This window comes from Streptomyces sp. NBC_01116 (genome assembly GCF_041435495.1).
Classification (GTDB): domain Bacteria; phylum Actinomycetota; class Actinomycetes; order Streptomycetales; family Streptomycetaceae; genus Streptomyces.
The window spans coordinates 6689748-6747418 of record NZ_CP108644.1 but is presented as its reverse complement, the minus strand read 5'-3'; the positions used below and the strand labels follow the sequence as shown (position 1 = coordinate 6747418).

25 protein-coding genes and 3 pseudogenes (2 of these 28 cut by a window edge) are annotated in these 57671 nt (G+C 71.9%); 13 read left to right on the top strand and 15 right to left on the bottom strand.

Annotated features, from left to right (window positions below):
• The 3 genes in view from OG245_RS29615 to OG245_RS29605 are tightly spaced (each overlapping or abutting the next) and all read right to left on the bottom strand, a layout consistent with a single transcriptional unit that may run on beyond the window.
• Positions 1-820, bottom strand: the 5' portion of a protein-coding gene (locus OG245_RS29615) for an FAD-dependent oxidoreductase (RefSeq protein WP_371626416.1). It extends 698 nt beyond the left edge of the window; only the first 820 of its 1518 coding nucleotides appear in the window; the start codon lies at positions 818-820; its stop codon lies beyond the left edge, outside the window.
• A complete protein-coding gene (locus OG245_RS29610; protein ID WP_371626415.1) occupies positions 813-1076 on the bottom strand; it encodes a (2Fe-2S)-binding protein in 264 nt (87 codons plus the stop codon). Before OG245_RS29610 ends, OG245_RS29615 begins: the two co-directional genes overlap by 8 nt.
• A complete protein-coding gene (locus OG245_RS29605; RefSeq protein ID WP_371626414.1) occupies positions 1073-2233 on the bottom strand; it encodes an NAD(P)/FAD-dependent oxidoreductase in 1161 nt (386 codons plus the stop codon). The genes OG245_RS29610 and OG245_RS29605 overlap by 4 nt, the downstream gene beginning before the upstream one ends.
• Positions 2234-2379: 146 nt before the next feature.
• On the opposite strand from OG245_RS29605, the gene OG245_RS29600 reads away from it, so the two are divergent.
• On the top strand, positions 2380-4086 hold the full coding sequence (locus OG245_RS29600; protein ID WP_371626413.1) for an aldehyde dehydrogenase (NADP(+)): 1707 nt from the start codon (positions 2380-2382) through the stop codon (positions 4084-4086).
• Here OG245_RS29600 and OG245_RS29595 read toward each other — a convergent pair.
• Positions 4070-4318 (bottom strand): annotated as a pseudogene (locus tag OG245_RS29595) (FAD-dependent oxidoreductase); the annotation flags it as partial. The gene OG245_RS29600 and the pseudogene OG245_RS29595 overlap by 17 nt on opposite strands.
• Before the next feature lie 365 nt (positions 4319-4683).
• Between OG245_RS29595 and OG245_RS29590 the strand changes: the two are divergent.
• The 8 genes from OG245_RS29590 (at position 4684) to OG245_RS29555 (ending at position 16426) form a co-directional block, all read left to right on the top strand.
• On the top strand, positions 4684-4920 hold the full coding sequence (locus tag OG245_RS29590; protein WP_371626412.1) for an acyl carrier protein: 237 nt from the start codon (positions 4684-4686) through the stop codon (positions 4918-4920).
• A 50-nt stretch (positions 4921-4970) separates the two neighbouring features.
• Positions 4971-6467, top strand: coding sequence for an amino acid adenylation domain-containing protein (locus tag OG245_RS29585; protein WP_371626411.1), 1497 nt, complete (start codon positions 4971-4973; stop codon positions 6465-6467).
• Positions 6468-6563: 96 nt separating this feature from the next.
• A complete protein-coding gene (locus OG245_RS29580; protein ID WP_371626410.1) occupies positions 6564-10814 on the top strand; it encodes an amino acid adenylation domain-containing protein in 4251 nt (1416 codons plus the stop codon).
• 392 nt (positions 10815-11206) lie between these two features.
• Positions 11207-12358 (top strand): DegT/DnrJ/EryC1/StrS family aminotransferase, encoded by a 1152-nt coding sequence (locus OG245_RS29575; RefSeq protein WP_371626409.1) that lies wholly within the window; start codon positions 11207-11209, stop codon positions 12356-12358.
• 28 nt (positions 12359-12386) lie between these two features.
• The gene (locus OG245_RS29570; RefSeq protein WP_371626408.1) at positions 12387-13001 is read left to right on the top strand and encodes a dTDP-4-dehydrorhamnose 3,5-epimerase family protein; all 615 of its coding nucleotides are present in this window, start codon (positions 12387-12389) and stop codon (positions 12999-13001) included.
• Positions 12998-14065, top strand: a complete 1068-nt coding sequence (locus OG245_RS29565) for a glucose-1-phosphate thymidylyltransferase (RefSeq protein ID WP_371626407.1) — start codon at positions 12998-13000, stop codon at positions 14063-14065. Before OG245_RS29570 ends, OG245_RS29565 begins: the two co-directional genes overlap by 4 nt.
• Positions 14062-15039: a dTDP-glucose 4,6-dehydratase gene (gene rfbB / locus OG245_RS29560; RefSeq protein WP_371626406.1), complete on the top strand. Its 978-nt coding sequence runs from the start codon at positions 14062-14064 to the stop codon at positions 15037-15039. Before OG245_RS29565 ends, rfbB begins: the two co-directional genes overlap by 4 nt.
• Positions 15032-16426 (top strand): NDP-hexose 2,3-dehydratase family protein, encoded by a 1395-nt coding sequence (locus tag OG245_RS29555; protein WP_371626405.1) that lies wholly within the window; start codon positions 15032-15034, stop codon positions 16424-16426. Before rfbB ends, OG245_RS29555 begins: the two co-directional genes overlap by 8 nt.
• 21 nt (positions 16427-16447) lie before the next feature.
• Here the strand turns inward: OG245_RS29555 and OG245_RS29550 are convergent, their stop codons facing one another.
• From OG245_RS29550 to OG245_RS29505, 10 genes are all read right to left on the bottom strand, one after another.
• On the bottom strand, positions 16448-17992 hold the full coding sequence (locus OG245_RS29550; RefSeq protein WP_371626404.1) for an MFS transporter: 1545 nt from the start codon (positions 17990-17992) through the stop codon (positions 16448-16450).
• A 143-nt stretch (positions 17993-18135) separates the two neighbouring features.
• Complete coding sequence (locus OG245_RS29545; protein ID WP_371626403.1) at positions 18136-19713, bottom strand: aspartate aminotransferase family protein; 1578 nt, start codon at positions 19711-19713, stop codon at positions 18136-18138.
• 7 nt (positions 19714-19720) lie between these two features.
• Positions 19721-20932 (bottom strand): acyltransferase family protein, encoded by a 1212-nt coding sequence (locus tag OG245_RS29540; RefSeq protein WP_371626402.1) that lies wholly within the window; start codon positions 20930-20932, stop codon positions 19721-19723.
• A gap of 103 nt (positions 20933-21035) precedes the next feature.
• Complete coding sequence (locus OG245_RS29535; protein WP_371626401.1) at positions 21036-21443, bottom strand: DUF4440 domain-containing protein; 408 nt, start codon at positions 21441-21443, stop codon at positions 21036-21038.
• Between the two features lie 56 nt (positions 21444-21499).
• On the bottom strand, positions 21500-22909 hold the full coding sequence (locus OG245_RS29530; RefSeq protein WP_371626400.1) for a flavin monoamine oxidase family protein: 1410 nt from the start codon (positions 22907-22909) through the stop codon (positions 21500-21502).
• A gap of 128 nt (positions 22910-23037) precedes the next feature.
• Complete coding sequence (locus tag OG245_RS29525; protein WP_371626399.1) at positions 23038-24216, bottom strand: acyl-CoA dehydrogenase family protein; 1179 nt, start codon at positions 24214-24216, stop codon at positions 23038-23040.
• A 98-nt stretch (positions 24217-24314) separates the two neighbouring features.
• Positions 24315-24674 (bottom strand): nuclear transport factor 2 family protein, encoded by a 360-nt coding sequence (locus OG245_RS29520; RefSeq protein WP_371626398.1) that lies wholly within the window; start codon positions 24672-24674, stop codon positions 24315-24317.
• The gene (locus tag OG245_RS29515) at positions 24671-26065 is read right to left on the bottom strand and encodes an FAD-dependent oxidoreductase (RefSeq protein ID WP_371626397.1); all 1395 of its coding nucleotides are present in this window, start codon (positions 26063-26065) and stop codon (positions 24671-24673) included. Before OG245_RS29515 ends, OG245_RS29520 begins: the two co-directional genes overlap by 4 nt.
• Before the next feature lie 8 nt (positions 26066-26073).
• Positions 26074-26469 (bottom strand): nuclear transport factor 2 family protein, encoded by a 396-nt coding sequence (locus tag OG245_RS29510; protein WP_371626396.1) that lies wholly within the window; start codon positions 26467-26469, stop codon positions 26074-26076.
• 245 nt (positions 26470-26714) lie between these two features.
• Positions 26715-27623, bottom strand: a complete 909-nt coding sequence (locus tag OG245_RS29505) for an NAD(P)-dependent oxidoreductase (protein ID WP_371626395.1) — start codon at positions 27621-27623, stop codon at positions 26715-26717.
• Between the two features lie 64 nt (positions 27624-27687).
• Here OG245_RS29505 and OG245_RS29500 point away from each other — a divergent pair, with 64 nt between their 5' ends.
• The 4 genes and pseudogenes from OG245_RS29500 (at position 27688) to OG245_RS29485 (ending at position 46846) form a co-directional block, all read left to right on the top strand.
• Positions 27688-28125, top strand: coding sequence for a MerR family transcriptional regulator (locus OG245_RS29500; protein ID WP_371626394.1), 438 nt, complete (start codon positions 27688-27690; stop codon positions 28123-28125).
• Between the two features lie 406 nt (positions 28126-28531).
• Positions 28532-38545 (top strand): annotated as a pseudogene (locus OG245_RS29495) (type I polyketide synthase); the annotation flags it as partial.
• Between the two features lie 44 nt (positions 38546-38589).
• Positions 38590-45249: pseudogene (locus OG245_RS29490) on the top strand (type I polyketide synthase); the annotation flags it as partial.
• A 262-nt stretch (positions 45250-45511) separates the two neighbouring features.
• Positions 45512-46846, top strand: coding sequence for a nucleotide disphospho-sugar-binding domain-containing protein (locus tag OG245_RS29485; RefSeq protein ID WP_371626393.1), 1335 nt, complete (start codon positions 45512-45514; stop codon positions 46844-46846).
• A gap of 93 nt (positions 46847-46939) precedes the next feature.
• Here OG245_RS29485 and OG245_RS29480 read toward each other — a convergent pair whose 3' ends face one another.
• Positions 46940-57671: the 3' portion of a type I polyketide synthase gene (locus OG245_RS29480; protein WP_371626392.1), read on the bottom strand. It continues 3020 nt past the right edge of the window; 10732 of the gene's 13752 nt are visible here — the last part of the coding sequence; the start codon falls outside the window, past its right edge; it ends in the stop codon at positions 46940-46942.

Here is a 57671-nt window from a genome sequence, read left to right as displayed (position 1 = left end):
CGCGCCCGTCCCCCTCGGCGCCGACGATCGCGGTGCGGGTGCGGACCGGGACGCCGTGCCGGGCGAGGGTGCCCGCGTACCGGGCGCCCTCGGCCCACTTGGCGGGGTTGCGCAGCAGGGCTGCGGGGTGGCGCAGCCAGGCCGAGGGCGCCGCCGCCTCGCAGACGGCGACGACGTGCGCCCCGCGGGCGGCGAGGGCGGCGGCGACCGGCAGCAGGAAGGGGCCCGTGCCGCCGAGGACCACCCGGCGGCCGGCGACGACTCCCCCGCCCTTGAGCAGCGACTGGAGCCCGCCGGCGGTGAGCACGCCGGGCAGGTCCCAGCCGGGGAAGGGGAGTTGGCGGTCGTAGGCGCCGGTCGCCACGAGCAGGGCAGGGGCGCGCAGCACGACGGCCCGCTCCTCCGGCGCCCGACTGCGGTCCATGGCGTGGACGGTGAAGCCGTCCTCGTCCCGGGCCGTGGTCCACACGTGGTGGTTCAGCAGCAGCGTGAGCCGTCCGGTGCGCTCGTGGGCGGAGAGGGTGGCGCACAGCGCCCGGTAGGTGCTCAGCCCGTGGTGCAGGTCGGCGGTCGGGAGGGCCTCCTGTGCGGCGAGCGGGGGGTGGCGCCAGAACTGGCCGCCCGGGGCGGCGCCCGAGTCGACGAGAACGACCCGCAGACCGCCGTCCAGGGCGGTGGCGGCGGCGGCCATGCCGGCCGGTCCCGCGCCCACCACCACGAGGTCGCGAGGCCCGTCCACCACCGCGGAGCCACGGGGCCCGTCCACCACCGCGGAGTCACGGGGTCCGCTCGGCGCCACGGCGTCGCGGGGCTCACGCATCGTCGCCCTCCCCGGTCGTGACGGCCATGCCCGCGCGGGCCTGGACCAGGCAGGCGCGCTGCCCGCCCGTTCCGTCGACGGTCACCAGGCAGTCGTAACAGACGCCGATGCCGCAGAAGATCCCCCGGGGACGTCGGCCGCCCCGGTTGGTCCGCCAGGCGACCCGGCCCGAGGCGACGAGCGCGGCGGCCAGGGTCTGTCCCGGTAGGAACGGCAGGGGTTCGCCGTCCACGGTGAACGCGGTCACTGCGGTCACTTGGGCACACCTCCGGTGTTGAGGAATCGGTCGGGCAGGAGGCCGGTGTGGGCGGCCGGATCGGCGCCGCGCCACGGGCGGCCGAGGAGTTGGGCGGTGACCAGGGCGCCGGTCCCGGGGGCGAGGCCGATGCCGGCGCCCTCGTGGCCGCACGCGTGGACGACGCCGGGGACGCGGGGGTCGGGGCCGATGACCGGCAGGTGGTCCGGGCAGTACGGCCTGAAGCCCCGGTAGGCGCGGATCAGGTGGACGCCGCGCAGGAACGGGAAGAGGCGGCAGGCCCGGGCGGCGAGCGTGGCCACCACGGCCGGGTTCATCGAGGTGTCGAAGCCGACGCGTTCACGGCTGGCGCCGATCAGGATCGTGCCCCCGCGGGTGCCCTCGACGACGCACGACGTCTCCAGGCCCTCGTCACTGGAGGCGACGTTGGCCACGTAGTCGGCGGAGTAGACCTTGTGCCGGATCATCGGCGGCAGCGGCTCGGTGACGAGGACGAAGCCCCGGCGGGGCAGGATCTCGACGGGAGCGCCGAGCCGGCGGCCGACCTCCCCGCCCCAGGTCCCGGCGGCGTTGACCACCGCGTCGGCGGGCAGCACCGTGCCGTCCGCGGTGCGCACTCCGGTGATCCTGCCGTCGGCCCCGGTGACCGCGGACGCGGCCTCGCCGGTGCGGGTACGGGCGCCGTGCCGGACCGCGGCGCGCAGCAGCGCGGCCGCCGCGAGGACGGGCTGCACCTGGGCGTCCTGCGGGTAGTGGACGCCGCCGGGGAGGCCGGGCGCGCTGTGGGGTTCGAGTTCGCCGACGTGCTCGACGGCCTCGGTGCGGACGCCCGCGGCCGCCTGGCGCGCGGCGAACGCGTGCAGGGCCCCGAGGGCTTCGGGCGTGCTCGCGACGACCAGGCCGCCCTTGGCCTCCAGTTCGAGGGTGTCCGGGCCGAGTTCCTCGCCCGCCTCGTCCCAGAGGTCACGGCTGAGCCGGGCCAGCTCCAGTTCGGGGCCGGGCTCCTTGTCGGAGAGAAGGATGTTGCCCTCCCCCCGGCTGGTCGTGCCCGCGCCGACGGGACCACGGTCGAGGACCGTGACGTCGAGCCCGGCCGCGGCGGCGTGGAACGCGCACGCGGCGCCCACGATGCCCGCTCCGACGACGACGACTTTCATGACCGCTCCTTAGTGCAATGTCACATGCCATTGCTTAGGCTATACATCCGGACGACCCGAGGACAACGCCACCGCCCCGGTGACTTTCACCCGGGCACCCCACGACGGCGCGCCGCTCACCGGCGCGCACAGGGAGACGCATCGCTGTGAACCCGACCGGAAACCCCTCTCTGCCCGGGGACCCCTCCCCGAACGGACCCGCTCCCCTGAACGGCCCCGCGCCCCTTGCCGGGAGCTCACCCCTGGACCGGAACTCGCCTCCGACCGGGAGCTCACCCCTGACCGGGCACTCGCCCCTGACCGGACACTCGCTCCTGGCAGGCCGCGAGGTCCCCGGCACCGGGGACGCCTGGTACGCGGTCACCGCCGCGACCGGCGAACCGTTCGGCCCTCCGCACCGGGACGCCTCGACGGAACAGGTCGCCGAGGCGGCCCGGCTCGCCGCGGCGGACGCCCGCGCCTTCCGCGCCCTGCCGCCCGAGCGGCGGGCGGCCTTCCTCGACGCCTGCGCGGAGGAGATCGAGGCGCTCGGCGACGCCCTGCTGGAACTCGCCGCCCGGGAGACCGGACTCCCGTCGGCCCGGCTGACCGGTGAACGGGGGCGCACCTGCATGCAGTTGCGCCTCTTCGCCGAACTGGTCCGGAGCGGGGCGGCCCTCGGTGCCCGGATCGACTCCGGCCCCTCCGGCACGGACGTACGGCTCCGGCGGATCCCGCTCGGCCCGGTGGCCGTGTTCGGGGCGAGCAACTTCCCGCTGGCGTTCTCGGTCGCGGGCGGCGACACCGCGTCCGCGCTGGCCGCCGGCTGCCCCGTGGTGGTCAAGGCGCATCCGGCGCACCCGGGCACCGGCGAGGCGGTGGCCCGCGCCGTCACGGCCGCGGCCACGCGCACCGGCATGCCGGCCGGGGTGTTCTCCCTGCTGGTGGGCCGGGGGCACGACGTCGGCCTCGCCCTGGTCGGCGATCCGCGGATCACCGCGGTGGGGTTCACCGGCTCCCGGACCGGCGGGCTGGCGCTGATCGCCGCCGCCAGGTCGCGCCCCGTGCCCGTCCCGGTCCACGCCGAGATGTCCGCGGTCAATCCTGTGATCATGCTCGACGGGGCCCTCGCGGAACCGGAGCGGGCGGCCGACGCGTACGTGGCGTCGCTGACGGCCGGCGCGGGCCAGTTCTGCACCAACCCCGGCCTCCTGCTGCTGCCGGCCGGACCGGCGGGCGACGCCTTCCTCTCGGCCGCGGCCCGGGCCGTGAAGGCCGCGGAGGGGCAGGTCATGCTCACCCCGGACATCGCCCGCGCGTACACCGAGGGCGTACGGCGGCGGGAGGCCGTACCGGGCGTACGGGAGGTGGCCCGGGGCGCGGCCGGGGCCGGCCCGTACGCACCGGCCCCCGTCGTCCTGGCGTGCGACGCGGCCGCGTACACCGCGCACGAGGACCTCTCCGGCGAGGTCTTCGGCGCGGCCGGGCTCGTCGTGCGCTGGTCGGGGACGGACGAACTCCGATCCCTGCTGGAGGAGTTGGAGGGGCAGCTGACGGCCACCCTGCACGCGACCGACGCCGACCGGGCGACGGCCATCGCTCTGCTGCCGGTGCTGGAGGAGCGGGCGGGCCGTGTTCTGTGGGGCGGCTGGCCCACCGGCGTCGAGGTCTGCCACGCGATGGTGCACGGGGGGCCGTGGCCGGCGACGAGCTCGCCCGGGACGACGAGCGTCGGCACCCTCGCCGTCGAGCGCTGGCTGCGCCCGGTCTGCTACCAGTCCTTCCCCGACGCCCTCCTGCCCCCCGAACTCCGCGACGACAACCCCCTGCGGGTTCCCCGGCAGACAGGGGCCGACCTCACCCCGGGAGCCTGAACTCCGGTAGCACCAGAGCAGAATGGGCCGGCCGCCCCTCCGTCGGGGGCGGCAGGGAGCCCAGCGAGCGCAGCATGGTGTTGCGCTGCTCCAGCGCCCGGGCGGTGGTCGGGAAAGGGGCGGCATCGCCCGTGCCGACCTGATCCTGGTTCAGGGTCACGAACGCACGGGTGTCACGCTCGTAGGCGGCGAAGCCCGCGGCGTGATCCCGTGCGGCCGCCAGCGATCCGGCCGCGCCGCAGCACGGATTCCCGGTGTGGTCGTGGTCCCGGACGCGGTGGACGCCGTCGGACGTCGGGGGGTCGCCGGCTGTCGCCGCGCTGCGGCGCCGGGGCTTGTGGAGCATTTGAGCGCCTTTTGCGGGGCGACGCCCAGCATGGGCCGTGACAGGCCGCCGTGGGCGGGCTCCGGACGAGGAGACTCCAGGGCAACCGAACAGGTCGGATGCTCGTCCCTCTTTGACGGACTGCCTCCTGCCGACGAGGAGGTGCCGCCGTTCATCCGCTTCACGCAGGCGGGCGGGCGGTCCAGCAGGCACTTTCCCACCTCTCGGACGACCTGGCATCCGAACCGCCGACCACCACCTGGAGAATCTCCATGCCTCAGCAAGCAGCGAGCGCACCCGCCGCCGCAGCCGTCCTCGCGATAGTCGCGGAGGTGCTCAACGTCGCACAGGTCGCCCCCGACGACGACTTCTATGATTTCGGCGGCAGTTCGCTGCAGGCCATGCGCATCTGTGCCCGTCTCGCCAAGGACTTGCGGATCAAGGCCGCTCCGGAGGCGCTCTTCGAGGCGGAGTCCCTCGGCGACTTCGCCACCGGCCTCGTCGCTTGAGTTCCCGTCACCCTTTCCACCGCCCGTCCGGCCGCTCAGGAGCGCGCTCCATGCACTCTCACCTCATCCACACCGCCGTGGCGGAGCAGGCCCGCATACGCCCCACCGCGCCCGCTCTCATCGACGGCAGCGAGTACGTCGACTACGCGACGCTCGACGCCGCGTCCGACGTCCACGCCCAGGAACTCGCCGCCGTGGGCGTCCTCCCCGGCACGGTGGTCCCCATCCTGCTGCCCCGCTCGTCCCGCCTGGCGGCCGTTCTCCTCGCCGTCCTCAAGTGCGGCGCGGCCTACGCCGCTCTTGATCCTCGCTGGCCCCGGGAACGGGTCGCCCGGGTGACCGCCGCGCTGGACTCGCCCGTCCTGGTCACCGACGACTCCGGCCGGGGGCACTGGTCGCCCCCCGCCGGATCGCTGGCGCGGGCCGCCGCCCGCAGGACGGCGGGGCCCTCTGCCTACATCGGCCCCGACGCCCCCGCCGCGGTCTTCTTCACCTCCGGGACCACCGGGTCCCCCAAGGGCGTCCTCTCCCCGCACCGCGCCACGACCCGTCTGTTCGGCGGCCCGGGAGCCTTCGCGGACTTCGGCCCCGGCCGGGTCGTCCTACAGGCCGCCCCGCCGGCCTGGGACGCCTTCAGTATGGAGCTGTGGGGACCGCTGACCAGCGGTGGCACCTGCGTCATCGCGCCCACGGACTACCTGCTGCCCAGCACCCTCGCGGACCTGGTCGCCGAGACCGGGGTCGATACCGTCTGGCTGACGTCCACCCTGTTCAACCTGTTCGTGGACGAGGACGACCCGCGCCGCCCCTGCTTCGCGGGCGTCCGGCAGGTCCTCACGGGAGGTGAGCGCCTCTCCTCCGAACACGTCGCACGGTTCCTGAACCGGTATCCGTCCACCCTCCTGACCAACGGTTACGGCCCGGTGGAGAGCTGCGTGTTCGCCACCACCCACCGGGTCACCGCCGCGGACTGCGCCCGCGCCGGAGGGATCCCGATCGGAACACCCGTCCCCGGCACCGCCGTCCATCTCCTCGATGGCGACCGACCGGCCGCCCCGGGCGTCCAGGCGGAGATCTGCCTGTCGGGACACGGTCTGGCCGCCGGCTACCTGAACGCCCCGGAGGACACCGCCGCGGCCTTTCCCACCGTCATGCTCGACGGCGCCCCGGTCCGGGTGTACCGCACCGGCGACCTGGGGCGTCTGGACGCCGAAGGCGTGCTGCACTTCCACGGCCGGGCCGACCGTCAGGTGAAGATCTCCGGGCACCGCGTCGAGCCGGCCGAGATCGAGGCCGCCGCCCGGAGCATCCCCGGAGTGCGCGAGGCCGCGGTCGTACCGGTGGCCGCGGAAGGCAGCGGGTACGAGCGGCTCGCGATGTTCTACACCTCCGAGGAGTCCGACGATCCGGGCTCCCGCTCCGTCCGCCGGGCACTGGTCTCCCTTCTGCCCGCCTACATGGTGCCGCGCACCGTCGAGCGCCGGTCCGCTCTGCCCACGACGGCCAACGGGAAGCTCGACCACCGCTCCCTGAGCGCTTCGCTCTGAACAGCGGCCCGAGGTATCCGGACGGCGGCCGGAAACCACGCCTGCGCACGCCGCCGTCCGCCCCCCTGTCGAACCCACACCGGAGAGCCCCGTCCCATGAACCCCACGTACCCCATGTCCTTCGAGCAGGAGTCGATCTGGCTCAACGACCAGTTCCAGGAGGGCGCCTCGCGCTACCTGGAGTCCTGGACGTACCGTCTGCGGGGCGCCCGGATCGTGCCCGGCGCCGTCCAGGCGGCGCTCGACGGCATCGTGGTGCGCCACGAGGCGCTGCGCAGTCGACTCCACCTCGTCGACGGAGTGCCCCGGCAGACCGTCCTGGACCCGTCCCCCGTCGACCTCACCGTGCGTTTCGTCGCTCCGGCGGAGCTGTCCGGCGCACTCGCCGAGGCGGCCGTCCGGCCGGTCGTCCTGCACCGTCCGCCGCTGCTGAGGGCGACGCTGCTGCGGCTGGCCGACGACGACGCCGTCCTGGTCGTGGCCGTCCACCACGCGGTGATCGACGGTTGGTGCTGGGGGCTGCTGGACACCGAGTTCAGCGCGCTCTACCGGGCGGCGCTGAGCGGCACGGAAGCCGGCCTGCCCGAGGTTCCGTTGCAGTCCGGCCCCTATGCCGAACAGCAGAAGGCCCCGTCCGGGACCAGTACGGAGTATTGGAGGAGAACCCTGGCCGGGGCTCCGGAGGAGTCGTCGTTCCCCTTCGACCGGCCCCGTCCCACGGCGCCGGGTTTCCGCGGCGACCGGGTGGAGTTCGTCCTCGACGGTGAGACCGGTGAGGGGATACGCCGCGTGGCCCGTGCGGCCAGGGCCACTCCGTTCGCCGTGCTGGCGGCCGCCGTCGCCGCCCTCGTGTCCCATGCTTCGGCACAGGACGACGTGGTCGTCGGCACACCGGTCTCCCGCCGGGACGACGAGGACCTGGTGCCGTTGATCGCCTGCCTGTCCGACGTCATGCCGCTGCGTCAGCGCGTCACGCCCCAGGACTCCTTCGCCGATCTGGTGGGCCGGGCCAAGGCGGTGGTCCGAGGTGCCGTGGCGCACCGCGACGTCCCCTACTCCCATCTGATCCGCGAGCTGGACGTGGAGCGCTCGCCCGGCCGCTTTCCCCTGTTCCAGGTGGTCATCGGAGTGGACGACGCACCGGCCCCGGCGCTGGACCTGCCGGGGGTGGCGGCCGAGCGGATGTACGTGCACGCGGGCACGGCCAAGTACGACGTCTTCCTGCACATGATCCCCGAGGCGAGGAGCTTCCGCGGCTACTGGGACTTCTCCACCGACCTGTTCGACCGCTCCACGGTCGAGCGTCTCGCCGAGCGGCTCGCGGCGCTGCTGCGCGCCGTGGTGGCCGAGCCCCTCCGCCCCCTGGCCGAACTCGACCTCCTGCCCGCCGCCGAGCACACGCTCCTTGAGGAATGGGCGCGCGGCGACACGCCCGCCTCCGGCCCTCCCCCGGTGCACGAGGCCGTCGCCGCCCAGGCCCTGCGCACCCCCGACGCCCTCGCCGTGGTGCACGGCGACCGGTCCCTGACCTACGCGGAGCTGGACGCGGCGGCGACGGCTGTGGCCGCCCGCCTCGTGGACGGCGGCGCCGCCGGACGGCCCGTCGGCGTCTGCCTGCGCCGGTCCCCGGAGCTGGCTGTCGCGGTCCTGGGCGTGCTCCGGGCCGGGTGCTGCCTTCTGCCCCTCGACCCCGACTACCCGGCCGACCGCATCGCCCACATGGCCGCCGACAGCGGCATCCGGACCGTGCTGACCCAGCGTGACCTCTCCGGTCTCGTCCCCGGTGTCCGGGCCCTGGTCATGGATGACCTCGTCCCTCCGGCCTCACCCGCACGGCCATCCACCGTGTCCCCCGGTGATCCGGCCTACCTGATCTACACCTCGGGTTCGACCGGGCGCCCCAAGGGCGTTGCCCTGCCGCACCGTGCGCTGGCCAATCTGATCGCCTGGCAGGGGGCCAGGTCCGGGGCCGGGCCGGGGACGCGCACCCTTCAGTTCGCCCCGCTCAACTTCGACGTGGCGTTCCAGGAGCTCTTCGGCACCTGGGCGACCGGCGGCACGCTGGTCATGGTCGACGAGGACGTGCGGCGCGACCCGGTCGGCCTGCTCGACCTGCTCGCCGCCGAGCACGTGGAGCGGCTGTTCCTGCCGTTCGTGGCCCTCCAGCAGCTCACCGAGTGCGCCCGCGCCACGGACCGGCGGCTGCCCGCGCTGCGCGAGGTGGTCACCGCCGGGGAGCAGTTGCAGGTCACGCCCGCGTTGCGGGAGTTCTTCCGGGACCGCGCCCCCGGGGCCGTGCTGGAGAACCAGTACGGCCCGTCCGAGACCCATGTGGTCACCGCGGAACGGCTGGCGGGCGACCCGGACCTCTGGCCCGTCTCGCCGTCCGTCGGGCGCCCGATCGCCGGGACCGGCATCCGGCTGCTCGACGCGTCGCTGCGGCCCGTCCCGGTCGGCTCCGTGGGCGAACTCTGCGTATCCGGGGAGTCCCTGGCCGACGGCTACCTCGGGGAGCCGGAGCTGACCGCGCGCAAGTTCCCCACCGTGGGGGGTACGCGGCTCTACCGCACCGGCGACCTCGCCCGGTATCTCCCCGACGGCCGGCTCCAGTGCCTGGGACGGCGCGACGACCAGGTCAAGATCCGCGGGCACCGGGTGGAGACCGGCGAGATGGAGTCCGCGCTGCGGGCGCTCCCCGGCGTCGCCGACGCGGCCGTGGTCGCGCAGGAGCAGTCCGCCGGCGGCCGCCGTCTCCTGGGCTACTACCTGGGGACGGCGGAGGCCGAGACGCTGCGCCGGGCGCTCGCCCGGCAGCTCCCCGAGTACATGGTTCCTCCCGTGCTCATGGTGCTCGACGCCTTTCCGCTCACCCCGAGCGGGAAGCTCGACCGGGCCGCGCTCCCCAGCCCCGAACAGCTGGACACGGCGCCCTCGGACGCCTACGTCGCCCCTGCCACCCCCACCCAGGAACGGATCGCCGCGGTCTGGGCCGAGGTGCTCGGCCTGGCCCGTGTCGGCGTCCGTGACGACTTCTTCGCCCTCGGCGGCCACTCCCTGCTGGCCACCCGGCTCGTGCTGCGGCTCAGGCAGGAACTCGGTACCGGTCTGCCGCTCAGCGCGGTCCCGGCGAACCCGACGGTGGAGCAGCTCGCAGCCCTCGTCGACGGTGCCGCACCGGCCGAAGAGCCGGATCTGAGCGCCGAGATCGCGCTGCCCGACGACATCGTCCCGGCCGACGAGGTGGTCGCCTTCTCCTCCGATCCCGCCCAGGTGCTGCTCACCGGGGCCACCGGGTTCCTGGGGGCCTTCACCCTGCACGCGCTGCTGGAGCGGACCGGTGCCACGGTGCACTGCCTGGTGCGCGGCGCGGACCGGGAGCAGGCGGACAAGCGGCTGCGCTCCGTCCTGGACGGGTACGGGCTGTGGGACGAGCGCTGCGAGCGGCGGGTGTCGGTGGTCCACGGCGACCTCGCCCAGCCGCTGCTGGGACTGCCCGAGAAGGACTTCGACGTCCTGGCGCGGACCGTGGACGCGGTCTACCACGTGGGGGCGGCGGTCAACCTGGTCGCGCCGTACGGGCAGCTCAGGGCCGCCACGGTGGACGGGACCGCGACGGTCCTGCGGCTGGCCGCAAGGCACCGCACCGTGCCCGTGCACCACGTCTCCACGGTGGGCGTCTACACGGGCTCGGCCGGCCGTCCGGTCGGCCCCGAGCACCCCACCGGGCCGCCCGGAGCGCTGCGACACGGCTACACCAGGAGCAAGTGGGTGGCCGAAGGGCTGGTCGAGGTGGCGCGGGCGCGGGGTCTGCCAGTCTCCCTGTACCGGCCGACCCGGATCGCGGGCCACAGCCGGACGGGCGCCTGTCAGCGCGGCGACTACTTCTGGCTGATGCTCAAGGGCTGTGTGCAGGTGCAGGCCGCTCCCGCGGGAGTGGACACCGCCTTCGACCTCGCTCCGGTGGACTACGTCGCCGACGCGCTGGTGGAGCTGTCCCGTGGTGCCGGCGCCTCGGGCCGGACGTACCATCTGGCGGCCGGCCGTCTCCTGCGCCTGGAGACGGCGCTGGGGTGGCTGCGGGCGCGAGGGTACGACCTGCCCGGGGTCGAGCCGCGTGCCTGGCTGGAGCGGATAGGCGAGAGCCCCGGGAATGCCGCGTTCCCCCTGCTGAGCACCCTGGTCGAGGAGTTCACCGGGAGCGGTTCGGAGGGGGGCCTGGTCTTCGATCCCGGTGCCGCGGTGGACGAGCTGTCCGGGACGGGGGTGGTCTGCCCCCAGGACCACGAGGAGATGTTCGGCGCCTGCGCCGACCGCTTCGTCCGGGAGGGCTGGCTGCCCGAGCCCTAAGGGCTGTCCCGCGCGCGTCCGTGCCCGCGCGCGTGCTGCTCCGCCCGCCCGGCGCGGGTATTCCACGTCGTGGCACCGGGCCCGGAGAATTCCGGGCGAACGGGCCCCGGCCGTCCCTCACGGGGTACGGCCGGGGCCCGTCGCGTTTTCCGGCTCCCGGGAACGGATGATTACCGCGCCATTACTGCCCGCCGGTAGGTTCTGCCCCACTCGGAATTGTCCGCCGAAAAGGCAGTCGAAGCCTGTCTGAATACCTTGCCCGCCGGAGGAGCGACGGCGGTCGAAGCCGTGGAGATTCCCGCCCCGCACTCAAAAGAAAATGCCGGTGAACCCATGCGCGGATGGGGCCGGCCGTGGCGGGGCCCTATGCGATTCGCGATCGGAGCATCACGATGATCAACGTGTTCCAGCCCAGCCTGGGGGCCGAGGAACTCAGCGCCGTTTCGGACGTGTTCGAGAGCAACTGGCTGGGGCGCGGGCCCAGGACCAAGGAGTTCGAGGCGCAGTTCGCCGAGCACCTGGGTGTGGACCCCGAGCACGTCCTGTTCATCAACGCGGCCACCGCCGGCCTGTTCCTGGCGACCGAACTCCTCGGGTACGGTCCGGGCGACGAGGTCGTCCTGCCCTCGGCGAGCTTCGTGTCGGCGGCCAACGCCGTCGCGGCCACCGGGGCCCGGCCCGTCTTCTGCGACGTCGACGCCCATACGCTCAACCCCAGCGCCGCGCAGGTGGAACGGGCACTGACCCCTCGTACGAAAGCCGTGCTCCTCCTGCACTACGCGGGTCGCCCGGGTGACGTGGCGGCCGTCGCTCGGCTCTGCCGCGAGCGCGGGGTGCGACTGATCGAGGACGCGGCGTGCGCCGTCTCCTCGGCGGTGGACGGCGTCAGGTGCGGGACGTTCGGCGATGTGGGCATCTGGAGCTTCGACGCCATGAAGACCCTGGTGACCGGTGACGGCGGGATGATCTACGTCCGCGACGCCGAACTCGCCCGCAAGGCGCGCAGACTCGCCTACTACGGCCTGGAGCAGGCCAGCGGATTCGCCGCGGCCAAGGTGTCCGACCGCTGGTGGGACCTGGACGTGCACGAGTTCGGGCGCCGGATCATCGGGAACGACCTCACCGCGGCGATCGGCAGCGTGCAGTTGCGCAAGCTCCCCGCGTTCGTCGAGCGGCGCCGCGAGATCACCGCGGAGTACGACCGGCGGCTCGCGGGGCTCGACGGCGTACGGCTGCCCCCACCGCTGCCGGCGGGGCACACCTCCTCGTACTACTTCTACTGGGTCCAGCTCGATCCCTCGGTCCGGGACCAGGTCGCCGCGGACCTGCTGGCAGGGGGCGTGTACACCACCTTCCGGTATCCGCCGCTGCACCGGGTGCCCGCCTACGGCGCGGTCGGCACCGAGCTGCCGGGGGCCGAGGCCGCGGCCGATTCCACTCTGCTGCTGCCCCTGCACCAGGGCCTGACGGAGGAGGACGTACGGACCGTGGCTCAGACCTTCCGCGCGGCTGTCGGGAACCGGCTCCTCGCCACCCGCCCCTGACAGCCCCGGCCAGGAGAGGCAGCCCTTGATGCATATCGCCGAAACCGCGGTGCTCGGAGCGTATTCCGTAACTCCGGAGAAACTACCCGACGAGCGGGGCAATTTCTTCGAGAGTTTCCGGTCCAGCCGGATGGAAAGGACGATCGGCCACCCCTTTGTGCCCCAGCAGATCAACTACTCGGTGTCGCGCCGCAACACCCTGCGAGGAATCCATTCGGTGACCATTCCACCGGGACAGGCCAAGTTCGTGAGCTGTGTCCGCGGTGCGCTGCGGGACATCATCGTGGACCTGCGGGTCGGATCACCGTCGTTCGGCGCCTACGAGGTCACCGAGCTCGACGCCGCTTCGGGCCGCGCCATGTACATCCCGGAAGGTGTCGGGCACGGCTTTCTGGCCACCGCCGACGACACCTGCATCTGCTATGTCCTGTCCAGCGAGCACGTTCCCGGCACGCAGATCGACATCGATCCGCTCGACGCCGACCTGGCCCTCCCCTGGGGCTACGAGGAACCTCCCCTGATATCCGCCAAGGACGCGGCGGCGCCGGGTCTCCGCGCGGCCGAGTCCGCAGGACTGCTCGCCACCTGGCAGGAAGCGGTCCGACGTTCCCCTTCCCCTGCTGCGAGGAACACACTGTCATGAAGGCCCTGGTGTTGTCGGGCGGGTCGGGTACCCGCCTGCGCCCCTTCAGCTACTCGATGCCCAAGCAACTCATCCCGGTGACGAACAAGCCCGTCCTGGAGTACGCGCTGGAGAACATCCGCGACCTCGGGGTGACCGAGATCGCCGTCATCGTCGGCGACTGGGCTCCCCAGATATCCGAGGCGCTGGGCGACGGCTCGCGCTTCGGGGTGCGGATCACCTATCTGCGCCAGGACCGGCCGCTCGGCCTGGCGCACTGCGTCGCGCTGGCGCGGCCCTTCCTCGGGGAGGACGACTTCGTCATGTACCTCGGGGACAACATGCTGCCGACGGGCATCACCGATATCGGGGCCGAGTTCCGCGGCAGCCGCCCCGCGGCTCAGCTCGTCGTGCACAAGGTGGCCGATCCGCGGGCCTTCGGGGTCGCCGAGCTGGACGCGGACGGAAGGGTCGTCGCCCTGGAGGAGAAGCCGGAGCACCCCCGGAGCGACCTGGCCCTCATCGGCGTCTACTTCTTCACCTCCGCCATCCACGAGGCGGTGGCCGCCATCGCACCGAGCGCCCGCGGCGAGCTGGAGATCACGGACGCGATCCAGTGGCTGGTCGGCCAGGGCGCCCGGGTACGGGCCAGTGAGTACACCGGCTACTGGAAGGACACGGGCCAGGCGGACGACGTCCTGGACTGCAACAGGCGGATGCTCGCGGAGATCACACCCCGCGTGGCGGGGGACGTCGACGCGAACAGCGAGATCATCGGCCCCGTCGTGATCGAGGAGGGCGCCCGGGTGGTGCGTTCCCGCATCGTGGGCCCGGTCATCATCGGCGCGGACACCGTGATCGAGGACTGTCACATCGGTCCCGACGTCTCGATCGACCGGGACTGCGTGCTGCGGTCGACCCGACTGGCCGACTCCATCGTCATGCGTGAGGCGTCCATCATCCGGGTGCCCGGGCTGCACGGCTCGCTCATCGGCCGCTGCGCCAGCATCGGGCCGAGCGATCACGGGGCCTCCCATAGCCGGCTCGTGGTCGGCGACCACACCCGGGTGGAGGTGGCGGCGTGAGGATCCTGGTCACCGGCGGCGCCGGATTCATCGGTTCGCACTACGTCCGCTCGCTGCTCGCCGGGCGCTATCCCGGCTACGAGCAGGCGCACGTCACCGTTCTCGACAAGCTGACCTACGCCGGCAACAAGGAGAACATCCCCCTCGGCCACCCCCGGCTCGAACTCGTGGTGGGAGACGTCTGCGACCGCGAGCTGCTGCTCGGTCTCCTGCCCGGGCACACGGCGGTCGTCCACTTCGCCGCCGAGTCCCATGTGGACCGGTCCCTGGCCTCGGCCTCCGCGTTCATCCGGACCAACGTCCAGGGGACCCAGGTCCTGTTGGAGGCCTGTCTGGCCACGGGCGTGGAGCGCGTGGTGCACGTCTCGACGGACGAGGTGTACGGAACCATCGAGTCGGGTTCCTGGACGGAGGACTGGCCGCTTTTACCCAACTCCCCCTACGCGGCGTCCAAGGCGGCGTCCGACCTCATCGCACGGGCCTTCTGGCGCTCGCACGGACTGGATCTGTCGATCACCCGCTGCTCCAACAACTTCGGCCCCCACCAGCACCCCGAGAAGCTCATCCCGCTGTTCGTCACCAATCTGCTGGAGGGCGAGCGGGTCCCGTTGTACGGAGACGGACTCAACGTCCGCGAATGGGTGCACGTCGACGACCACTCCCGGGCGATCCAGCTGGTGCTCACCCGGGGCCGGCCGGGAGAGGTCTACAACGTGGGAGGAGGCAACGAGCAGACGAACCTCGCCGTGACCGAGCTCCTGCTCGAACTCGTCGGAGCGGACCGGTCCCGGATCGTCCATGTCCCGGACCGCAAGGGACACGACCCACGCTACTCGCTCGACGAGACCAAGATCCGTGAGGAACTGGGGTACGCCCCCGAGACCGACTTCGCACAGGGCCTCGCCGACACGGTCGCCTGGTACCGCGACAACGTGCACTGGTGGAAGGCGTCCAAGGAGCTGAGCCGTGGCTGACCGGACGCGCACCCGCTCCTTGCGCCCCCGCGCCGACCACGGACTGCCGGGCAGGTGCCACCGGTCCCGCGAACATGCCGACGAGGGCGTGGACCTGCGTACCGACGAGTTCCACGCGTGGCTGGCGGAACGGTCCCGGGCGTTCAGCTTCCGGGTCGACCGCATTCCCTTCGCCGAGCTCGACGGGTGGTCGTTCGCGGCGGACACGGGGAACCTGACCCACCGCAGCGGCAGGTTCTTCACGGTCGAAGGGCTGTCCGTCAGCACCGGCGACGGGCGGTCGGCCCAGTGGCAGCAGCCGATCATCCGTCAGCCCGAGGTCGGCATCCTGGGCATCCTGGCCAAGGAGTTCGACGGGGTGCTGCACTTCCTGATGCAGGCCAAGATGGAGCCGGGGAATCCCGGGCTCGTCCAGCTGTCCCCCACCGTGCAGGCAACCCGGAGCAACTACACGAAGGCCCACCGGGGCGCGGACGTGAAGTACATCGACCACTTCGTGCGCCCGGGGCGGGGCCGGGTGCTGGCCGACTCCCTCCAGTCCGAGCACGGTGCCTGGTTCTACCGCAAGGCGAACCGCAACATGATCGTCGAGACGGCCGAGGACGTGCCGCTCGACGAGGACTTCCGCTGGCTGACCCTCGGGCAGATCGGCCGGCTGCTGCTGCGCGACAACGTCGTGAACATGGACGCGCGGTCCGTGTTCGCCTGCCTCCCGCTGCCCGCCGAGGGGAACGACGCCCTGCTCCCGGATGCCGAGCTGCGGTCCTGGTTCACCGCCGAGCGGGCTCGGCACGACGTACGGGCCGACCTGCTGCCGCTGCACCGTATCGCCGACTGGTCCCGTGGCGAGTCGGCGATCACGCATGCGCGGGGCCGCTACTTCCGGGTGGTGGCCGTCTCGGTCGAAGCCGGCAACCGGGAGGTGAGGGGCTGGACCCAACCGTTGTTCGAGCCCCGCGGGACGGGCGTCACCGCGTTCGTCACCCGCCGGTTCGACGGGGTTCCGCACGTCCTGGCCAACGCCAAGGTGGAAGGGGGCTTCCTGGACACGGTGGAGCTCGCCCCGACGGTCCAGCACACCCCCCTCAACTACGCGCACCGCACCGGGCCCGACCGCCCTCCCTTCCTCGACCTCGTGCGGGAAGCGGACGATTCGCGCGTCCGCTACGAAGCCCTGCACGCGGAGGAGGGCGGCCGGTTCCTCAACGCGGAGAGTCGCTACCTGTTCGTCGAGGCCGACGAGGAGCAGGCTCCCCGGGCCGCGCCCGCCGGTCACGCCTGGGTGACCCCGGGCCAGCTCAGCTCGCTCGTGCTGCACGGCCACTACGTGAACGTGCAGGCGAGGACCCTTCTGGCTGCGCTGGCCACGGGAGCGGTGGCCCTGTGAGCCACCGGGCGGTCCGTCTCCTCAGTGCTCACTCCCCTGATTCACCGAGGTCCCCTTGAGCAGGAACCAGGACACCGCGGCCGCGGCGAACAGCAGGGCCGCGCCGAGGGCCGAGGCGCTCCGGAGACCGTCGACGAAGGCGTCCTGGGCGGCGGTCAGCAGGGCCTGAGCCTGCTCGGGAGGCAGGGGTGCGGCCGCCTCGGCGGCCGCACCGAGGGAGTCCCTGGCGCCCGCGGCCACCGCGTCGGGAGTACCCGGCGGAACGCGGAAGTCCTGGTAGACGCTGGTGACGATGGAGCCGAGCGTCGCGATGCCGAGCGCCATGCCGAGCTCGTACGCGGTCTCCGACACGGCCGAAGCGGCCCCCGCCTGCTCCTTGGGGACGCTGGAGAGCACGACGTCGTTGGCGACGGCGAACGCGAGGCCCAGCCCCACGCCGAGGACGAAGAGGGACGTTCCCAGCAGGGGGTAGCCGGTGTCGCGGTCCAGGGTCGTCAGCACCGCGAGGGCGACCCCGATCAGGGCCAGACCACCGCTGACGACCGCTCGGGCCGAGGTGCGACGGGCGAACCAGCCGGCCGCCACCCCCGAGAGCATCGACGCCAGCATGGCGGGGAGCCCCGCCAGACCCGCTTCCAGGGGGCTGCGGCCCTGGACGAGCTGGAAGAACTGGGACAGGAAGTAGATCAGACCGGACAGCCCCAGAACGGACAGCAGGTTGGCCCCGATGACTCCGGAGAATCCCCGGTTGCGGAAGAGCCGCACATTGATCAGCGGGGCTTCGAGCGCCAGCTGACGGCGGGCGAACAGCACCAGCCCGACGACTCCGAGCAGGGCCGCCACGACGACGTCGGCGCGCAGTCCGTGGGCGGCGGCCTCCTTGATCGCGTACACCGTGCCGATCATGCCCACCATGGACAGCACGACGCTGAACAGATCCCAGGGCCCCGGGTTCGGGTCCTTGGACTCGGGGAGCAGTTTGATGCCGACCGGAACCAGTACGGCCATGACCGGCAGGTTGATCAGGAACACCGATCCCCACCAGAAGTGCTCCAGCAGGAACCCGCCGAGGATCGGGCCGAAGGCCGCGCCGGCGGAGATCGCCGCGGCCCAGATGCCGATGGCCAGGCTGCGTTCACGGGCGTCGGTGAACAGGTTGCGGATCAGGGCCAGGGTGGACGGCATCAGGGTGGCGCCGGCGATGCCGAGCAGCGCCCGGCCGGCGATCAGCATCTCCGCGCTGGGCGCGTACGCGGTGAGCGCCGAGGCCAGGCCGAAGGCGACGGCGCCGCACAGCAGGAGCTTCTTGCGGCCGATCCGGTCGCCGAGGCTGCCCATGGACACGAGCAGTCCGGCGAGCACGAAGGAGTAGATGTCGCCCATCCACAGGAGCTGCGGCCCGGACGGCTTGAGCGACTCGCTGATGAAGGGCGTGGCGAGCGCCAGGACCGTGCCGTCGACGGCGATGAGAAGCACGGCCAGGACGAGTACGCAGAAGGCCAGCCATCGCGCGGCGTTCTGCGTCGGTTCCAGCTCCGACTCGGGGGCTTGGGTTCTGGAGGTCATCGGTTGGTTCCTTCCGGTCGGTCAGCGGGTGGGAGTCCGCGCCGACGTAGTTCGGACGGCCCGTCGGCCGCGGCGTGTCGCCGCGGCCGACGGGCCGCCTGCCCGGGTCCGCGAATCGGACCCGGGGATTGCGGGAATCGAGGTCACCCGGCTCCGACGAGGCGCTGGACGTCCTGGTCCCGAAGGAGGGAGCCGACAGCCCGCAGGGCCGTCCGCAACTGCTCGATCTCCTCGTCGGAGAGATGGATCGAGGGTTCGATGCGCAACGTGTTGACCGAGCTGCCGGTGGGGAACACCCGGATCCGGTGGGCGTTCAGCAGGTGGCCGGCGATCACATAGCCCAGGAAGCCCGACTCCGCGACGGCCCGCAGGTCCGGCGAGGCCGCCCGCACCTGGTCGTGGAACTCCACGCCGAGCATGAGCCCCTTCCCCCGTACGTCCTTGATCACGTCGGGGAAGTCGGACCGGACCTCTTCCAGCATCGTGAGCAGCTTCCCGCCCACTTCCCGGGCGGTCCGGTAGGCCCGGCCGTCGTCGGCCTCGAGGAGCTGGAGGGTCCGGAGCGCGATCTGGCTGGAGAAGCCGTCCTTGGCGAACGTCGAGCTGTGGACCAGCTCGAAGTCCTGCCGGTAGCACCCCTCCCTGATCAGCGTCACCGAGGTCTTGGCGATGCCGCCGCCCAGGCTCTTCGCCAGCGTGTAGTAGTCGCCGCGCAGGCCGATGAGGGAGCTGGCGAGGAAGGCGCCCGAGCGGCCCATGCCACTCTGGATCTCGTCGACGACGACGGGGCACGCGATCTCCCGGCAGAGCGTCCGGACCTCCTGGGCGAACGCCTCGCTGATCACCCTGATGCCGCCTTCCCCCTGGATGGGTTCGATGAGGAAGGCGCAGAACAGGGGGAAGGGTCGCTCGACCACTCCCACCTCCCCGTCCCGGGTCACGACGTCGAGGACCACCGCGCCTTCCTCGCGCACGATCTTGCCGAGGACTCCGGGCTGGTCGACGGGGACGAAGCGGGCCTGGGCGGCCAGCGATCCGAAGGGGAGGCGGAACGCCTCGTTGTGGGTGAGCTGCACACTGCCCACGAGCTTCCCGTGGAAAGCCCCTTCCGGCGCCAGGAACAGCGGGGAGCGGGCGAGCCGGCGGGCGTTCTCGCGCTCCACCGCCTCGATCAGGCCCTCGAATCCGGCTTCGGGCGCGACCCCGGCGGCGGCGTAGGCGGAGGCCGCCACGTTCTCCCCCGCGGCCACGGCCGCACGGGCGGCCACGCGGTGGGCCGCCAGCTCGTCGCGGAGTTCCGCCAGCCTGAGGCCGCGGTCGAACTCGGCGTGTTTGAGGGCTGCTTCGACCGCCTCGGCACCGCTGTTGGCGAACACGGCGAAGTAGGGCTCCTCCGTGCCGGTCTCACGGTGGACGATCCGGTTCAGTTCGAGGGCGGCGCGGTTCGCGTGGGGGTGCGGAGAGAACTGCGCGTGGATCGGGGTGCCCGCGTCGAGGAGGTCCTTCGCGTGGGCCACGAGGTCCGGGTGGTTGTGTCCGAGGATCAGCGAGCCGAAGCCGCCCACGAGGTCCAGGACGGGGATCTCCGTTCCCTCCTCGTCGCGGTAGTAGAGGGTGTTCCGTTCGGCGCGGGTGTACTCGACACCGATCCCGGCCGAGGCGAGGACCTGTTCGAGGTGAGGTTCGGCCAGCTTGACGTCGGTGGTCTCGGTGGAATTCATTGCTCACCTATTCACTGTCACGGGACGTGGTGTCGCCCTGGGGGCCGACCGGCTCCATCGCCTTCTCCGGTGCGCCGCCCGTCGTCGCGGGCCGCGTCGGCCTCGGCGGCGAGCTCCAGCGCCGCATGGCGGGGTTCTCGATGTACGTGTGCAGCACCCAGGCGCAGAAGAGGGTGACCGCGTAGGTGACGGCCATGAACACCAGGGCGCCGGGAATGCTCCAGGACTGGTCCATGCCGACCAGCCGCCTGGCGCCGACGAGGACCGAGAGGTGCACCAGGTAGAACGCGAACGAGAGGTCTCCGAGCCACACCAGGAACCGGCCGCCCAGGATGTTCTGCCGGCCGCCCAGGTCGGCCGTGATGCCGGCGCCGACCAGCAGCACCACCGGGACGAAGGTCACCGCGGCGAAGGCGAAGACCTCGGGGACGTTGCGTGCGACGACGCACGAGGCCAGGAGCAGCAGCCCGGCGGGCGCCAGACCCAGGTGGAACCAGCGGCCGCTGATCACCAGTCGGGCGAGGACGATCCCGGCGACGAACTCCAGGATGCGGACGGGCGGGAAGACGTAGCTGAACCAGACCTGGTGCTCCACGGGGACCACGGTGTAGCTGAAGACGGTGACCGCGAACACGGCGACGGTGATGCCGATCAGCCACGGAAACAGCCGGGTCTCCTTGATCCTGTTGATCCAGGGCAGCAGCAGCGGGAACATGAGGTAGAAGAAGAGCTCGGCCGAGATCGACCAACTCGGGCCGTTGGAGCCGAAGATGACCCGGTTGTCGGGGATCCAGTTCTGCAGGAGGAACACACCGGGGATGTCGGCGGCGGAGGTCAGGGTGCCGGTCAGGCAGACCATGCCGATCGCGTAGGTCACCAGGTGCAGGGGGAAGATCTTGAAGAAGCGCCTGCGCCAGAAGCTTCTGCGGGTGTCCTTCTGCCGCCTGGCCCAGGTGAGGATGAATCCACTGGTGACGAAGAAGAAGGAGACGCAGGTGTAGCCGACGACGCCGAACACGGTCCGGTAGGTGTCGCGTACGTCCGCGTCCTCGAATATGCCGAGGATGTCGACGTCGTAGGGAAGGTCTCCGGCCACGATGATGATGTGGCAGAGGAAGACGATCACGGAGGCGACGCCCCGCATCCCGGTGAGCGAGGGCAGCGGCGGGCGCTTGCCCTCCGCCCCGGCCGTCGGTCGCTCGAAGCGTGTCTCAGCCATCAGAAGGTCTCTCCATGGGTTCCGTCTCGGGAAGCTCCCGCGCGTCGTCCGGCCCGGGCGGTATCTCCCGCCCGGGCCGGACGACGCTGCGGGGACGACAGGTCTACGCGACGGCCTCGGTCGGCACCGGACGGTCGATGACCATGAGCCATCTGCCGTCGGCGCCCCGACGCAGCACGTCGGTGCAGGTGCCGCGCATCCGCACCCGCGCCCCGTCCGGCTCCGGCAGGTCCAGGTCGTAGTCCACGACGATCAACATCACGTCGCCGGCGACGTGTGCCTCCCGGAACTCGGCGTCCAGCAGCGGTTTCTGGGCGAGCATCTCCGTGATGACCCGGGTGCGTTCCGTGCCGGTCAGCGGCCGGCCCGAGAGATTGGAGATCGCGTCCGCGCGGTAGAGACTGTCGAAGACCGCGCCCTCGCCCGAGTTGAAGGCCTCGAGGAACACCTCGTTCTGCTGTTCCGGGTCGTCGGGAAGTTCCAGGGTGTGCGCAGTGGTCTCCGTGGCCATGATGCAGTACCTCCGTAAGGTCACCTGGTGGGTGTTCGGCCGGCCGGCCGGGCTCTTCAGACGAGCGCGGCGGCCTGGCTCGCGGCGCGGGCGCCCGTCTCGATGGCGCCCTCGAACGAACCGATCCAGCCGCTGGGCATATCGCCGTTGGCGAAGGTGATCCGGCCGTGCGGCTGGTGGATGGCGGGCAGCTGGCGCAGCATCTGACCGGGCTTGCGCATGCCCCAGCCACCGTCGGAGAAGGGGTCGTTGGCCCAGTCCTGCACCCGCATGTCCACGACCCGGGAGTCCGGGAGCACCCGCTTGATCGCGGCGTCGACGCTCGCCTTGCTGGTGACGTCGAGGCCCGGGCCGTTGATCGCGATCATCAGGCTGTCGCCGTTGCTGAGGTAGCCGTGGGTGAACATCGAGGCGATCGGGTCGCCCGCGGCGCCCTGCACCGCGACGCGTTCGAGGTTGCCCGCGAGCCGGATCCACATCTTGGCCGCGATGGGCCGGATCCCGACGCCCTCCTTCGTCGCGGCGGCGTGCACCGCGGGCAGCCCGGGGGAGAACTGGATCGACTTCCACTTGTTGAGCGGTACGGCCACGACCGCGACGGGCGCACTGAACTGCGCCCCGCTCTTGGTGGTCACGGTGACCCGCCCACCCGCCTCCGAGATCTTCGCGACGGGGGTGCTCAGCCGGACGTCGGCCTGGGCTCCGTCGAGGATGGCCTGGATCAGCGTCACGGCGCCGTTCTTGACCCGGGCCGCGTTCATCTGGTTCCAGCCCTCGGGGGTCCAGCCGCACAGGGCCCACCACTGGGCGAGCGCCGTCAGGCCGCCCTGCGCGGCGTTCCCACCCGAGTAGGTGGCCATCTGCCCCTCGATCAGGTTGAGATCCTGGGTCGAGAGCCGCAGTTGGGTCATCCGGTCGGCCAGTGACAGCCGGTCCACCTTCGCGAGCAGGTCCGCACGGAACAGCGGCTCCTCGGGGCGCTCGAAGTACTGGCGGGAGCCGTCGAATATCTGGCCCAGCAGCTCGTCCATGCGGGCGCCCGTGGCTACCGGGTCGACCGGCCGGTAGCCGCTCTCGGTCGGAACGATGAACGTCGTGGGGGCCACGTCCCCGACCGTGGTGAGGCCGTAGCGCCGCATCTCCGCGTAGGTGCGGTGGTAGTTCGGATGCAGCCAGGTCCCTCCCAGCTCGATCTGCTCACCGAAGTGCGTGGTGCTCCACACCCTGCCGCCGATGCGGTCGCGGGCCTCCAGAACCAGCGGACGGAGCCCCTTGTCCCGCAGGTCCCGGGCGGCCGTGGCGCCGGCGAACCCGGCGCCGATGACGATGGCGTCGTAGTCCGCCGAAGGCGCCCGGTGCCGGGCCGCCGCGGGACGTGCCAGAGCCGTCGCCGCGCCGGCGCCCAGTGCGGTCGCGCCGCCCGCTCTGATGAGCGTCCTGCGGCTGAGCGATCGAGAGTTGTTCACCATTCCCCCTGTTACGTGCTGTACCGACCGCGCGGACAACGAGTCCGCGCGGGATGTCGTCGTGAGGTGTTCGTGCATGTCATTGGTGTGCCGCGGCGACGGGCGGACCGGCTCGATCCGCCCGTGCGTCACAGCAGCGGGGTGTCCGGGTCGAGTCCCAGGAGGACCCGCCCGTACGTCTCGAGGTTCGTGCTGAGCAGCAGCAGGGCGTGGAGCGAGAGCCCCTGGCTGTCGCGGTGGAAACGCTGGATGGGGACGCTCCGCTGGATCGCGGTGGCTCCGCTCGCGTTGTACAGCGTGTCGATGGCTTCCTTCGCCAGCTCGACGGCGTAGGCGGCCTGGCCCCGCACGGTCGCCTTCTCCTCGATGGTGGGCTGCTCGCCCGCGTCGGCACGCCGCTGGAGCAGCGCCAGCCATCCAGCGGCGAGCCCTTCCGCCGCCGCGATCCGGTTGGCCGCGGAGGCCACCTGGATCTGCGTCAGCGGATGCAGCTTCTGGTCGCTCCAGGACGTGTACGTGATCGACCGGCCGGGTAGGCGTTCGAGGAACAGTTCGTAGGCACCGCGCGCCATGCCGGTGAGGACGGCCGCGCACTCGGCCATGACGAGACTGAACAGCCCGTAGTCACGGCCGTTGGCACCGGCGTGGGCCCGGCCAGGCGTGTTGTTGAGGATGGCGTTCTCGAAGCTCACCACCCGGTGCGCGGGGACGAAGACGTCCTTGGCGGTCGAGGTCGCGCTGCCGGTGGCGGCGGCGGACGAGGTGTTCCAGTCGTCGGCGACCGTGAAGTCCGACATCGGCGCGATGGCGACGAGATCCTCGAACGTGCCGTCCGGACGCTCCAGCAGGGCCGCCGCGATGTTCCAGTCGGCACCCCGGCAGCCGGTGTTGAACCGCCAGCTGCCGTTGAGCACGTACCCGCCCTCGGCGGGCGTGAGCGTGCCGCTCGGGGTGAATCCGCCGGAGATCCGGACGGAGTCCCGGGCGAAGATCTCGTCCTGGGCCCGGTCCGGGTAGAGCGTCGCCACCCAGGCGTTCGAGATCCAGACCATCGACACCCAGCCGGTCGATCCGCAGCCGCGGGCGATCTCGGAAATGACCCGGCTCTGGTCGGCGAGGTCCAGGTCGAGGCCTCCGAACCGGCGTGGTGTGGCGATGCGGAAGACGTCCGCCTTCTCCAGGAGCGCGATGTTCTCGTCGACGATCCAACGCTGCGCCTCTGAGGCCTCACCGTTCTCACGGAGCCTGGGGACGATCTCCCCGACCTGGTGCAGTACGGACTCGACCGGAGATGATGTGCTGGTCATGTCGCCTTCCTGAGCATGATGGGGTCGCGGTGCGGGGACGGCCAGGACCTGGCCCCCGGCCCGTACGACGGGGCGGTACGCGTCGCTCCCGCGAGCGTTCAGTTGATGAAGCCGAGAATCCGGTGGATGCGGCCGTCCCGGAACAGGACGGTGTCGGTGCCCGTGGCCCGGGACATCGCGCCGCCGGGCGTGCCCCAGCGCCAGGTGAAGAGCGCCATGTCGTTGTGGGCCCCGAGCAGCGAGACGACCGTGAAGTAGTCGTCGGGGGCGAGTTCCTGCATCTCGACCATGGACACGTCGATCGCCTCGCGTCCGACGAGCGGCTCGGTGAGGTTCTGGTCGATGTAGGAGCCGTCGTGGGTGAACAGCTCGTCGAGCATCGACCGGCGCCGTGCACCGTCCCGTTCGTTGATCGCTTCGATGTATCCGTGGATGAGCTCGACAGATTCCTTGTTCACGGCGTGCGGACACCTCTCTGAGTCGTACGGGGCCGGCGTGCGGCCGACCGGTTGGCTGGTCCTGCCAGAGCTCCGCGCAGCACACGCAGGAGGAGTGCCGGACGCATCAGCGACTCCGCGGGCTCCATGAGGGCGATGACCCTGAGGAACGCGTCGGCCACGGCCGGATCCCGGGTGCCGACACGCTGCACCAGGCCGACGTAGAAGTGGCTGATCCGGGTCATCGGGGTCCGTTCGCCCTCGACGCCGGGGAACGACAGGTCGGTGCCGATCATCAGGTCCCAGACCCGGTCGATCGCGTCGGCCGACAGATCACGCAGGCAGAAAAGCGGATCCGGAGCCGTCCCCCGCAGGAGATGCCGGCGGAGCGTGACGGCTTCGAGCGCGGCGACGGTCATCCCCTGCGCGTACGAGGGGTTGAGGCTGCACACGGCGTCGCCGATCGGCAACAGCCCCGCGGGAAAGCGCCGCATACGTTCGTAGTGGCGCCGGAGGCTGACCGGGAACCGGTAGCCGACGGGGTCGTCCAGCGGCTCGGCGTCCCGGAGCGCGTCGATGATGTCGGACGCGGACACGGACGCGATGAAGGCGTGGAAGCCCTCCGGGTCGGTCGGCGGATGGTCACCGAGGATTCCGTACGCCGTGACGACGGTCCGGTCCCCGTCGACCTTCGCCGCGATCGCGCCGCGGGGCAGGGCCGCCGAGGCCATGATGTTGATCGCCGTGTCTCCCCGGTAGGGGTCGGACCTCAGACGGTAGTGCCGGGTCACGTACCCCAGGCCGATCTTCCTGCGCTCCTCCTCCACCTGCGGGTAGCCCAGCTCGACGAGCCACGCCGCGGTTCGTGATCCGCGCCCGGTCGCGTCGATCACCAGGTCCGCTTCGAGCAGTTCCTCGGCTCCTCCGCCGCCCTGGCGGGTCACCTGGACGCCGGTGACCCGGCTCCGGTCGGGCGTCGCGACGAGCCGCAGGATGTCCCGGCCCTCCAGGAACTCCACGTTGGGCAGGGCCCGCACGCGGGCGCGCACATGGCCCTCCAGGAACGGACGGCTGGAGGTGAGCGCGTCGAGGCCGGAGCGGCTCTGCCGGAGCCGTACGCCGTTGACGTACCAGCGCAGGTTGCCGGCCAGGTCGCCGATGCTCGCCCCGGCCGTGACCATCTCGTCGGTGATACCGGGGAAGAGTTCTTCGATGATCTGGTGTCCGCGGGCCAGCAGGCCGTGCACCTGTCGTCCCTGCGGGGCTCCTCGGCGTGGCTCCATCGGGCCGGTGAGCGTGTCCCGGTCCACCACGGTCACGGTGGTGTACGCGTCGGAGAGCACCCGGGCCGCGAACAGACCTGCCATGCCCGCGCCGAGCACGACGGCCCGCTCCCCGCATCGCCGTGCCATCGGGGCGTTCATTCGGTCCTGTTGCGCGGGTCGCCGTACGGGGAGTCGACGGCGAAGCGCCACTTGCCGTCGATTCCCCTGGCCAGGACGTCGGCGCCTATGCCCGCCAGGTGTTCCGTGACCCCGTCGGCGTCGGTGACCTCCATGGTCCAGTCGACCGCCAGCAGGGCGGTGTCGCCCGTGACATGCGACTCCCTGATCCTGGACGTCAGTTTCGGTCCGAGTCGCAGGAATTCGGCGAGGGAATCCCTGCGCGCCGCACCGGTCAGCGCGGTCTTGGGGTCCCAGACCGATATCGAATCCTCGGTGTAGTGCCGATCGACTGCGGCGAAATCTCCGGAGTTGAAATCGCGGACATACTCTTCGAGATGTTCCTCGACGCCGCCCGCGTGAGTGTTGGTCACAGTAAAATCGCCCCAAACGATTCTTGTCACTGCCGTTGTCCTGGAACCGGGTACGGACTTGGTTCCGAACCCGAGTTGGAAGATAGTGAGGGCTCTCCACTGGGGCTACATCGACGAGTAACAGGCGGTTCATCGGGAACGACGGGACCTCGGGACAGCCCTTGGGCGGGCGGACTTCACCGCGCCGGCCCCAGCCCGGAAGGGCTGAGGCCGGCGACAAGATCCGCGGTACCGCCGGGCGGCCGTCAGGCGGACTGCGCCGCCTTCTTGAAGACCTCGAACACGGCGAAGTAGTTCTTGCCGCTGTAGCCCTGCTCGATGGCCGACTCGGCGAGCTCCTTCATCAGCGCCGGCTGCCGGGCGTCGACACCCTGCTCCACGCAGGTGCGGGTGATGTGCGCCAGGGCGTTCAGGTTCATCTCCATCGTGCCGAACTCACCGGGGTAGTTCGCCTTGTCGAGGTCCGGGGCCTGCTCGACCAGGGTCGAGTCCACCACCGTGGGCATGAACCAGTTGACGGCCAGCTCCGCGAACGTGGCGGCCGGCACACCGGCCGACGCGACCAGGGCGGTCGCGTGCAGGAAGCCGTTCATGGTCGAGTACATCAGGCCCAGCAGAGCCGTGTTGTAGAGCACCGCCAGGCTCGGGTCGGCACCGAGGAACCGCGGGTCGCCCATGCTCGCCAGGGTGACCCGGTGCTGCTCGACGATGGCCTGCGAACCGCTGTAGAGGAAGACGGACTCCGGGTCCCCGACCAGCGGCGGAGGAACCATGATCGCGCCGTCGAGGTAGTCGATGCCGCGCTCGGCGGCCCACGCGACCGCCGCGTGCGCCTCCTTGGGCGTACCGGAGTTGAGGTTCACCAGAGCACGGCCGCGCAGCGCGTCGGCGGCCGGCGCGAGCACCTCGTAGAGGGTGTCGTAATCGTTGAGACACACAATGGTGACGGGGCTCGCGGAGACGGCCTCGGCCACGGTGGCGGGACGCTGGGCGCCCCGGGCGACGAGGTCGTCGGCCTTCTGCGGCGTACGGTTCCACACCGTGAGGGGGTGCCCCTGCTTCAGGAGCGCCTCGGCGAGCGCGAGACCCATGGGGCCGAGTCCGACGACGGTAACAGGGCTGTTCTGGGGGGATGTTGACTGCTGTGTTGTCATGTGGGACAGGTTAAAGTGTCACATCAATGTCAGAGTCAACTCGAATCTGTGTGGTGATCGTCACATGCGCATCGGAGCCATGTCCCAGCGGACCGGCGTCAGCGAGCGCCTGCTGCGCTACTACGAGGAGCAAGGGCTGCTGCGCCCACAACGCCGGCCCAGCGGCTACCGCGAGTACGCCGAGGGGGACGTGCACACGGTCCGGAGCATCCGCATCCTGTTGGGAGCGGGGCTCAGTACGCAGACGATCGCGGCGTTGATGCCCTGCATGGTGGACGAGGAGGGCGGGCTCACCCCTGCCTGCTCGGGCATGCTCCCCGATCTGCGCCGGGAGCGGGAGCGGATCGACCGGGCCGTCGGCGATCTCGCCGCCGCGCGCACCGTGCTGGAGGGCCTGATCGCCTCCACTCCCTCCGAGGTGATCGAGGAGCCGGGAATCTGCCTGGCCGAGGACCGGGGCCGCCCGCTCTCCGTCGCATCGCTGCAGACCGCCGACCGCTGACCGACAGCCGGCCGGACCTGCCCACAGGGGCGGGTCCGGCTTTTTGCTGCCCGCACGGGCTCCCCCTCGAATGATCCGCGATTGCCGCGTCATTACTGCGCGTTGAACATTCCGCCGCAGGCGCTGCTAGCGTCCTCTTCGCACTGCACATCAAGAATTCCGGTCAATTGCCCGGCGCAGCGTACGGCGTCAAGGCCCGGCGCCATGAACGTCTCGTAGGCATTCGATGCTCATCACGCTGGAAAGTTCCTCACACGGGGGCGGCCCACGGCACAGGGAATTCCTGGTTCAGCCGTACCGGTCCGATCGGTGGTGAGGAGCTCTCCCACGCGCGAACGAGCACATCACCTTGGGGAGCTGACATCACGTGGCTGACGAGAAGGAACTCCGCGAATATCTCAAGCGGGCTATCGCTGACGCCCGTGACGCGCGCAGGCGGCTTCGCGAGGTCGAGGAGACGATTCAGGAGCCGGTCGCCATCGTGGGAATGGCCTGTCGCTACCCCGGCGGAGTGGCGTCCCCGGAGGACCTGTGGCAGCTCGTCACCGACGAGGTGGACGCGGTGTCCACGTTCCCCGAGAACCGGGGCTGGGATCTGGAGGCTCTGTACGATCCGGACCCCGAGCGGGTGGGTTCCTCCTACACCCGCGAGGGCGGCTTCCTCCACGAAGCGGACCTGTTCGACCCGGAGTTCTTCGGCATGTCCCCGCGCGAGGCACTCGCCGCGGACCCGCAGCAGAGGCTGCTCCTGCAGACCGCCTGGGAAGCCATGGAGCGTGCGGGCATCGACCCGGGGGAGCTCCGGGGCTCGCGGACCGGGGTCTTCACGGGGCTGATGTACACGGACTACGGATCGCGTCCGCACCTGCCGGGCGAGGGATTCGAGGGCTACCTCTACAGCGGCAGCGCGGGCAGCATCGCCGCCGGGCGTATCGCGTACACCTTCGGTCTGGAGGGGCCGGCCGTGTCGCTGGACACGGCCTGCTCCTCCTCCCTGGTCGCCCTGCACCTGGCGGTCCAGTCGGTGCGCTCGGGCGAATCGACCCTGGCCCTCGCTGGCGGGGCGGCGGTGATGGCCACGCCCACCGGTTTCGTGGAGTTCTCCCGGCTGCGCGGGCTCGCGCCCGACGGGCGGTGCAAGTCGTTCTCCGCCTCGGCCGACGGAACCGCCTGGGCCGAGGGCGTCGGCCTGCTCCTGGTCGAGCGGCTCTCCGACGCCCGGCGCAACGGACACCACGTCCTCGCCATCGTCCGGGGCTCCGCCGTGAACCAGGACGGCGCCTCCAACGGCCTCACCGCACCCAACGGACCCGCCCAGGAACGCGTCATCCAACAGGCCCTCGCCAACGCCGGCCTCACCACCACCGACATCGACGCCGTCGAGGCCCACGGCACCGGCACTCCCCTCGGCGACCCCATCGAGGCCAACGCCCTCCTCGCCACCTACGGCCAGAACCGCACCGACGGCCACCCCCTCTACCTCGGCTCCCTCAAGTCCAACATCGGCCATGCCCAGGCCGCGGCCGGCGTCGGCGGCGTCATCAAGATGGTCCAGGCCATGCGCCACGGAACCCTCCCCAGGACCCTCCACGTCCAGGACCCCTCTCCGCACGTCGACTGGGAATCGGGCCACGTCGAACTCCTCACCCACGCCCGCGACTGGCCCGCCCACGACCGCCCCCGCCGCGCCGCCGTCTCCTCGTTCGGGATGGGCGGGACCAACGCCCACGTCGTGCTGGAGGAGACGCCCGTCGTGGAGACGGCGGACGTACCTGTTCAGGTCCCGGAACCGGCGCCGGAGCCCGGTGTCCTGCCGTGGGTGCTGTCGGCAGCGGACCCCCGGGCGCTGGCCGCGCAGGCCCAGCGTCTGCTGGACCACCTCGGTCCGGAGCCCGGGGCCTCCCGCGCCGACATCGGGTTCTCCCTGGCCACCGGCCGGGCCGGACTCGCCCGACGTGCCGTCGTCGTCGCCGGGAGCCACGAGGCCGCCTCCGCCCAGCTGCGGGCACTGGCCTCCGGTGAAACGGCCTCCGGGGTGGTGACCGGTACCGTCGCGCCCGCCTCCCGGACGGCGTTCCTCTTCCCGGGACAGGGCTCGCAGTGGGCCGACATGGCCAGGGAACTCATGGAGACCTCACCGGTGTTCGCCTCCCGGATCGCTCAGTGCGAAGAGGCGTTCGCCCCCTTCGTCGAGTGGTCCCTGAGCTCGGTCCTGGGCGGTGCGCCGGACGCCGCCCCGCTGGAGCGCGTCGACGTCGTGCAGCCGGTGCTCTTCGCCGTGATGGTGTCGCTCGCCGACCTGTGGCGCGCCCAGGGCGTCGAGCCGTCCGCCGTGATCGGCCACTCCCAGGGGGAGATCGCGGCCGCGTGTGTGGCGGGCATCCTCTCCCTGGAGGACGCGGCCCGCGTCGTGACGCTGCGCAGCCAGGCCATCGGCCGTGAGCTGGCGGGCCTCGGCACCATGGTCTCGGTCCCGCTCCCCGCGGATCAGGTCCGGGAGCGGATCGCCCCGTGGGGGGAACGCATCCAGGTGGCCGCGGTCAACGGGCCGTCCTCCGTGGTGGTCTCGGGCGAGTCCGAAGCGCTGAAGGAGCTTCTCGCGGCCTGCCTGGCCGACGAGGTGCGCGCCCGCGGCATCCCCGTCGACTACGCCTCGCACTCGGCGTACGTGGAGCTCCTCCGGGACGAACTCGGCCGGCTGCTCGCCCCGGTGGCACCGCGCAAGGCGGAGGTTCCGTTCTTCTCCACCGTGACCGGGGACTGGGTGGAGGGTCCTGAGCTGGACGCGGAGTACTGGTACCGCAACCTGCGCGAGACCGTGCAGTTGGAGGGTGCGGTCCGCGCGCTCCTGGGCCAGGGATTCGGGACCTTCGTGGAGGTCAGCCCGCATCCGGTCCTGGCGGTCGGGGTCCGCGAGACCCTGGAGGGGACCGACGCCGGGATCCTCGGCACACTCCGACGCGACCAGGGCGGTCTGGACCGGTTCTGGCGCTCCGTGGCCGAAGCCCACTGCCGGGGCGTCGCCATCGACTGGGACGCCGTCTTCTCCGGGACGGGCGCGCGTCCGGTCGATCTGCCCACGTACGCCTTCCAGGGACGCAGGCACTGGCTGGAGCCGGTCGCCGCCCCGGGAGACGCCGCCGGACTGGGACTGGTCCCGGCCGGTCATCCGTTGGTCGGGGCGGCGGTGGGAGTGGCCGACCGGGACGCCTTCCTCTTCGTGGGGCGTCTCTCCGTCCGGTCGCACCCGTGGCTGGCCGACCACGCGGTGGCCGGCTCGGTACTCCTGCCGGGCACCGCCTTCGTGGAGCTGGCGCTCCGCGCGGGCGAGCACGTCGGCTGTGATCATGTAGAGGAACTCACCCTGTCGGCACCGCTGTTGCTGCCGGAGTCCGAAGGGGTGAGCATCCAGGTCGTCATCGGGGAAGCGGACCCGGACGGCCGCCGGACGCTTGAGGTGTTCTCCCGGCCCGACCGGGAGGCGGACGGCGACCGGCCCTGGGCGCCGCACGCCACGGGACTGCTGTCGACGGCGGCCGGGACCGGCCATGGTGATCTGACGTCCTGGCCGCCTCCCGGCACGACCGAGGTCGAGGTCGACGCGTTCTACGACCGCGCCGTACGCAGTGGTTATCACTACGGCCCCTCCTTCCAGGGGCTTCGGCGGCTGTGGCGGGGAGAGGGCGAACTCTTCGCCGAAGTCGCGCTCGCGGAGGACCAGCGTTCCGAGGCCGAGCTGTTCGGTCTGCACCCCGCGCTGCTCGACGCGGCGCTCCACCCCCTGCTGCTGCCCGTGCTGAGCGAGGACCGACCGGCGCTGCTGCCCTTCTCCTGGTCCGGGGTGACTCTGCACGCCGCGGGCGCGTCGGTGCTGCGCGTCAGACTGACGACGTCCGGCGAGGAGTCGGCCGCCCTGTTCGTCGCGGACGGGACGGGCGCACCGGTGGCCACCGTCACGTCGCTCTCGCTGCGGCCGATGGCACCGGACTCCCTGGCGCAGTCCCCCGCCGACATCGTGCGCGACGGCCTGCTCGCGGTGGAGTGGACGGAGCTGTCCTTCGACTCCGCGAGGACCGGTTCGGCGGACTGGGCCGTTCTGGGCGAGGCCGGGGACCCGCTCGCCGCTTCGCTGGGCGTGGCCGCGGAGCACCACCACTTTGACCTCGACCGGCTGCTCGGCACGCTCGACGGCACAGGTGCGGCGCCCTCGGTCGTGGTGCTCCCGCTGCCCGCGTCCCCGCCCGGGGACGACGCGCTGCCCGGTCAGGTCCACGAGGCGACGCGAGACGTGTTGCGGACGGCCCGCGCCTGGCTCGACGAGGAGCGGCTGGCCTCGTCGAAGCTGGTCGTCCTCACGCGTGGCGCGGTGGCGGCCGGGGACGAGGACGTCACCGACCTGGCGCACTCCGCGCTATGGGGCCTGCTGCGCTCCGCGCACGCGGAGGCCCCCGGCCGTTTCCTCCTGGTGGACGTCGATGACGACAGCTCGGGCCCCCTGCTCGGCGCCCTGGCCGCGTCGGACCAGGCCCAGGCCGCGATCCGGGGCGGGACCGTACTGGTCCCCGGGCTGACCCGCGTCCCGCCGGCGGACGACACCTCGCGGGAGGAACCCGGCTGGGACGAGGGCACCGTCCTGATCACGGGGGCCACCGGCACGCTCGGCGGCCTGCTCGCCCGGCACCTCGTGGCCCGGCACGGCGCCCGTCACCTCCTGCTCCTGAGCCGTCGCGGCGAGGAGGCCGCAGGGGCGGCGGAGCTGAGGGCGGAGCTGACCGGGCTGGGAGCACAGGTCACCTTCGCCGCCTGCGACGCCGCCGACCGGGAGGCACTCGCCCCGGTCCTGGCCGCCGTGCCCGCCGACCGGCCGCTGACGGCCGTGGTGCACACCGCCGGCGCCGTGGACGACGGGATGCTCGCGGGTCTCACGCCGGAGCGCCTCGCCCCGGTGCTGCGGCCCAAGGTGGACGCGGCGTGGAACCTGCACCGGCTCACCAGCCATCTGGACCTGCGCGCCTTCGTTCTCTACTCCTCCCTCGCGGGTCTGCTGGGCACCGCCGGGCAGGCCAACTACGCGGCCGGGAACACCTTCCTCGACGCGCTGGCCCACCACCGCAGGGCACAGGGTCTGACGGCGACGTCGCTCGCCTGGGGCCTGTGGTCACAGACCAGCGAGAGCACCGGTCATGTGACGGACATCGATGTCCGGCGGATGGCCCAGTCCGGTCTGGCGCCCCTGTCGTCCGAGGACGGTGCGGCCCTTTTCGACGCCGCGATCGCCCGGGACCGCGCGCTCCTCGCGGCGACGCGCCTCGACCTGACGTCGGTGCGGCGTGCGGCAGCCGCTCCCCACCCCCTGCTCCGCGGCTTCGCCCCGGTGGTGCGCCGCCGGGCGAGCGACGGCGACAGGAGCGGGTCGTCGCTGGTGGAACGGTTGTCGGGGATGGGCCTCGACGAACGGCGGCAGGCGCTGACCAGGCTGGTACGGAGCCATGTCGGCGACGTCCTGGGGCACGGGGACGCGGACGCGGTCGCCGCCGACCGCGCCTTCAAGCAGTTGGGCTTCGATTCGCTGACGGCGGTCGAGCTGCGCAACCGTCTCAACGTCGCCACCGGCCTGCGGCTGCCCACCACCCTGGTCTTCGACCATCCGACGCCCACCGCCCTCGCGGGGCACCTCGCGACGCTGCTCTTCGCGGACGGCGAGCGGACGTCCCTCCCGTCGGCGGCCGTGGCGCGGAGCGAGGAGGACGATCCGGTGGTGATCGTGGGGATGGGCTGCCGGTACCCCGGTGGCGTGGCCTCGCCCGACGATCTGTGGCGCCTGGTCGCCGACGGCGGCGATGCCGTCTCCACCTGGCCCGAGAGCCGGGGTTGGGATCTGGAGGCTCTGTACGATCCGGATCCCGAGGCCGTGGGTACGTCCTATACGCGGCACGGTGGGTTCCTGTACGAGGCGGACCGGTTCGACGCGGAGTTCTTCGGTATGTCGCCGAGGGAGGCCACGGCGACGGATCCGCAGCAGCGGCTCCTTCTGGAGACGGCGTGGGAGACCTTCGAGAACGCGGGGATCGACGCGTCGACGCTGCGGGGCTCACGCACGGGTGTGTACACCGGCGTGATGTACCACGACTACGGATCACGGGTGCATGACGTGCCCGAGGACCTGGAAGGGTATCTGCTCAGCGGCAACGCGGGCAGCGTGGCGTCGGGGCGTATCGCGTACACCTTCGGGCTGGAGGGCCCGGCGATCAGCGTCGACACCGCGTGCTCCTCGTCGTTGGTGGCCATCCACCAGGCCGCGTCCGCGCTGCGGGCGGGGGAGTGCGATCTCGCGCTGGCAGGCGGAGTCACGGTCATGTCCACACCGGACGGCTTCGTGGAGTTTTCGCGGCAGCGGGGGCTCGCGGTCGACGGGCGGTGCCGTTCGTTCTCCTCGGACGCGAGTGGTACCGGCTGGTCCGAGGGCGTCGGCCTGCTCCTGGTCGAGCGGCTCTCCGACGCCCGGCGCAACGGACACCACGTCCTCGCCATCGTCCGGGGCTCCGCCGTGAACCAGGACGGCGCCTCCAACGGCCTCACCGCACCCAACGGACCCGCCCAGGAACGCGTCATCCAGCAAGCCCTCACCAACGCCGGCCTCACCACCACCGACATCGACGCCGTCGAGGCCCACGGCACCGGAACCACCCTCGGCGACCCCATCGAAGCCAACGCCCTCCTCGCCACCTACGGCCAGAACCGCACCCACGACCACCCCCTCTACCTCGGCTCCCTCAAATCCAACATCGGCCACACCCAAGCCGCCGCCGGCGTCGGCGGCGTCATCAAAATGGTCCAGGCCATGCGCCACGCAACCCTCCCCAAAACCCTCCACGTCCACAACCCCACCCCCCACGCCGACTGGGACTCCGGCCACATCGAACTCCTCACCCACACCCGCGACTGGCCCACCCACGACCGCCCCCGCCGCGCCGCCGTCTCCTCCTTCGGCATCAGCGGAACCAACGCCCACCTCATCCTCGAAAACCCCCACACCAACACCAACACCAACACCGAAGCCGACACCGGCACCGACAACGAGACCGGTGGCGGGGCCGAGGCCGGGGCCGGGGCTGTCACCGAAGCCGGAGCCGGGGCTGTCACCGGGGCCGGGGCCGGGGCTGGTGCTGGGGTGGTGCCTCAGCCGGTCTCCTGGGTCCTGACCGCCCGCACCGCACCCGCCGTCACCGCCCAGGCCACCCGCCTCCTCGACCACCTCCACGACAACCCCCACCTCACCCCCACCGACATCGCCCACGCCCTCGCCACCACCCGCACCACCCACGACCACCGCGCCGCCGTCATCGGCACCACCCGCGACGAACTCCTCACCGCCCTGAACGCACTCACCACCCACACCCCCCACCCCAACACCCTCCCCACCGCCAAAGCCCAAACCCCCCACACCACCTACCTCTTCACCGGCCAGGGCTCCCAACGACCCGGCATGGGACAACAACTCCACACCCACAACCCCGTCTTCGCCACCGCACTCGACCACACCTGCGAAGCCCTCGACCCCCACCTCGAACACCCCCTCCGCGACATCATGTTCGCCCGCCCCGACACCCCCCAAGCACAACTCCTCCACCAGACCCAATGGGCCCAACCCGCCCTCTTCGCCCTCCAGACCGCCCTCCACCACCTCCTCACCCACCACGGAATCACCCCCCACACCCTCATCGGACACTCCGTCGGAGAAATCGCCGCCGCACACGCCGCCGGCATCCTCACCCTCACCGACGCCGCCACCCTCGTCACCACCCGCGGCCGCCTCATGCAACAAGCCCGCACCGACGGCACCATGATCGCCGTCCAAGCCACCGAAACCGACCTCGCCGAAGACCTCGCCACCCACCACACCCACATCACCCTCGCCGCCATCAACAGCCCCACCGACCTCGTCATCTCCGGCGACCACCACACCGCACACACCCTCGCCGCCCAATGGCGCCAACGCGGCCACAAAACCCGAACCCTCCACGTCAGCCACGCCTTCCACTCCCCCCACATGGACGACATCCTCGAAGAATTCCACGCCACCGCCACCACCCTCACCTACCACCCACCCCACACCCCCCTCATCTCCACCCTCACCGGCCAACCCACCACCCCCACCGACCACACCACCCCCCACTACTGGACCCGCCAACTCCGCAACCCCGTCCGCTTCCACCACGCCCTCACCCACACCCCCACCACCACCCACTACATCGAAATCGGCCCCGACCCCGTCCTCACCACCCTCGCCAAACACCACCACCCCCACACCACCACCATCACCCCACTCCACAACAAACACCCCGAAACCCACACCCTCACCACCGCCCTCACCCACACCCACACCACCACCCACACCACCCCCAACCCCAACACCACCCACCAACCCACCACCCCCCACACCCCCCTCCCCACCTACCCCTTCCAACACCACCACTACTGGCTCACAGCGGGCCGCCCCACCACCGACCCCACCCACTGGGGCCTCCACCCCACCGACCACCCCCTCCTCGGCAACGCACTCCCCCTCCCCCACACCCCGAACACCACAGACAGCACAGGCAGCACAGGCAGCACAGGCAGCACAGAGACCCTCCACTTCACCAACCACATCAACCCCACCGACCACCCCTGGATCACCCACCACACCGCACTCCCCCCCTCCACACTCATCGAGACCGCCCTCCGAGCAGCCGACGAACTCGGCCCCACCCACCTCCACCAACTCACCATCACCCCCCAACCCATCACCCCCCACACCACCCTCCACATCCACACCACCATCACCACCGACAACACCCCCGACACCAACACCAGCACCCGCACCACCCCCCAGCACCGCATCACCATCCACACCCGACCCCACACCCCCCACCACACCAACACCCCCTGGAACCTCACCGCAGAGGGGTACCTCCGTTCCGGCTCCCCCGACACCGTTCCCGCCGGGGAGCCAAAGGGCCCGGGGACGACGGTCGAGGCCGAGCTGTCCGAGCAGGACCGGGTGGACAAGGACCGTTACGGGCTGCACCCCGCACTGTGGGATGCCGCCCTCGCCGAGCACCCGTTCGAGGCCGGCCCTGGCCGTACGGCGGTGCCCGTCGAATGGCGGGGAGTGCGGCTGTTCGCCACCGGTGCCTCCGCCGTGCAGGCCCGGGTGACGGAGACCGGCGAACGGTCGCTCGCCCTGCGGCTGACGGATGCGTCGGGAGAGCTCGTGGCATCGGTGGAGTCCGTCGTCTTCCGGGACGTCCCGACCTCCGAGCTCGCAACGGCCGGACCGGCGAACGACGCCGTGCCCGGTCCGAACTGGCTGCCCGTCGACGCTGACGGCCTCCGCACCACCGTGCGCTGGGGGTCGCTGGGCGGGCGCGCCGAGGGAGCGGAGCAGACCCTGGTCACTCCGTACGACGACGTGACAGCGGTGGGCAAGGCGGCTCGGGGCGACTCGGCGCCCGATGCCGTGATCTTCGAGCTGCCGACGGTGGATCCGGTCGACGAGCGGGACTCGCCGGGGACAGCCGGCGACCGGGTGGTAGCGGTGCTCCGCGACTGGCTGGCCGACAGCCAGCTCGCCGGCATTCCGCTCGTGGTCGTGGTCCGTGACGACGGAGCGGGCGCCGACGGGGAATCGGTGTCGGCGGAAGTACGGGCGCTGGTGCGCTCCGCCCAGGCCGAGGCGCCCGGCCGGCTCGTCCTGGTCGACGCCGACGACACGGCGGCGCCGTGGCGGCCGCTGGAAGCCGTGCTGGCGTCCGGAAACGCGGAAGCCGCGCTGCGCGAAGGCCGGGCGTACGCACCCCGGCAGGCCGCGGCGGGCACCGGGGTCCGGCGCCGGACCGCCGCGGACGGAAGCCTGGAGCCGCCGCTGGCCCAGCGGCTGGCGGGCATGGACGTCACGATGCGGCACGAGGCCGTGCTCGACGTGGTGCGCACCGTGGTCGCCTCGGTGCTGGGCCATGCCGACCCCGCCGCCATCGCCGGGGACCGGTCCTTCCAGGAACTCGGCCTGGACTCCCTCACCGCACTGGACCTGCGCCGGCGCCTGAGCCACACGGCGGGGGTGCAGTTGCCGACCACCGTGGTCTTCGACCACCCCACTCCGGACGCCCTGACCGGCCACCTGCTGTCGCTGCTCGTGCCCGAGGCGTCGTCGGGGGCGGCACTCGACGAGCTGGCCCGGCTGGAGACGGCGCTGGCCTCGGCCTCCCCGGACGACGAGGACCGCTCCGAGGTCACGGCGCGGCTGCGGGCGCTCCTCGCTCGGCTGACCCAGGCCGACGTTCCCGGGGGCTCCGACGCGGTCCACGAGATCGAGGAGGCCTCGACGGACCAGATCTTCGCCTTCATCGACAACCAACTCGGCCGGACCACGGACTGATCAGCCCCTCCACCGTCGTCGCACAACAGATACGGGTGTCACACATGGCTAACGAAGAGAAGCTCGTCGACTACCTCAAGTGGGTGACGGCTGATCTCCAGAAGACGCGTCAACGGCTGGCCGAGCTGGAGGCGGGTGCCGCGGAGACGGAAGCGATCGCGATCGTGGGGATGGCGTGCCGGTTCCCCGGCGGTGTGGGGTCCCCGGATGATCTGTGGCGTCTGGTCGCGGACGGACGCGATGCCATCTCGGGGTGGCCGACCGACCGGGGCTGGGACATCGAGGGGCTCTACGATCCGGAACCCGGAAAACCCGGCCGTTCCTACAGCAGGGAGGGCGGATTCCTCGACGGGGCCACCCTCTTCGACGCGGAGTTCTTCGGCATATCCCCACGCGAGGCCCTGTCGATGGACCCGCAGCAGCGGGTGCTGCTGGAGACGGCGTGGGAGACCTTCGAGCAGGCGGGGATCGACCCCCACACACTGCGCGGGAGCCGCACCGGTGTGTTCGTCGGGGTGGTCGAGGAGAGCTACCTAGGGCTCCACGCTCCGCAGGAGCTGGGGGGCTACCTGATGACGAGCAAGCTGAGCAGTGTCGCGTCGGGGCGTATCGCGTACACCTTCGGTCTGGAGGGGCCGGCCGTGTCGCTGGACACGGCCTGCTCCTCCTCCCTGGTCGCCCTGCACCTCGCGGTCCAGTCGGTGCGCTCGGGCGAATCCACCCTGGCCCTCGCGGGCGGGGCGACGGTCAACGGAGACCCGGGCGGTTTCGTGGACTTCTCCCGGCAGCGGGGGCTCGCGCCCGACGGGCGGTGCAAGTCGTTCTCCGCCTCGGCCGACGGAACCGCCTGGGCCGAGGGCGTCGGCCTGCTCCTGGTCGAGCGGCTCTCCGACGCCCGGCGCAACGGACACCACGTCCTCGCCGTCGTCCGGGGCTCCGCCGTCAACCAGGACGGCGCCTCCAACGGCCTCACCGCACCCAACGGACCCGCCCAGGAACGCGTCATCCAACAGGCCCTCACCAACGCCGGCCTCACCACCACCGACATCGACGCCGTCGAGGCCCACGGCACCGGCACTCCCCTCGGCGACCCCATCGAGGCCAACGCCCTCCTCGCCACCTACGGCCGCAACCGCACCGACGACCACCCCCTCTACCTCGGCTCCCTCAAATCCAACATCGGCCACGCGGTCGCGGCGGCGGGGGTCGGCGGCGTCATCAAGATGGTCCAGGCCATGCGCCACGGAACCCTCCCCAAGACCCTCCACGTCCAGGACCCCACCCCCCACGCCGACTGGGACTCCGGCCACATCGAACTCCTCACCCACGCCCGCGACTGGCCCGCCCACGACCGCCCCCGCCGCGCCGCCGTCTCCTCCTTCGGCATCAGCGGAACCAACGCCCACGTCGTGCTCGAAGAGGCTCCTTCGGACACCCGGGAGAGCGGGAACGGCTCGCACCCCGCCCCCGCGGCGGAGCCGCACACGGGGTCCGGGGAGGGCTCCGGCCACGCCCACGAAGGGAAGCCGGTGGTGTGGCTCCTCTCGGCGAAGTCGTCGCCCGGGCTGGCGGCGCAGGCCCATCGCCTCCTTGAGCACGTACGGGAGAACCCGGACACGCCTCCCGCGGACGTCGCGCTCTCCCTGCTCACCGGCCGCGCGACCCTGGACCGCCGCGCCGCCGTCATCGGCACCACCCGCGACGAACTCCTCACCAGTCTCGGCGCGCTCGCGCGGGACGAACGCGCGCCCGGCGTGCTCCGCTCCGACGGTTCGCCCAGAGGGAAGACCGCCTTCCTCTTCACCGGGCAGGGCAGTCAACGTCCCGGCATGGGGCGTGAACTGTACGAGAACCAGCCGGTGTTCGCCCGCGCTCTCGACGAGGCACTCGCCCAGCTGGACCCGCATCTGGAACGCCCCCTCACCCAGGTCCTGTTCGCGTCGGCCGACTCCCCGGACGCCGCCCTGCTGCATCGCACCGCATACACCCAGCCGGCGCTCTTCGCCGTCGGGACGGCCCTCTACCGGCTGGCCGAACACCATGGTGTGACCCCCGACTACCTGCTGGGGCACTCCGTCGGCGAGATCACCGCGGCGCATGTCGCCGGGGTGCTCGATCTGCGGGACGCCTCCCTCCTGGTGGCCCGACGAGCCCGTCTCATGCAGTCCGCCCCGGCTCACGGGGCGATGGCGGCTCTTCGCGTAGGGGAGGAGGAGGCACTGGCCCTCCTGGCCGAATATCCTCCCTCGGCCGTCGCCATCGCCGCCGTGAACGGCCCCGAGGCCACCGTCGTCTCCGGCGACGCGGCCGTCGTCGAGGCCATCGTGACGCGGCTCCACGCCCAGGGGCAGAGCGCGAAGCTCCTTTCCGTCAGTCACGCCTTCCACTCGCCCCATATGGACCAGGTCCTCGACGACTTCCGTGCCGTGGCCCGCGGCCTCACGTACCACCCGCCCCGCATCCCCGTCATCTCCAACCTGACGGGCAGGCCCGCCACCGCCGAACAGCTCGCCTCGCCCGACTACTGGGCGGATCACATCCGCCGTACGGTGCGCTTCCGCGAGGGCATCGACTACCTCGACGGCCACGGGGTCACCGACTACGTGGAGGCCGGACCCGACAGCAGCCTCACGACGCTCACCCAGCTCTGCCTGCCCGACCGGCCACCGGCAGCGCTCCCGCTGCTGCATCCCGACCGGCCCGAGGCCACCACCTTCGCCACCGTCCTCGCCCATCTGCGGCTGCGCGGATCGACGGTGGACCTCGCGGCCCTGCTGCCGCCGGCAACCCGCACGCCACTGCCGACCTACGCCTTCCAGCACCACCGCTACTGGCTCACAGCGGGCCGCCCCACCAGCGACCCCACCCACTGGGGCCTCCACCCCACCAACCACCCCCTCCTCGGCAACGCACTCCCCCTCCCCCACACCCCGAACACCACAGACATCACAGGCAGCACAGGCAGCACAGGCAGCACAGGCAGCACAGAGACCCTCCACTTCACCAACCACATCAACCCCACCGACCACCCCTGGATCACCCACCACACCGCACTCCCCCCCTCCACACTCATCGAGACCGCCCTCCGAGCAGCCGACGAACTCGGCCCCACCCACCTCCACCAACTCACCATCACCCCCCAACCCATCACCCCCCACACCACCCTCCACATCCACACCACCATCACCACCAACAACACCCCCGACACCAACACCGACACCAGCACCAGCACCCGCACCACCCCCCAGCACCGCATCACCATCCACACCCGACCCCACACCCCCCACCACACCAACACCCCCTGGAACCTCACCGCAGAGGGAACGGTGGTCTTCAGCGGACCGGACCAGCCCCTGGAACTCGGTTCCTGGCCGCCGGTGGACGCGCGGGAGGTGGACGTCGAGAGCTTGCGCGACCCGTCGACCGGCCGAGTTCCCTACGGAGTGTCGGCCGTCTGGCTGCGTGACGACGAGGTGTTCGCCGAGGTGTGGCGTCCCGAGGACGCCGGGGCGACCCTGCCGGGATACGGCATCGACCCTCTCCTGCTGGAAGCGGCGTTGACCGTGGCCCGCGTGTGCGGCGTCGGGAGTCCCCCGCCGGAGACCGAGGACGCCGGTCCCTTCGAGGCCCGGTGCGACGACGTCCGCCTCTACTCCACAGGGGCGACGGCGCTCCGGGTACGGATGACGCCCACCGGCCCGAACGCGGTGCGGGTGGTACTGGCGGATCGCTCGGGCCGGACCGTCGCCTCCGTGGGGACGCTGGCGTTCCGGCCGGCAGGTGCCGGGGAGGCCGGAGCGGCAGGGCACGCTCCGGGCGACGCGCTGTTCGGCGTGGAGCATCGTCCGCTGCCGCTGCCCGCCGTGCGGGAGACGACCGGCTGGGGGGTTCTGGGTCCGGAGGGCACGGACCAGGCACCTCCCGGCGCCGAGGTCCTCGGGGACGTACGGGCCGCACACGACGCGGTCGCCGCCGGTCGACGGCTCGGCGCGGTCGTCGTGCCCTGGATCTCCGGGTCCTCCTCCGGGGCGGAGGCCGCGCACCGGACGACGGAACGGGCGCTGGGCCTGCTGAGGGAGTGGCTCGCGGACGAATCGCTGGCCGACACCCGCCTGATCCTGCTGACCCGTGGCGGCTCGGCCGGCGGGGACGGCGGGACGACCGGCCTCGGGGCGGCCTCCGTCCACGGACTGGTCCGGTCGGCCCAGTCGGAAGCGCCCGGCCGCATCATGCTGGTGGACACCGACGACGAAGCCTCCTCCCGCGCGGTGCTGCCCGCGCTGCTCGCGTCCGACGAGCCCGAGCTGCGCCTGCGATCGGGGATCGCCGCCGTACCGAGGCTGTCCCGGCTCCCCGCCGGGGACCGCTCTGCCCACGGTCCGGTCTGGGACCCCTCGGGCACCGTCCTGATCACCGGCGGCACCGGTACGCTCGGCGCGATCTTCGCCCGCCATCTCGTCACGCACCACCGCGTCACCCACCTTCACCTCGTCAGCCGTCAGGGCCCGGACGCACCCGGTGCGCGAGAGCTCCACGACCGGTTGTCCCGGCTCGGCGCCACCGTCGCCATAACGGCCTGCGACACCACCGACCACGCCGGCCTCGCCCGCCTCATCGACAACATCCCGGCCCACCACCCCCTCAGGGGAGTCATCCACGCGGCCGGGACCAACGACGACACCCTTCTGCACACCCTCACGCCGCAGCGCCTCCACGCGGTGCTCAGCGCCAAGGCCGACACCGCCTGGAATCTGCACCGGCTCACGCGGGACCTTCCCCTCAGCGCCTTCGTGCTCTTCTCCTCCGCCGCCGCCACCCTGGGCGGGCCCGCCCAGGGCAACTACGCCGCGGCCAACGCCTTCCTCGACGCCCTAGCCCACCATCGGGCCCAACACGGCCTCCCCGCGGCCTCTCTCGCCTGGGGCCTGTGGAACCAGCCGACCGGCATGAGCAGGCATCTCGACGAAGCCGACTTCCAGCGCATCGCCCGTACAGGGCTGCGCCCGGTGGAGGAGGACGCCGGACCGGCCCTCATGGACGCCGCGCTGGCGACGGGCCGCCCCTCGCTCCTGGTGACACCCGTGGACGTCGAGGCTCTGCGCGCCAACGCCGCACTCGGCCCGCGGGTCCTGACCGGGCTGGTCGGCAGGCTGCCGCGGCCCGTCGCCGACAACGCAGGCGATGCGGGGATCTCACTCGCCGAGCGGCTCGCGGACCTGAACGAGGAGGCTCAGCGGGAAGCCGTACTCGCGCTGGTCAGGGCCGAGACCGCCACCGTGCTCGGCCACACCGGCTCCGACGGCCGTTCGGTGGACGCGGAACTGCCGTTCCGCTCGGCCGGTTTCGACTCCCTCACCTCGGTGGAACTCCGTAACCGGCTCGGGGCGATCGTCGGCACGCGGCTCCCGGGAACCCTGGTCTTCGACCACCCCACCCCTGCCGCGCTCGCGGAGTACCTGCGCCGGACCGTGGTCTCGGGCACCGACAACGATGCGGCCGGACCCCGGCCTCCGCTCCCCCGGGACTTCGACGGCGGTGCGGAGCTGGCGGAGGACGTCCGGCCGGCCGCCGAGGTGGTGGACGTAGCACCCGACCCCTCCGCCGTACTGCTCACCGGAGCGACCGGATTCCTCGGCGCCTTCCTGCTGCGCGATCTCCTGCGGACGACCCGGGCGACCGTGCACTGCCTGGTGCGGGGCGCCGACGAGGAGGCGGCGATGGAACGGCTCCGGGCCAACCTGGAGTGGTATCGCCTGTGGGACGAGATCGAACCCGGCCGTCTGAGGATCGTGACCGGCGATCTCGAGAAGCCCCGCCTCGGACTCGTCGAGACGGAGTTCGACGCGCTGGCCGCCTCCGTCGACGCCGTCTACCACGCCGGGGCCTCCGTGCACTGGCTCCGTCCCTACGCCGAGTTGGAGGCCGCGAACGTCGCGGGGACCGAGGAGGTTCTCCGCCTGGCGGCCCGTCACCGGACCGTGCCCGTCCACTACGTCTCCACCGTCGGTGTCTTCCCGGGCTCCCGGGAGGACGGCACTCCGGTACGCACGGACGACCCGACCGGCCCCCCCGAGGCGCTGTCGACGGGATACGTACAGAGCAAGTGGGCCGCCGAGCGACTGATCGGGACAGCCAGGGAACGGGGGCTGCCGGTCTCCGTGTACCGCGTGGACGTGGTCTCCGGCGATCAGCGCAACGGCGCCTGCCAGACCCAGGACTTCATCTGGCTCAGCCTCAAGGGGCTACTGCGGGCGGGAGCCGTGCCGGAGGGGCTCAAGGGATCGGTGCACGCCGTGCCGGTGGACTACGTGAGCAGTGCGATCGTCGCGCTCTCCGCGAGGGACGCGGCCGCGGGACGGACGTTCCACCTGTCCAATCCGAGCAGCCTCGACCTCCCCGGCTTCCTCGCCCATCTGCGGTCGATCGGCTATCGGCTGGAGCCGCGGAGCCGGGACGCATGGCGCCACGCGGTCGAATCCGACCGGGACAACCCGATGAATCCACTCATGAGCGCATTCGAGGCGATGCTTTCCGACAGCTCCCGTTTTTATCCGGAGTTCGACGTATCGGAAACCGAAGAGGCACTGAAAGACAGCGGGATATCCTGCCCCGCCATGAATGAGGAGCTGTTCACGAAGTACATCGAATTCTTCGTCGAGACCGGGTACTTCCCGCAGCCCGGAGCCGCACCCGCATCGGACTGATTCGCCCGATTTCCCATGACGAGTGGCCCTCCATGCTCCACGGAGGGCCACTCGTCGCTTCCCTCTCCCCACATCCCACATCCCGCATCCCGCATCCCGCGGACCAGGACGGCGCGGGATTGGATTGGCAATACCTTCACCCGGCACACCAGTCATCGCCCGGTAATTAAATGCATTATGAACACATAACCCCGTGGTAGCTTCCGAAGAACCTGCTCTCTGTACTAACAGGTCCGGATTTTGCCTCAAGGGGGAGAAATTCATGCGCGTCTTGTTCACCACCTGGCCCGCCAAGGCACACCTGTACCCCGTCGCCCCGCTCGCCTGGGCGCTCCAGAACGCCGGGCACGAGGTCCGGGTGGCCGCCCATCCCATGATGGCGGAGACCATCCGCTCGCTGGGGCTCGTGCCGGTGGCCCTCGGCGAGGACGGCCCCCTTCCCGAGTCACGGACCGGGGACGACACCGAGGCGAACCTCGACCGCCTCGCGGAGGCTCTCGACCTCTCCCCGGGCGACCGCTACCTCTGGGACACGCTGCGCACGTTCGTCCTGCCCCTCATGTGGGACTTCCATCCCCTGGACCGCGCATCCGACACCGTCGACGCGGCCGTCGACGAACTGGTCCGGTTCGCCCGGCACTGGGAACCCGATCTCGTCCTGTGGGATCCGTGCTGGCCGTCGGCCGCGGTGGCGGCACGCGCTGCCGGGGCGGCACACGCCCGCCTTCTGTGGGGGCAGGACTACTGGGGCTGGGCTATCGACCGGTTCGCGGAACGGCGGCGGGTGCTCGGGGCGGCGCTCGGGGAGAATCCGATGGTCGACACGGTGCGGCCGGTCGCCGACCACTACGGGGTCGAGGTCGACGACGAACTGCTGCTCGGACAGTGGACGGTGGACCCCGTGCCCTCGGGGATGCGGCTCGGTGTGACCCACCGTACGATCCCCATGCGATGGGTGCCCTACACCGGTACCGCCGTGGTCCCGGAATGGCTCTACGCCCGACCGGAGCGGCCCCGGGTCGCGATATCGCTCGGCGTGTCCATGCGTACGTACTTCAAGGAGAGCCAGGCACGGGTGGCGAGCCTGCTGGAGATGGTCTCCACGATGGACGTCGAGGTGGTGGCCACGCTCGACAAGAGGCAGTTGGAAGGCATCACCACCCTGCCGGACAACGTCCGGACCGTCGACTACATGCCTCTCACCCTGCTGCTGCCGACCACGTCGGCCTTCATCCACCACGGCGGCATCGGCTCCTTCGCGGCGGCCGCGACGGCCAACGTGCCGCAGCTCATCACGTCGGACGAGAACGACTTCACGACGGTGGACGACGAGGGGAACGAACACACCTTCGCCACCCAGCACATGGACGTGCCGGCCACGTCCTCCTATCTGGAGAGGAGCGGCGCCGGACTGACGCTCGACCACCGCCGCCTGACCATCCCGGAGATGCGGGACCGGCTGGAGCGCGTGCTGAGCGAACCCTCCTTCCGACGGGGCGCCGCCGGCCTGCGCAACGATCTGCTGGCGGCGCCCGGCCCGGCCGAGGTGGTACCGCTCCTCGAACGGCTGACGCGGGAGAACCGGTCGGGCGGCTGACAGCGGAGCTCCCGCTTCACGCCCGGCCGTACGCGTCGAAGAGGGCCTGCCACCACGGTGACACCGTGGTGGCAGGCCCTCTTCGTGCAGGAATCAGTCGAGTTCGTCGAAGAGGGCGAAGAGCTCCTCGTCGCTCGCCGAGTCGAGGTCCTCGCGGTCCTCGCCCTCACCGCCCCGACTCGCTCCGGCCCCTTCCACGGCCTTGAGCAGTTCCCGGAGCCGCTCCGAGATGAGTTTCTGCGCGTCCGGGGTCCCCGCCGCCACGACCATCTCGTCGGCGAGGGCCGTGAGCGTGGCCAGGACGGGATCGGCGCCCGACACCTCGGCCACGGTCAGTTCTCCGTCCAGGTGCGCTGCGATCGCCGCCGGCGACGGATGGTCGAAGACCAGCGTGGTGGGCAGCCGCAGCCCTGTCGCCCGGTTCAGCTGGTTGCGGAGTTCGACCGCGGTGAGCGAGTCGAAGCCCAGCTCCTGGAAGGACCTGTCGGCGGCGATACCGGACGGCGTGGCATGTCCGAGTACGCCGGCCACCTGGGCACGCACCAGGTCGGTCAGGATGCGCTCGCGCTCCTCCGGGGCCAGTCCGGCCAGCTGCTCGCCGAGGGACGCGTCCCTCGCGTCGTCCGGTGCCGCGGCCCGGGCGCGCCGCTGCCGGCTCGGGCCCGCCAGTCCGCGCAGGACCGGCGGGAGCGTGTCCGGTCCGGCGCGCAGTGCCGCTCCGTTCAGCCGGGTCACCGCGACGACGCTCTCGCCGGCGCGGATCGCCCCGTCGAAGAGAGCCATGGCGTCGTCCGGGGCCAGTGGCAGGAGTCCCGACTTGGACAGCCGCCGCAGATCCGTCTCCTGAAGGTCCCCGCCCATGGTGCCGGAGCCTGACCACAGCCCCCACGCCAGCGAGAGTCCCGGCAGCCCCATGGCCCGCCGATGTCCGGCCAGGGCGTCGAGGAAGGTGTTCCCCGCCGCGTAGTTGGCCTGCCCCGCGGTCCCCAGCAGCCCCGCCACCGAGGAGTACAGGACGAACGCCGTCAGCTCGGTGTCCCGGGTCAGCTCATGGAGGTTCCACGCGGCGTCGACCTTGGGCCTGAGCACCTTCTCCAACTGCTCCGGCGTCATCCGCGTGACGACCCCGTCGTCCAGGACCCCCGCGGTGTGCACGACCGCGGTCAGCGGGTGGGTGTCGGGGATGCTCTCCAGCACGGCGGCCAGGGCGTCCCGGTCACCCGCGTCGCAGGCCGCGAAGCCGACGTCCGCGCCCAGCGCCTCCAGACCGGCGGCCAGTTCGGCCGCTCCGGGCGCCGCCTCCCCCCGTCGGCTCAGCAGCAGCAGCCGTCGGGCCCCGTGTTCCGTGACCAGATGCCGGGCCAGGACACCGCCGAGCGCGCCGGTCGCGCCGGTGATCAGGACGGTGCCGTTGTCCCATCGGACCGCATCGGCGCTCGACTCCCGCAGGGTGCGGGAGAGCCTCGGCGCCATGAGCGTGGAGTCGCGGACGGCGAGTTGCGGCTCGTCGTCGACGAGCGCGGCGGCGAGCACCGGTCCGGGAACGTCGTCGTCCACGTCCAGCAGGGTGAAGCGTCCGGGGTTCTCGGTCTGCGCGGACCTGAGCAGGCCCCAGAGGCCGGCGTGCGCGAGGTCGGTGACGTCCTCGTCCCCCACGGCCACCGCACGGCGGGTCACGATCACCAGCCGGGAGTCCGCGGTGCGTTCGTCCTCGATCCAGGACGCCACCGCCTCCAGCGCCCCCAGCACCGCCCCCCGTGCGCGTTCGGGCAGCGGGCCGTCCTGCGCCGGGTCCACCAGGGGCAGCAGAACCACCGGGGGCAGCGGGCCGGCCGCGTGGAGTGCGGCGGGATCGGCGAACCGCGGCGCATCGCTCCCGGCGGCGAGAGCACCGGCGCCGAGTATCGCGAACGGGAGCGGCCGCGCCCCGCCGGCACCGCGGAGCGGCGTCCACTCCATACGGAGGAGCCCGTCCGAGGCGCCGCCCGACGTGCGCAGGGCTTCCTTCGACAACGGCCGCAGCAGCAGCGATCCGGTCGCGACGGCGCTTCCCGCCCCGTCCGCTGCCGTCAGCGCGATCCGCAGCGCGTCGTCCCCGCGTGAGGTGACCGTGAGCCGCACCCGCAACGTGGTGGCCCCGGGCCGGTGGAGGGTGAAGTCCGACCAGGTGAAGGGCAACCAGGCCGGTCCGTCCGACGTGATCACCCCGGGCAACAGCGGGTGCAGCACCGCGTCCAGCAGGGCGGGGTGGAGGCCGAAGGGCGTGGTGCCGGTCCGTTCCCCGCCGAGTTCGGCCTCGACGAAGATCTCGTCGTCCCGCCTCCACACCCTGCTCAGGCCCTGGAACTCCGGCCCGTAGTCGTATCCCGCGGCCGAGAGCCGCTCGTAGGCCCCGTCGAGGCTGACCTCGTCCGCTCCGCGCGGAGGCCACACGTGCAGCCCCTCGGAGGGAGCCGCGCCGGAGGTGATGGCGCCCTCGGCGTTCCGGGCCCACGGCCGGTCGTCGTCGAGTCCGTCGCCGACGTTCCGGGAGTGGATGGCGAGGCGCCGCCTTCCGGACTCGTCGGGCTCGTCCACCACCACCTGGATCCGGGTGTCCCCGCTCCCGTCCAGCACCAACGGCGCTGTCAGCGTGAGGTCCTCGACCAGCTCGCAGCCCGTCTGCCGAGCCGCGGTGAGCGCGAGGTCGAGCAACGCGGTGCCGGGGAGGAGCACCGTCCCGTGGACCGCGTGGTCGGTCAGCCACGGCTGGAGCCGACGCCCGATCAGTCCGGTGAACAGATACGCGTCCCGGTCGGCGACGCGCACCGCGGCGCCGAGGAGCGGGTGGCCGGGTGTCGTCTGGCCGAGGCCGTCGGCGTCGGTGGCCGACAGGGAGCCGTTGAGCCAGTAGTGGTGGTGTTGGAAGGGGTAGGTGGGGAGGGGGGTGTGGGGGGTGGTGGGTTGGTGGGTGGTGTTGGGGTTGGGGGTGGTGTGGGTGGTGGTGTGGGTGTGGGTGAGGGCGGTGGTGAGGGTGTGGGTTTCGGGGTGTTTGTTGTGGAGTGGGGTGATGGTGGTGGTGTGGGGGTGGTGGTGTTTGGCGAGGGTGGTGAGGACGGGGTCGGGGCCGATTTCGATGTAGTGGGTGGTGGTGGGGGTGTGGGTGAGGGCGTGGTGGAAGCGGACGGGGTTGCGGAGTTGGCGGGTCCAGTAGTGGGGGGTGGTGTGGTCGGTGGGGGTGGTGGGTTGGCCGGTGAGGGTGGAGATGAGGGGGGTGTGGGGTGGGTGGTAGGTGAGGGTGGTGGCGGTGGCGTGGAATTCTTCGAGGATGTCGTCCATGTGGGGGGAGTGGAAGGCGTGGCTGACGTGGAGGGTTCGGGTTTTGTGGCCGCGTTGGCGCCATTGGGCGGCGAGGGTGTGTGCGGTGTGGTGGTCGCCGGAGATGACGAGGTCGGTGGGGCTGTTGATGGCGGCGAGGGTGATGTGGGTGTGGTGGGTGGCGAGGTCTTCGGCGAGGTCGGTTTCGGTGGCTTGGACGGCGATCATGGTGCCGTCGGTGCGGGCTTGTTGCATGAGGCGGCCGCGGGTGGTGACGAGGGTGGCGGCGTCGGTGAGGGTGAGGATGCCGGCGGCGTGTGCGGCGGCGATTTCTCCGACGGAGTGTCCGATGAGGGTGTGGGGGGTGATTCCGTGGTGGGTGAGGAGGTGGTGGAGGGCGGTCTGGAGGGCGAAGAGGGCGGGTTGGGCCCATTGGGTCTGGTGGAGGAGTTGTGCTTGGGGGGTGTCGGGGCGGGCGAACATGATGTCGCGGAGGGGGTGTTCGAGGTGGGGGTCGAGGGCTTCGCAGGTGTGGTCGAGTGCGGTGGCGAAGACGGGGTTGTGGGTGTGGAGTTGTTGTCCCATGCCGGGTCGTTGGGAGCCCTGGCCGGTGAAGAGGTAGGTGGTGTGGGGGGTTTGGGCTTTGGCGGTGGGGAGGGTGTTGGGGTGGGGGGTGTGGGTGGTGAGTGCGTTCAGGGCGGTGAGGAGTTCGTCGCGGGTGGTGCCGATGACGGCGGCGCGGTGGTCGTGGGTGGTGCGGGTGGTGGCGAGGGCGTGGGCGATGTCGGTGGGGGTGAGGTGGGGGTTGTCGTGGAGGTGGTCGAGGAGGCGGGTGGCCTGGGCGGTGACGGCGGGTGCGGTGCGGGCGGTCAGGACCCAGGAGACCGGCTGAGGCACCACCCCAGCACCAGCCCCGGCCCCGGCCCCGGTGACAGCCCCGGCTCCGGCTTCGGTGACAGCCCCGGCCCCGGCCTCGGCCCCGCCACCGGTCTCGTTGTCGGTGCCGGTGTCGGCTTCGGTGTTGGTGTTGGTGTTGGTGTGGGGGTTTTCGAGGATGAGGTGGGCGTTGGTTCCGCTGATGCCGAAGGAGGAGACGGCGGCGCGGCGGGGGCGGTCGTGGGTGGGCCAGTCGCGGGTGTGGGTGAGGAGTTCGATGTGGCCGGAGTCCCAGTCGGCGTGGGGGGTGGGGTTGTGGACGTGGAGGGTTTTGGGGAGGGTTGCGTGGCGCATGGCCTGGACCATTTTGATGACGCCGCCGACGCCGGCGGCGGCTTGGGTGTGGCCGATGTTGGATTTGAGGGAGCCGAGGTAGAGGGGGTGGTCGTGGGTGCGGTTCTGGCCGTAGGTGGCGAGGAGGGCGTTGGCTTCGATGGGGTCGCCGAGGGTGGTTCCGGTGCCGTGGGCCTCGACGGCGTCGATGTCGGTGGTGGTGAGGCCGGCGTTGGTGAGGGCTTGCTGGATGACGCGTTCCTGGGCGGGTCCGTTGGGTGCGGTGAGGCCGTTGGAGGCGCCGTCCTGGTTCACGGCGGAGCCCCGGACGATGGCGAGGACGTGGTGTCCGTTGCGCCGGGCGTCGGAGAGCCGCTCGACCAGGAGCAGGCCGACGCCCTCGGACCAGCCGGTACCACTCGCGTCCGAGGAGAACGAACGGCACCGCCCGTCGACCGCGAGCCCCCGCTGCCGCGAAAACTCCACGAAGGTCTGGGGACCCGCCATCACCGTGACTCCGCCCGCCAGCGCGAGATCGCACTCCCCCTCACGCAGCGCTGACGCCGCGAGATGCAGGGAGACGAGTGACGACGAGCACGCGGTGTCGACCGTGAGGGCGGGCCCTTCCAGGCCGAAGGCGTACGACAGTCGGCCCGAGACGACGCTGGAGAGGTTCCCCGCGAGCAGGAAGCCCTCGAACTCCTCCGGGCTCTTCGGCAGACGCGACACGTAGTCGTCGTACATCACGCCGGTGTACACACCCGTGCGTGAGCCCCGCAGCGTCGACGCGTCGATCCCCGCGTTCTCGAAGGTCTCCCACGCCGTCTCCAGAAGGAGCCGCTGCTGCGGATCCGTCGCCGTGGCCTCCCTCGGCGACATACCGAAGAACTCCGCGTCGAACCGGTCCGCCTCGTACAGGAACCCACCGTGCCGCGTATAGGACGTACCCACGGCCTCGGGATCCGGATCGTACAGAGCCTCCAGATCCCAACCCCGGTTCTCCGGGAACGCGTCGATCGCGTCCCTCCCCTCGGCGACCAGGCGCCACAGGTCGTCGGGCGAGCGCACTCCGCCGGGGAACCGGCAGGCCATGCCGATGATCACGATGGGATCGTCCGTGACCGTGCCGCGCTTCGTGGTGGTCGCGGGAGCGGACACCGTACCGCTCACGCGCTCACTCAGATGCGCGGCGAGCGCCGCGGTGGTCGGATGGTCGAAGGCGACCGTCGTCGACAGCCGGAGACCGGTCGCGCGGTGGATCCGGTTGCGCAGCTCGACCCCGGCGAGCGAGTCGAAGCCGAGGTCCTTGAAAGCCCGCTCGGGATCGACCTGATCGGCTCCCGCGTGCCCGAGCACGCCGGCGACCGCCTCCTGGACCAGAGCGAGGACCGCGTCGGCCCGCTCGTCCCGGGGCAGGGCGGCGATCCGCCCGGGCCAGTCGGCACCGGCCGCCGCCCGGGCCGCGGGCGTGACGGACGCGCGGTGTGTCCGTACCAGGCCGCGGAGCAGTGCGGGCACGTCATCGGCGTCGCGGAGCCTGGACGGGACGAGCGGAACGGGCACGCCGAGGGCGCTTCCGGTCGTCAGGGAAGCGTCGAACAGGGCGAGTCCGGTCTCCTCGTCGATCGGGTCGATCCCGGCGCGGGCCCAGCGGGCCACGTCCGACCGGTCCAGACGCGTCCCCATCCCGTGCGATCCGTCCCACAGCCCCCAGGCGAGCGATACGCCGGGCAGCCCGAGGGCCAGACGGTGCGCGGCCAGCGCGTCGAGATAGCTGTTGGCGGCGGCGTAGTTGGCCTGGCCGGCGGTACCGAGCAGACCGGAGACCGAGGAGAAGAGGACGAAGGCGGCCAGGTCCAGGTCGCGGGTCAGGTCGTGCAGGTGCCAGGCGGCGTCCGCCTTGGGCCTCAGCACGGTCTCCAGCTGTGCCTCGGTCATCGCCTCGGTCGTCGCGTCGTCGAGGACGCCCGCCAGATGCACCACGGCCGTCAACGGGTGCGCGGGGTCGACCCCGTCGAGCAGGGTGGCGACCGACTCCCGGTCGGAGACGTCGGCGGCCAGCACGGTGACGCGGGCGCCGAGTTCGGTGAGCTGCGCGGTCAGGGCCGCGGCGTCGGGGGCGTCCGGGCCGCGACGGCTGGTCAGCAGAAGGTGGCGCGCCCCGTAAGTACGCACGAGGTGACGGGCGAACAGTCCGCCCAGACCGCCCGTGCCGCCGGTCAGCAGTACGGTTCCCTCCGGATCGAGAGCGGTGGAGTGCGATCCGGCGCCCGCCCGGCGCAGGCGGGGGATTCTCACCTTGCCGTGCCGAACGGCCAGCTGGGGTTCGCCGGTGGCCAGGGCGGCACGCAGCAGCCGGTCGTCGGTGCCCTCGTCGAGGTCGACGAGGACGACGCGCCCGGGGTGCTCCGTCTGCACGGAGCGCACGAGTCCCCAGACCGCCGCGGAGTCCAGTCCGTCGATCGGCTCGTCCGGCTCGACCGCCACGGCCCGCCGGGTGACGAACACCAGCCGGGAGTCCCGGAAGTTGTCGTCGGCGAGCCACCGCTGTGTCAGACCGAGAGCCTCGCGGACCACGGTGTGCGCGGCCTCCGGTGTGTGCTGTGCTCCGGCGTCATCGAGGTCGAGCCGCACCACGAGGTCGTCGGCGCCGGCGGTCTCGGGCAGCCGTCCGCCCCTCACCTCCAGGACGCCGCGCCGCGGTTCCCGGGCCGCCGGGAGATCGTGCCAGTCGACCTGGAAGAGGGCCTGGGCGTACGGGGCCCCGGCCGGCGCGACCCGGTCCCTGGCCACGGACCGCATCACGAGCGAGTCGACGGTCGCGACGGGGGCCCCGTGCGGGTCCGTGAGAGACAGCGCGTACGTGTCGTCTCCCGTCGGCGTGGCGCGCAGGCGCACCGTGGTGGCCCCCGTGGCGTGGAGGGTCACCCCGCTCCAGGTGAACGGCAGGCGGATGGCGTCCGGGGCGCCGGAGTCGGCCATGGCCAGCACCAGGGGGTGCAGGGCCGCGTCGAGCAGGGCCGGGTGCAGACCGAATCCCCCGACGTCCTGAAGCAGGTTCTCGGGCAGTTCGATCTCGGCGTGGATCCGGCCGTCGAGGCTCCCCTGCCGCCGCAGTCCCCGGAAGGCGGGGCCGTACGCGTAGCCCAGCTCCGCCAGTCGCTCGTAGGCATCGCCGAGCGGCTCCTCGCCCGCGCCGCCCGGCGGCCAGGAATCGTTGTCCTCCCCGGTCTCGGGGGCGGTGCTCGGGAGCGCACCGAGCAGACCGGTGGCGTGCCGGGTCCAGGGGCCCGGGGCGGCGTCGGGCAGACCGGGCCGGGAGTGGATGGTGAAGGCGCGTGCGCCGGAGGGGTCCGGTGGCGCGACTGCCACCTGAACGCCGATGACCGCTTGTTCGGACAGGGTCAACGGCACCTCCAGCGTGAGGTCGGCGACGTGCTCGACGCCCGCCCGGTGCCCCGCAGCCAGGGCGAGTTCGAGGAAGGCGGTGGCGGGCAGGAGCACCGCGTCGGCGACGGCGTGGTCGGCGAGCCAGGGATGGGTCCGCAGCGACAGGCTGCCGGTGAGCAGGAGTTCGTCGCGGTCCGCCGGCGTGAGGGCAGCGGTCAGCAGCGGGTGGCCGATCTCGTCGAGGCCGAGCCCCCTGACATCGGTTCGGGGCGCGGGCGCCGACCAGTAGGGACGGCGTTGGAAGGCGTAGGTGGGAAGGGCGACGCGTTCGGCGCGGGGGGTGAGTGTCGCCAGGTCCACGGGGGTGCCGGTGGTGTGGGCCCGGGCGACGGCGCTGAGCAGGGTCTGCGGTTCCGGGTGGTTGGCCCGCTGGAGGGGGATCGCGGTGGTGTGCGGTTCGGTGAGGGAGGCCTGGGCGAGGGAGGCGAGCGAGGCGTCGGGGCCCACTTCGAGGAAGGTCGTGGTGCCCTGGGTCCGCAGGGTGGTGACGGCATCGTGGAAGCGGACGGTGCCCCGGATGTGGTCGGTCCAGTAGTCGGGAGAGGTGAGCTGCTCGGGGGTGGCGGTGGTTCCGGTCAGGGTGGAGACGACGGGAACGGCGGGCCGGTGGTAGGTGAGGGAGGCGGCGATGGTGCGGAAGTCGTCGAGGATGCCGTCCATGTGGGGCGAGTGGAAGGCGTGGCTGACACGGAGCCGGTGGGTGCGCCGGCCCTGGTCGTGCCAGTGCCGGGCCGCTTCCAGCGCCGCCGCCGTGTCACCGGAGACCACCACGGCACGGGGGCCGTTGACCGCCGCGACGGCGAGGGCGCCGTCGTACCGGGCGATGGTGGGGATGATCTCGGCCTCGGTCGCTTCGACGGCGATCATGGAGCCGCCGGCGCGGGCTTCCTGCATGAGGCGGCCGCGCGCGCTGACGAGGGTGGCGGCGTCGGTGAGGGTGAGGACTCCGGCGGCATGGGCCGCGGCGAGTTCCCCGACGGAGTGGCCGGCGAGGAAGTCCGGCACGACACCGTGGTGGTCCAGGAGCCGCAGGAGCGCCGTCTCGAAGGCGAAGAGGGCAGGCTGGGTGTAGGCGGTGCGGTGGAGGAGTTCCGACCGGGACGTGTCCGGTTCGGCGAACATGACGTCGCGGAGCGGGTGTTCCAGGTGAGGGTCGAGAGCCGCGCAGACGTCGTCGAGCGCGGCGGCGAAGACCGGACTGTGGGCGGCGAGTTCCTTGCCCATGCCCGGGCGTTGGGAGCCCTGACCGGCGAACAGGTAGGCGGTGCTCACCGTCCGGGTGGCGTTGCCCGTGACGAGGTGGGGAACCTCCCGGCCGTCGGCGAGGGCGCCGAGTCCCGCTCGCAGGGCCTCCATGGTCCCGCCCGTCACGACGGCGCGGTGGTCGAAGGCCGTACGTGTGGTGGCGAGCGAGAACCCGATGTCCGCGGCGTCGGCCGCCGGATGCTCGTCGAGATGGTCGAGCAGGCGGCGCGCCTGGGCGCGCAGCGCGGGCTCGTCCCGGGCGGCGAGCGGCCACGCGACGGGCCCCTCGACCGGCTCTGCTTCCGGGGCGGGGGCGGCGGAGGGCTCGGGGCTCCCCTGCTGGAGGACCAGGTGGGCGTTGGTGCCGCTGATGCCGAAGGAGGAGACGGCGGCGCGGCGGGGGCGGTCGGCGCCGGGCCATGTGCGGCTGTCGACGAGGAGTTCGACCGAACCGGAGGCCCAGTCGACGCGCGGAGTCGGCTCGTCGGCGTGGAGGGTCTTGGGCAGCAGGCCGTGGCGCATGGCCTCGACCATCTTGATGACGCCGCCGACGCCCGCCGCGGCCTGGGCATGGCCGATGTTGGACTTGAGGGAGCCGAGGAAGACCGGGTTTCCTCCGCGGCGGTCCCGGCCGTAGGTGGCGAGGATCGCCTCGGCCTCGATGGGGTCGCCGAGGGCCGTTCCGGTGCCGTGCGCCTCGACGGCGTCGACCTCCGAGGCGTGCAGCCCGGCGTCGGCGAGCGCCTCGCGGATGACCCGCTGCTGCGACGGCCCGCTGGGTGCGGTCAGCCCGTTGGAGGCGCCGTCCTGGTTCACCGCGGAGCCCCGGATCACCGCGAGGACGTGGTGTCCGTTGCGTCGGGCGTCGGAGAGCCGCTCCACCAGGAGCAGGCCGACGCCCTCGGCCCAGGAGGTGCCGTCGGCGTTCGCGGCGAACGACTTGCTCCGGCCGTCGCCGGCGAGTCCACGCTGGCGGGAGAACTCGACGAACATCCCCGGGGAGGACATGACGCCGACCCCGCCGGCGAGCGCCATGGTGGTTTCGCCGGAGCGCAGTGAACGGACCGCCATGTGCAGGGCCACGAGGGAGGACGAGCAAGCGGTGTCGACGGTGATCGCGGGCCCGATCAGGCCCAGTTGGTAGGCCACCCGGCCGGACACGACGCTGCTGGTGCTGCCGGTCAGGACGTGTCCCTCGGCCTCCGTGGACGCGTCGGCGAGCCGGGGGCCGTAGTCCAGGGACGTGGCGCCGACGAAGACGCCGGTGCGCGTGCCGCTCAGGGTGCGCGGGTCGATGCCCGCGCGTTCGACGGCTTCCCACGCGGACTCCAGGACGAGTCGCTGCTGCGGGTCCATCGCGGCCGCCTCGCGCGGCGAGATGCCGAAGAAGCCCGCGTCGAAGTGGGCGGCGTCGTAGAGGAAGCCCCCCTCGCGCACCGAGCTCTTGCCGGTCCGTTCGGGGTCGGGGTCGTACAGGTCCGGGTCCCAGCCCCGGTCGTCGGGGAACGGGCCGATGGCGTCGCCGCCCTCGGCGACGAGACGCCACAGGTCCTCGGGTGAGGCGATGCCGCCCGGATACCGGCAGGCCATGCCGACGATGGCGATGGGTTCGTCGTCGCGGAGG

What these genes read in the sequence shown, in the direction of transcription:
- OG245_RS29540 (WP_371626402.1), bottom strand. Translation starts at nt 20,932, where the DNA reads ATGGCTGAGACACGCTTCGAGCGACCGACGGCCGGGGCGGAGGGCAAG.
- OG245_RS29570 (WP_371626408.1), top strand. Translation starts at nt 12,387, where the DNA reads ATGCATATCGCCGAAACCGCGGTGCTCGGAGCGTATTCCGTAACTCCG.
- OG245_RS29505 (WP_371626395.1), bottom strand. Translation starts at nt 27,623, where the DNA reads ATGACAACACAGCAGTCAACATCCCCCCAGAACAGCCCTGTTACCGTC.
- OG245_RS29590 (WP_371626412.1), top strand. Translation starts at nt 4,684, where the DNA reads ATGCCTCAGCAAGCAGCGAGCGCACCCGCCGCCGCAGCCGTCCTCGCG.
- OG245_RS29485 (WP_371626393.1), top strand. Translation starts at nt 45,512, where the DNA reads ATGCGCGTCTTGTTCACCACCTGGCCCGCCAAGGCACACCTGTACCCC.
- OG245_RS29535 (WP_371626401.1), bottom strand. Translation starts at nt 21,443, where the DNA reads ATGGCCACGGAGACCACTGCGCACACCCTGGAACTTCCCGACGACCCG.
- OG245_RS29575 (WP_371626409.1), top strand. Translation starts at nt 11,207, where the DNA reads ATGATCAACGTGTTCCAGCCCAGCCTGGGGGCCGAGGAACTCAGCGCC.
- OG245_RS29605 (WP_371626414.1), bottom strand. Translation starts at nt 2,233, where the DNA reads ATGAAAGTCGTCGTCGTCGGAGCGGGCATCGTGGGCGCCGCGTGCGCG.
- OG245_RS29550 (WP_371626404.1), bottom strand. Translation starts at nt 17,992, where the DNA reads ATGACCTCCAGAACCCAAGCCCCCGAGTCGGAGCTGGAACCGACGCAG.
- OG245_RS29515 (WP_371626397.1), bottom strand. Translation starts at nt 26,065, where the DNA reads ATGGCACGGCGATGCGGGGAGCGGGCCGTCGTGCTCGGCGCGGGCATG.
- OG245_RS29580 (WP_371626410.1), top strand. Translation starts at nt 6,564, where the DNA reads ATGAACCCCACGTACCCCATGTCCTTCGAGCAGGAGTCGATCTGGCTC.
- OG245_RS29565 (WP_371626407.1), top strand. Translation starts at nt 12,998, where the DNA reads ATGAAGGCCCTGGTGTTGTCGGGCGGGTCGGGTACCCGCCTGCGCCCC.
- OG245_RS29525 (WP_371626399.1), bottom strand. Translation starts at nt 24,216, where the DNA reads ATGACCAGCACATCATCTCCGGTCGAGTCCGTACTGCACCAGGTCGGG.
- OG245_RS29585 (WP_371626411.1), top strand. Translation starts at nt 4,971, where the DNA reads ATGCACTCTCACCTCATCCACACCGCCGTGGCGGAGCAGGCCCGCATA.
- OG245_RS29500 (WP_371626394.1), top strand. Translation starts at nt 27,688, where the DNA reads ATGCGCATCGGAGCCATGTCCCAGCGGACCGGCGTCAGCGAGCGCCTG.
- OG245_RS29545 (WP_371626403.1), bottom strand. Translation starts at nt 19,713, where the DNA reads ATGAATTCCACCGAGACCACCGACGTCAAGCTGGCCGAACCTCACCTC.